Source organism: Pseudomonas sp. B15(2017), from assembly GCF_002113215.1.
Classification (GTDB): Bacteria; Pseudomonadota; Gammaproteobacteria; order Pseudomonadales; family Pseudomonadaceae; genus Aquipseudomonas.
The window spans coordinates 57672-115342 of record NZ_NEJZ01000011.1 but is presented as its reverse complement, the minus strand read 5'-3'; the positions used below and the strand labels follow the sequence as shown (position 1 = coordinate 115342).

57 protein-coding genes (2 of these 57 cut by a window edge) are annotated in these 57671 nt (G+C 60.8%); 1 reads left to right on the top strand and 56 read right to left on the bottom strand.

Features of this window, described 5'->3' with window-relative positions:
* From motD to CAF73_RS17365, 11 genes are all read right to left on the bottom strand, one after another.
* A protein-coding gene (motD, locus tag CAF73_RS17415) for a flagellar motor protein MotD (protein WP_085699430.1) crosses the window boundary here: on the bottom strand, positions 1–605 show its 5' portion. 286 nt of this gene lie to the left of the window's left edge; the window shows 605 of its 891 coding nt (coding positions 1–605); the start codon lies at positions 603–605; the stop codon falls past the left edge of the window.
* 12 nt (positions 606–617) lie between these two features.
* Positions 618–1358 carry a flagellar motor protein gene (locus tag CAF73_RS17410; RefSeq protein ID WP_064384022.1) on the bottom strand — a complete coding sequence of 247 codons (741 nt, stop codon included), beginning with the start codon at positions 1356–1358 and terminating at the stop codon, positions 618–620.
* Complete coding sequence (locus CAF73_RS17405) at positions 1358–2506, bottom strand: chemotaxis response regulator protein-glutamate methylesterase (RefSeq protein ID WP_085703349.1); 1149 nt, start codon at positions 2504–2506, stop codon at positions 1358–1360. The genes CAF73_RS17410 and CAF73_RS17405 overlap by 1 nt, the downstream gene beginning before the upstream one ends.
* A gap of 49 nt (positions 2507–2555) precedes the next feature.
* The gene (locus tag CAF73_RS17400) at positions 2556–4835 is read right to left on the bottom strand and encodes a chemotaxis protein CheA (RefSeq protein WP_085703348.1); all 2280 of its coding nucleotides are present in this window, start codon (positions 4833–4835) and stop codon (positions 2556–2558) included.
* A gap of 39 nt (positions 4836–4874) precedes the next feature.
* Complete coding sequence (locus CAF73_RS17395; RefSeq protein WP_007951961.1) at positions 4875–5663, bottom strand: protein phosphatase CheZ; 789 nt, start codon at positions 5661–5663, stop codon at positions 4875–4877.
* A gap of 18 nt (positions 5664–5681) precedes the next feature.
* On the bottom strand, positions 5682–6053 hold the full coding sequence (locus CAF73_RS17390) for a chemotaxis response regulator CheY (protein WP_003183998.1): 372 nt from the start codon (positions 6051–6053) through the stop codon (positions 5682–5684).
* 167 nt (positions 6054–6220) lie between these two features.
* The gene (gene fliA, locus CAF73_RS17385) at positions 6221–6961 is read right to left on the bottom strand and encodes an RNA polymerase sigma factor FliA (RefSeq protein WP_085682981.1); all 741 of its coding nucleotides are present in this window, start codon (positions 6959–6961) and stop codon (positions 6221–6223) included.
* Positions 6958–7788 carry a flagellar synthesis regulator FleN gene (gene fleN, locus CAF73_RS17380; RefSeq protein WP_003222917.1) on the bottom strand — a complete coding sequence of 277 codons (831 nt, stop codon included), beginning with the start codon at positions 7786–7788 and terminating at the stop codon, positions 6958–6960. Before fleN ends, fliA begins: the two co-directional genes overlap by 4 nt.
* 113 nt (positions 7789–7901) lie before the next feature.
* Positions 7902–9242, bottom strand: coding sequence for a flagellar biosynthesis protein FlhF (gene flhF / locus CAF73_RS17375; RefSeq protein ID WP_085605801.1), 1341 nt, complete (start codon positions 9240–9242; stop codon positions 7902–7904).
* Positions 9243–9253: 11 nt separating this feature from the next.
* Positions 9254–11383, bottom strand: a complete 2130-nt coding sequence (gene flhA / locus CAF73_RS17370; RefSeq protein ID WP_085699437.1) for a flagellar biosynthesis protein FlhA — start codon at positions 11381–11383, stop codon at positions 9254–9256.
* A 197-nt stretch (positions 11384–11580) separates the two neighbouring features.
* Positions 11581–12312: a hypothetical protein gene (locus CAF73_RS17365; protein ID WP_227234845.1), complete on the bottom strand. Its 732-nt coding sequence runs from the start codon at positions 12310–12312 to the stop codon at positions 11581–11583.
* A 551-nt stretch (positions 12313–12863) separates the two neighbouring features.
* On the opposite strand from CAF73_RS17365, the gene CAF73_RS17360 reads away from it, so the two are divergent.
* Positions 12864–13238: a DUF6124 family protein gene (locus CAF73_RS17360; protein ID WP_085699439.1), complete on the top strand. Its 375-nt coding sequence runs from the start codon at positions 12864–12866 to the stop codon at positions 13236–13238.
* Positions 13239–13462: 224 nt separating this feature from the next.
* On the opposite strand, the gene flhB is transcribed toward CAF73_RS17360, so the two are convergent.
* The 45 genes from flhB to CAF73_RS17135 all read right to left on the bottom strand — a co-directional run.
* Positions 13463–14602: a flagellar biosynthesis protein FlhB gene (flhB, locus tag CAF73_RS17355; RefSeq protein ID WP_085703347.1), complete on the bottom strand. Its 1140-nt coding sequence runs from the start codon at positions 14600–14602 to the stop codon at positions 13463–13465.
* A 3-nt stretch (positions 14603–14605) separates the two neighbouring features.
* Complete coding sequence (gene fliR / locus CAF73_RS17350) at positions 14606–15391, bottom strand: flagellar biosynthetic protein FliR (protein ID WP_085699443.1); 786 nt, start codon at positions 15389–15391, stop codon at positions 14606–14608.
* A 3-nt stretch (positions 15392–15394) separates the two neighbouring features.
* Complete coding sequence (gene fliQ / locus CAF73_RS17345; protein WP_007951951.1) at positions 15395–15664, bottom strand: flagellar biosynthesis protein FliQ; 270 nt, start codon at positions 15662–15664, stop codon at positions 15395–15397.
* Positions 15661–16419: a flagellar type III secretion system pore protein FliP gene (gene fliP / locus CAF73_RS17340; protein WP_039765605.1), complete on the bottom strand. Its 759-nt coding sequence runs from the start codon at positions 16417–16419 to the stop codon at positions 15661–15663. Before fliP ends, fliQ begins: the two co-directional genes overlap by 4 nt.
* Positions 16419–16877 (bottom strand): flagellar biosynthetic protein FliO, encoded by a 459-nt coding sequence (fliO, locus tag CAF73_RS17335; protein WP_007951949.1) that lies wholly within the window; start codon positions 16875–16877, stop codon positions 16419–16421. The genes fliP and fliO overlap by 1 nt, the downstream gene beginning before the upstream one ends.
* Positions 16878–17336, bottom strand: coding sequence for a flagellar motor switch protein FliN (gene fliN / locus CAF73_RS17330; RefSeq protein WP_085699447.1), 459 nt, complete (start codon positions 17334–17336; stop codon positions 16878–16880). It abuts the gene before it with no gap.
* A 57-nt stretch (positions 17337–17393) separates the two neighbouring features.
* On the bottom strand, positions 17394–18362 hold the full coding sequence (gene fliM / locus CAF73_RS17325) for a flagellar motor switch protein FliM (RefSeq protein ID WP_003222890.1): 969 nt from the start codon (positions 18360–18362) through the stop codon (positions 17394–17396).
* 9 nt (positions 18363–18371) lie between these two features.
* Positions 18372–18875 carry a flagellar basal body-associated protein FliL gene (gene fliL / locus CAF73_RS17320; protein ID WP_085703346.1) on the bottom strand — a complete coding sequence of 168 codons (504 nt, stop codon included), beginning with the start codon at positions 18873–18875 and terminating at the stop codon, positions 18372–18374.
* A 212-nt stretch (positions 18876–19087) separates the two neighbouring features.
* Entirely contained in the window at positions 19088–20449 is a 1362-nt protein-coding gene (locus tag CAF73_RS17315; protein ID WP_085703345.1) for a flagellar hook-length control protein FliK, read from the bottom strand.
* Between the two features lie 105 nt (positions 20450–20554).
* Positions 20555–20902, bottom strand: a complete 348-nt coding sequence (locus CAF73_RS17310) for an Hpt domain-containing protein (protein ID WP_085699453.1) — start codon at positions 20900–20902, stop codon at positions 20555–20557.
* 30 nt (positions 20903–20932) lie between these two features.
* Entirely contained in the window at positions 20933–22636 is a 1704-nt protein-coding gene (locus tag CAF73_RS17305) for a fused response regulator/phosphatase (protein WP_085703344.1), read from the bottom strand.
* 5 nt (positions 22637–22641) lie between these two features.
* A complete protein-coding gene (locus CAF73_RS17300; RefSeq protein WP_011333053.1) occupies positions 22642–22941 on the bottom strand; it encodes an STAS domain-containing protein in 300 nt (99 codons plus the stop codon).
* Between the two features lie 101 nt (positions 22942–23042).
* A complete protein-coding gene (gene fliJ / locus CAF73_RS17295) occupies positions 23043–23492 on the bottom strand; it encodes a flagellar export protein FliJ (RefSeq protein ID WP_085699457.1) in 450 nt (149 codons plus the stop codon).
* 6 nt (positions 23493–23498) lie between these two features.
* Complete coding sequence (fliI, locus tag CAF73_RS17290; protein ID WP_085699459.1) at positions 23499–24857, bottom strand: flagellar protein export ATPase FliI; 1359 nt, start codon at positions 24855–24857, stop codon at positions 23499–23501.
* Positions 24847–25653: a flagellar assembly protein FliH gene (gene fliH / locus CAF73_RS17285; RefSeq protein ID WP_085699461.1), complete on the bottom strand. Its 807-nt coding sequence runs from the start codon at positions 25651–25653 to the stop codon at positions 24847–24849. The genes fliI and fliH overlap by 11 nt, the downstream gene beginning before the upstream one ends.
* A 4-nt stretch (positions 25654–25657) precedes the next feature.
* Positions 25658–26677, bottom strand: coding sequence for a flagellar motor switch protein FliG (gene fliG, locus CAF73_RS17280; protein WP_007958288.1), 1020 nt, complete (start codon positions 26675–26677; stop codon positions 25658–25660).
* A complete protein-coding gene (gene fliF, locus CAF73_RS17275; RefSeq protein ID WP_085699463.1) occupies positions 26670–28457 on the bottom strand; it encodes a flagellar basal-body MS-ring/collar protein FliF in 1788 nt (595 codons plus the stop codon). Before fliF ends, fliG begins: the two co-directional genes overlap by 8 nt.
* 15 nt (positions 28458–28472) lie before the next feature.
* Complete coding sequence (fliE, locus tag CAF73_RS17270; RefSeq protein WP_011333048.1) at positions 28473–28802, bottom strand: flagellar hook-basal body complex protein FliE; 330 nt, start codon at positions 28800–28802, stop codon at positions 28473–28475.
* A gap of 128 nt (positions 28803–28930) precedes the next feature.
* Complete coding sequence (locus tag CAF73_RS17265) at positions 28931–30322, bottom strand: sigma-54 dependent transcriptional regulator (RefSeq protein WP_085703343.1); 1392 nt, start codon at positions 30320–30322, stop codon at positions 28931–28933.
* Positions 30323–30327: 5 nt separating this feature from the next.
* Entirely contained in the window at positions 30328–31539 is a 1212-nt protein-coding gene (locus CAF73_RS17260) for an ATP-binding protein (RefSeq protein WP_085703342.1), read from the bottom strand.
* A gap of 110 nt (positions 31540–31649) precedes the next feature.
* A complete protein-coding gene (locus CAF73_RS17255; RefSeq protein WP_003222863.1) occupies positions 31650–33125 on the bottom strand; it encodes a sigma-54 dependent transcriptional regulator in 1476 nt (491 codons plus the stop codon).
* 172 nt (positions 33126–33297) lie between these two features.
* Complete coding sequence (locus CAF73_RS17250) at positions 33298–33594, bottom strand: flagellar protein FliT (protein WP_085683003.1); 297 nt, start codon at positions 33592–33594, stop codon at positions 33298–33300.
* Positions 33595–33604: 10 nt separating this feature from the next.
* Complete coding sequence (gene fliS, locus CAF73_RS17245) at positions 33605–34003, bottom strand: flagellar export chaperone FliS (RefSeq protein WP_085699470.1); 399 nt, start codon at positions 34001–34003, stop codon at positions 33605–33607.
* 129 nt (positions 34004–34132) lie between these two features.
* Positions 34133–35596, bottom strand: a complete 1464-nt coding sequence (gene fliD, locus CAF73_RS17240) for a flagellar filament capping protein FliD (RefSeq protein ID WP_085699472.1) — start codon at positions 35594–35596, stop codon at positions 34133–34135.
* Between the two features lie 81 nt (positions 35597–35677).
* A complete protein-coding gene (locus tag CAF73_RS17235) occupies positions 35678–36034 on the bottom strand; it encodes a flagellar protein FlaG (RefSeq protein ID WP_085683005.1) in 357 nt (118 codons plus the stop codon).
* Between the two features lie 71 nt (positions 36035–36105).
* A complete protein-coding gene (locus CAF73_RS17230) occupies positions 36106–36966 on the bottom strand; it encodes a flagellin domain-containing protein (RefSeq protein ID WP_085699475.1) in 861 nt (286 codons plus the stop codon).
* A gap of 243 nt (positions 36967–37209) precedes the next feature.
* Positions 37210–37476: a hypothetical protein gene (locus tag CAF73_RS17225; RefSeq protein ID WP_085699477.1), complete on the bottom strand. Its 267-nt coding sequence runs from the start codon at positions 37474–37476 to the stop codon at positions 37210–37212.
* Positions 37473–38765 (bottom strand): motility associated factor glycosyltransferase family protein, encoded by a 1293-nt coding sequence (locus CAF73_RS17220; RefSeq protein WP_085703341.1) that lies wholly within the window; start codon positions 38763–38765, stop codon positions 37473–37475. The genes CAF73_RS17225 and CAF73_RS17220 overlap by 4 nt, the downstream gene beginning before the upstream one ends.
* 86 nt (positions 38766–38851) lie before the next feature.
* Positions 38852–39778: a ketoacyl-ACP synthase III gene (locus CAF73_RS17215; protein WP_085703340.1), complete on the bottom strand. Its 927-nt coding sequence runs from the start codon at positions 39776–39778 to the stop codon at positions 38852–38854.
* Between the two features lie 226 nt (positions 39779–40004).
* A complete protein-coding gene (gene pseI, locus CAF73_RS17210; protein ID WP_085703339.1) occupies positions 40005–41057 on the bottom strand; it encodes a pseudaminic acid synthase in 1053 nt (350 codons plus the stop codon).
* Entirely contained in the window at positions 41054–42556 is a 1503-nt protein-coding gene (gene pseG, locus CAF73_RS17205; protein ID WP_085703338.1) for a UDP-2,4-diacetamido-2,4,6-trideoxy-beta-L-altropyranose hydrolase, read from the bottom strand. Before pseG ends, pseI begins: the two co-directional genes overlap by 4 nt.
* The gene (pseF, locus tag CAF73_RS17200) at positions 42553–43248 is read right to left on the bottom strand and encodes a pseudaminic acid cytidylyltransferase (RefSeq protein WP_085703337.1); all 696 of its coding nucleotides are present in this window, start codon (positions 43246–43248) and stop codon (positions 42553–42555) included. Before pseF ends, pseG begins: the two co-directional genes overlap by 4 nt.
* Positions 43245–43865: a pseudaminic acid biosynthesis-associated methylase gene (locus CAF73_RS17195; protein ID WP_085699487.1), complete on the bottom strand. Its 621-nt coding sequence runs from the start codon at positions 43863–43865 to the stop codon at positions 43245–43247. The genes pseF and CAF73_RS17195 overlap by 4 nt, the downstream gene beginning before the upstream one ends.
* A gap of 31 nt (positions 43866–43896) precedes the next feature.
* Positions 43897–45054, bottom strand: coding sequence for a UDP-4-amino-4,6-dideoxy-N-acetyl-beta-L-altrosamine transaminase (gene pseC, locus CAF73_RS17190; RefSeq protein ID WP_085703336.1), 1158 nt, complete (start codon positions 45052–45054; stop codon positions 43897–43899).
* Complete coding sequence (gene pseB / locus CAF73_RS17185) at positions 45051–46052, bottom strand: UDP-N-acetylglucosamine 4,6-dehydratase (inverting) (protein ID WP_064594325.1); 1002 nt, start codon at positions 46050–46052, stop codon at positions 45051–45053. Before pseB ends, pseC begins: the two co-directional genes overlap by 4 nt.
* A gap of 25 nt (positions 46053–46077) precedes the next feature.
* Complete coding sequence (locus CAF73_RS17180) at positions 46078–48993, bottom strand: TIGR00180 family glycosyltransferase (protein WP_085703335.1); 2916 nt, start codon at positions 48991–48993, stop codon at positions 46078–46080.
* Positions 48994–49048: 55 nt separating this feature from the next.
* Entirely contained in the window at positions 49049–49786 is a 738-nt protein-coding gene (locus tag CAF73_RS17175; protein WP_007958324.1) for a cephalosporin hydroxylase family protein, read from the bottom strand.
* Between the two features lie 17 nt (positions 49787–49803).
* Positions 49804–50877: a class I SAM-dependent methyltransferase gene (locus tag CAF73_RS17170; RefSeq protein ID WP_085699495.1), complete on the bottom strand. Its 1074-nt coding sequence runs from the start codon at positions 50875–50877 to the stop codon at positions 49804–49806.
* Positions 50874–51725: an NAD(P)-dependent oxidoreductase gene (locus tag CAF73_RS17165; RefSeq protein WP_085699497.1), complete on the bottom strand. Its 852-nt coding sequence runs from the start codon at positions 51723–51725 to the stop codon at positions 50874–50876. Before CAF73_RS17165 ends, CAF73_RS17170 begins: the two co-directional genes overlap by 4 nt.
* Entirely contained in the window at positions 51722–52948 is a 1227-nt protein-coding gene (locus CAF73_RS17160; RefSeq protein ID WP_085703334.1) for a class I SAM-dependent methyltransferase, read from the bottom strand. Before CAF73_RS17160 ends, CAF73_RS17165 begins: the two co-directional genes overlap by 4 nt.
* Positions 52945–53505: a dTDP-4-dehydrorhamnose 3,5-epimerase gene (gene rfbC, locus CAF73_RS17155; RefSeq protein ID WP_085699501.1), complete on the bottom strand. Its 561-nt coding sequence runs from the start codon at positions 53503–53505 to the stop codon at positions 52945–52947. Before rfbC ends, CAF73_RS17160 begins: the two co-directional genes overlap by 4 nt.
* Positions 53502–54584, bottom strand: coding sequence for a CDP-glucose 4,6-dehydratase (rfbG, locus tag CAF73_RS17150; RefSeq protein WP_085703333.1), 1083 nt, complete (start codon positions 54582–54584; stop codon positions 53502–53504). The genes rfbC and rfbG overlap by 4 nt, the downstream gene beginning before the upstream one ends.
* A complete protein-coding gene (gene rfbF / locus CAF73_RS17145) occupies positions 54566–55339 on the bottom strand; it encodes a glucose-1-phosphate cytidylyltransferase (RefSeq protein ID WP_085699505.1) in 774 nt (257 codons plus the stop codon). The genes rfbG and rfbF overlap by 19 nt, the downstream gene beginning before the upstream one ends.
* 244 nt (positions 55340–55583) lie before the next feature.
* Positions 55584–57395 (bottom strand): calcium-binding protein, encoded by a 1812-nt coding sequence (locus CAF73_RS17140; protein ID WP_085703332.1) that lies wholly within the window; start codon positions 57393–57395, stop codon positions 55584–55586.
* 220 nt (positions 57396–57615) lie between these two features.
* On the bottom strand, positions 57616–57671 hold the 3' end of the coding sequence (locus tag CAF73_RS17135) for a glycosyltransferase (RefSeq protein ID WP_085703331.1). It continues 3538 nt past the right edge of the window; only the last 56 of its 3594 coding nucleotides appear in the window; its start codon lies off the right edge, out of view; the stop codon is at positions 57616–57618.

Below are 57671 nucleotides of genomic sequence, written 5' to 3'. Positions count from 1 at the left end.
AGCATGCGCACGATGCTCGCCGAACGCGCCGAGGACAATTCCCAGTTGGTCGGGTACTGCGCGGTGCGGATCGGTTGATCGTCGGTGAAGCCTTCGACGTGGATCGGGTTATCGAACGGTTTGAGGATCGCCGCGACCTTGTCGATGATGTTGAACGCGATGTCGCTCGGCATCGCATCACCGCTGCCGAACAACAGGCTGGAGTTGAGTTCGATCTCGACCCACAGCTCGTTGCCGCGCACGGTCATCTGGTTGCTTGCGATCAGGTCGCCGAATGCGGCGCTGATGTCATCGGCGATGCTTTTGAGCGGATCGCTGGCCCCGGCGATGCCGGCGTCGACCTGTTCGGCGTCCTTGACCAGCGGCTTGGCCGGGGTCACGGTCTTCGGTCGTTCTTCACCGATCGGAATCGGCTTGAGCGCGCGGTCGGAGTCGGTGAAGACCCCGATCAGCGCTTCGGAGATGATCTTGTACTTGCCTTCGTTGATCGACGAGATGGAGTACATCACCACGAAAAAGGCAAAGAGCAAGGTGATGAAGTCGGCGTAGGAAACCAGCCAACGTTCATGGTTTACGTGCTCTTCATGCTGGCGACGACGTGCCATGAGGTTAGTCCCTTAATCCATGAAGCCCTGAAGCTTCAACTCGATGGAGCGTGGGTTTTCACCTTCAGCGATCGACAGGATCCCTTCCAACAACATTTCGCGATAACGCGACTGTCGCAACGCGATTGACTTGAGCTTGGCGGCAACCGGCAGCAATACCAGGTTGGCACTGGCTACACCGTAGATGGTAGCGACGAACGCGACCGCAATCCCGTTGCCCAGCTGCGACGGATCGGCCAGGTTGCCCATGACGTGGATCAGGCCCATCACCGCACCGATGATGCCGATGGTTGGCGCGTAGCCCCCCATGCTTTCAAACACTTTGGCCGCTTCGACGTCGCGGGCTTCCTGAGTGTAGAAATCCACTTCGAGGATGCTGCGGATCGCTTCCGGCTCGGCGCCGTCGACCAGCAGTTGCAGACCTTTGCGCGAGTAAGCGTCGGGCTCGGCATCCGCCACGCCTTCCAGGCCCAGCAGACCTTCCTTGCGGGCGGTGAGGCTCCAGTTGACGACGCGGTCGATGCCGCCCGCCAGATCCACACGCGGCGGGAAAAAGATCCAGGCCAGAATCTGCATGGCGCGCTTGAACGCGCTCATCGGCGATTGCAGCAGCGCGGCACCGATGGTGCCACCGAGCACGATCAGCGCCGCCGGGCCGTTGGCCAGCGCGCCGAGGTGACCACCTTCAAGGTAGTTGCCGCCGATGATGGCGACGAACGCCATGATGATCCCGATAAGGCTTAGAACATCCATCAGACGCATGCCTCGACCAGGTGCTTGCCGATATCGTCCAGGCTGTACACCGCGTCGGCGAGGTCAGCTTTGACGATGGCCATCGGCATGCCGTAGATCACGCAACTGGCTTCGTCCTGCGCCCAGATCGTGCTGCCGCCCTGCTTGAGCAGGCGTGCACCTTCACGACCATCGGCGCCCATGCCGGTCAGTACGACCGCCAGAACTTTGTCGCTGTAGGATTTGGCCGCAGAGCCGAAGGTGATGTCCACGCACGGCTTGTAGTTCAGACGCTCATCGCCCGGCAGGATTTTCACCGCGCCACGGCCGTCGATCATCATCTGCTTGCCACCCGGTGCCAGCAGCGCCAGGCCCGGACGCAGGATGTCGCCATCCTCGGCTTCCTTGACGCTGATGCGGCACAGCTTGTCCAGACGTTCAGCGAAAGCCTTGGTGAAGGCTGCCGGCATATGCTGGATCAGCACGATCGGTGCCGGGAAACTGGCCGGCAACTGGGTCAGAACCCGTTGCAGCGCTACCGGGCCGCCAGTCGATGTACCAATGGCGACGAGCTTGTAGTTTTTGCGTTTCGGGGCTGGCGACGAAGCGCTGGCCGCTGGCGCGCGAGTCGGTGCAGGCGCAGGTGCCGGACGGGCCGGAGCACTGTGGCTGCCAAAGCTCGAAGTCGCCGGCGCAGGAGTCGGCGCAGGTGCAGGTGCAGCGGCAGGCGCCGGCGCCGGCGCCGGCGCACTGTAGGCACTGAAACGACGGTTGCTGCGCGAGATGCTGTGTACCTTCTCGCACAGCAGTTGCTTGACCTTCTCCGGATTGCGGGAGATGTCTTCGAAATTCTTCGGCAGGAAATCCACCGCGCCGGCATCCAGCGCATCCAGGGTGACCCGGGCGCCTTCGTGGGTCAGCGACGAGAACATCAACACCGGCGTCGGGCAGCGCTGCATGATGTGCCGCACGGCCGTGATGCCATCCATCATCGGCATCTCGTAGTCCATGGTGATCACATCCGGCTTGAGGGCCTGGGCCTGATCGATCGCCTCTTTACCGTTGGTTGCCGTGCCGACAACCTGGATGCTCGGATCCGCTGAAAGAATTTCCGAGACGCGGCGGCGGAAAAAACCCGAATCGTCCACCACCAGGACTTTGACTGCCATAAACACTCCATTAGGTGCGGCGGGACGTTGTCGCCCCGCCGCCCCGGATTCAAATACGCCGTGCGGCGTAACGCTTGAGCATGCTCGGAACATCGAGAATCAGTGCAATGCGGCCGTCACCGGTGATGGTGGCGCCGGACATGCCCGGGGTTCCCTGCAGCATCTTGCCCAATGGCTTGATGACCACTTCTTCCTGGCCGACCAGTTGATCGACGACGAAGCCGATCCGCTGGGTGCCCACCGAAAGGATCACCACATGGCCTTCGCGCTGCTCTTCGTGAGCGGCGGAGCTGACCAGCCAGCGCTTGAGGTAGAACAACGGCAGCGCCTTGTCCCGCACGATCACCACTTCCTGGCCGTCCACCACGTTGGTGGTCGACAGGTCGAGGTGGAAGATTTCGTTGACGTTCACCAGCGGGAACGCGAACGCCTGGTTGCCGAGCATCACCATCAGGGTCGGCATGATCGCCAGCGTCAGCGGTACCTTGATGACGATCTTCGAGCCCTGGCCCTTGGTCGAGTAGATGTTGATCGAGCCGTTGAGCTGGGAAATCTTGGTCTTCACCACGTCCATGCCGACACCACGGCCGGACACGTCGGAGATCTCGGTCTTGGTTGAGAAACCCGGGGCGAAAATCAGGTTGTAGCACTCGGTGTCGCTCAGGCGATCGGCGGCATCCTTGTCCATCACACCGCGTTTCACGGCGATGGCACGCAGGACGTTCGGGTCCATGCCTTTGCCGTCGTCGGAGATCGACAGCAGGATGTGGTCGCCTTCCTGCTCGGCAGCCAGGATCACCTTGCCGCCACGGGCCTTGCCCGAGGCTTCGCGTTCTTCCGGCGACTCGATGCCGTGGTCGACCGCGTTGCGCACCAAGTGGACCAGCGGGTCGGCCAGCGCCTCGACAAGGTTCTTGTCGAGGTCGGTCTCTTCGCCCACCAGTTCCAGGTTGATCTCTTTCTTGAGCTGACGCGCCAGGTCGCGAACCAGACGCGGGAAGCGGCCGAAGACTTTCTTGATCGGCTGCATCCGGGTCTTCATGACGGCGGTCTGCAAGTCGGCGGTGACTACGTCGAGGTTCGACACGGCCTTCTGCATCGACTCGTCGCCGCTGTTCAGGCCCAGACGTACCAGACGGTTACGCACCAGCACCAGCTCACCGACCATGTTCATGATTTCGTCGAGACGCGCGGTGTCAACGCGAACGGTGGTCTCGGCTTCGCTCGCCGGTTTTTCCGGTGGCGGAGTCGCCGGTGCACGGGCCGGAGCCGGTGCCGCAGCGGCAGCCGGTTTCGCCGGTTCGGCTTTCGGCTCAGGCGCTTTCGCGGCGGGTTTTGCCGCAGCGGCCGGGGCCTTGGCAGCAGGCGCTGCAACAGCTGCAGCATTGCCGGCGGTCACGACGGCGCCGGTGGCGACATCAGTGAACTTGCCTTTGCCATGCAGATCGTCGAGCAGCGCTTCGAACTCGTGGTCGGTGATCAGATCGCTACCGGCCGCAGCCGCTGCCGGAGCAGTCGTCGCAGGAACCGAAGCAATCGCCGACTCCAGCGCATCGACGGCAAAGTTGCCCTTGCCGTGCAACTGATCGAGCAAGGCTTCGAATTCGTCGTCGGTGATGTCCGAGCTGTCGCCCGCCGCCGGAGCCGCCGGGGCAGCGGCCGCCGGGGCCACGGCGTCGGCCGCGAACTGGCCCTTGCCATGCAACTGGTCGAGCAGCGACTCGAACTCGGCGTCGGTGATTTCATCGCTGGCCGCCTCGTCGGAAGCAGGCGCGGCGGCAGCCGCCGGGGCCTCGGCTTCAGCCTTGACGGCGCTCAGCGAGTCCAGCAACTGTTCAAATTCGTTATCGGTGATGTCGCCGGAGTCGCCGGTTTCGTTTTCAACGACCAGCTCTTCGATCATCTCGGCAACGGGCGAAGCCGGGGCTTCATCCGCCGATTGCGGCTCGGCCAGGCGCGCCAGAGCGGCCAGCAGTTCCGGGGTGGCGGCGGTGATCGGGCTGCGATCACGGACTTCGCCGAACATGCTGTTCACCGCGTCCAGCGCTTCGAGCACCACGTCCATCAGTTCTGCATCGACGCGTCGCTCACCCTTGCGCAGGACGTCGAACACGTTTTCGGCGATGTGACAGCACTCCACCAGCTCGTTGAGCTGAAGGAAGCCGGCGCCCCCTTTTACAGTGTGGAAACCGCGAAAAATTGCGTTGAGCAGATCTGCGTCATCCGGGCGGCTTTCCAGCTCGACCAGTTGTTCGGACAGTTGCTCAAGAATCTCGCCGGCCTCAACCAGGAAATCCTGAAGGATCTCTTCATCGGCGCCGAAGCTCATTAATGGGGTGCTCCTACAGGTCTAAAAACCCAAAAAAACTCAAAATCCAAGGCTGGATAACAAATCGTCCACATCGTCCTGACCGGACACAACGTCTTCTCGTTTATCGGCATGAATCTGCGGACCTTCACCCTGCGAGAGATGTTTTTGTGGATCTTTTTCAGCAAGCATCGCCGCACGGTCATGTTCGATGCCCGCAAAGCGGTCCACCTGGCTGGCCATGAGCACGAGCTTGAGCAGGTTGCTTTCGACTTCGGTGACCAATTGGGTCACGCGCTTGATCACTTGACCGGTGAGGTCCTGGTAATCCTGGGCGAGCAGAATGTCGTTCAGATTGCTCGACACCGCGCGGTTGTCCGCGCTGCTGCGTGCCAGAAAACCGTCGACCCGGCGCGCCAGTTCACGGAACTCTTCAGCCCCGACCTCACGGCGCATGAAGCGGCCCCAGTCGGCGCTCAAGGCCTGGGCTTCGTCAGCCAGGCCATTGACCACAGGGGTCGCGCTCTCCACCAGATCCATGGTGCGGTTGGCGGCAGCTTCGGTCAGTTTGACCACGTAGCCCAGGCGCTCGGTAGCGTCGGTGATTTGCGACACTTCCTCAGCCTGCGGCATGTGCGGATCGATCTGGAAATTGACGATCGCACTGTGCAGTTCACGCGTGAGCTTGCCCACTTCCTGGTACAGGCCACGGTCACGGGTCTGATTGAGCTCATGGATCAGTTGCACCGCGTCGCCGAACCTGCCCTTTTCAAGGCTTTCGACCAGTTCGACCGCGTGTTTTTTCAGGGTCGACTCGAAGTCGCCCTGTGAAGATTCTTTATGCTCCATAGCTCCCCCGCGCGTTCATCAGCCGATGCGTTCGAAAATCTTCTCGATTTTTTCTTTCAACGCCTGGGCCGTGAAAGGTTTGACCACATAGCCGTTCACGCCGGCCTGGGCCGCTTCGATGATCTGCTCGCGCTTGGCTTCAGCGGTCACCATCAGCACCGGCAGGTGCTTGAGTTTTTCATCGGCGCGCACGTGGCGCAGCAGGTCGATACCGGTCATGCCGGGCATGTTCCAGTCGGTCACCAGAAAGTCGATGCTGCCGCTGTTGAGCACCGGAATGGCGGTGGTGCCATCGTCGGCTTCAACGGTGTTGGTGAACCCCAGATCACGCAACAGGTTCTTGATGATCCGCCGCATCGTTGAGAAGTCATCAACGATGAGGATTTTCATGTCTTTGTTCAATTCGACCTCCAAGCAGTCTTAAACGCGCCCAGCACCTGGACGCGCCATTTCAATCAATCCGGCAAAACACTCGATGACTGTCTGGAGCACAACAGATCGAGACCGGTGCCGTTCACCACCGCACCAGCCTCGTTCGCAGTGTCCCCACACTGCCTTCAGCGCGCTCGCCACTCCCCCAAACGCCCCCGCAAGCGGGCCGCGCACTGGCTGTGTAACTGGCTGACCCGCGATTCACTGACGCCAAGGACTTCACCGATCTCCTTGAGGTTCAGCTCTTCGTCGTAGTACAGCGCCAACACCAGTCGCTCACGCTCCGGCAAATTGGCAATCGCGTCCGCCAGCGCGGCCTGGAAACGTTCGTCCTCCAGATCGCGCGACGGCTCCAGATGAGCACTGGCGCCATCCTCGTGCAGCCCTTCGTGTTCGCCGTCCTGCAACAGGTCGTCGAAACTGAACAGCCGGCTGCCCAGGGTGTCGTTCAAAATCCCGTAGTAATCGTCGAGACTCAATTGGAGTTCGGCCGCAACTTCGTGATCTTTAGCGTCACGGCCGGTTTTAGCTTCAATTGCTCGAATCGCGTCGCTGACCATGCGCGTATTGCGGTGAACCGAGCGCGGTGCCCAGTCCCCCTTACGGACTTCATCGAGCATCGCACCGCGGATCCGGATGCCCGCGTACGTTTCAAAACTGGCGCCTTTGCTCGCGTCGTATTTGGTCGAGACTTCAAGCAGGCCGATCATCCCGGCCTGGATCAGGTCTTCGACCTGCACACTGGCCGGCAATCGCGCCAGCAAGTGGTAGGCGATGCGCTTGACCAGCGGCGCGTAACGCTCGATCAGCTCGTACTGCGCATCACGCGCCGACTTTTTGTAAAGGTTCATACCGCTGGCGGTCATAGCACAGGTCCTGCCGTTTGCTGCACGAGGCGCTCGACGAAAAATTCGAGGTGGCCGCGCGGATTGGCGGGCAGCGGCCAGGTGTCGACCTTCTGTGCGATCGCCTTGAACGCCAGTGCGCACTTGGAACGCGGGAAGGCTTCATAGACCGCACGCTGCTTCTGCACCGCTTTGCGCACGCTTTCGTCGTAGGGCACCGCGCCGACGTATTGTAGGGCGACGTCGAGGAAGCGATCCGTGACCTTGGTCAACTTGGCGAACAGATTGCGACCTTCCTGCGGGCTCTGGGCCATGTTGGCCAGGACGCGGAAGCGGTTCATGCCGTAATCGCGGTTCAGCAGCTTGATCAGCGCGTAGGCGTCGGTGATCGAGGTCGGCTCGTCGCAGACCACCAGCAACACTTCTTGCGCAGCGCGAACGAAACTGACTACCGAGTCACCAATACCTGCAGCGGTGTCGATCACCAGCACGTCGAGGTTGTCGCCGATGTCGCTGAAGGCCTGGATCAGGCCGGCATGCTGGGCCGGGCTCAAGTGAACCATGCTCTGGGTGCCGGAAGCGGCCGGCACGATGCGGATCCCGCCGGGGCCCTGCAACAGCACGTCGCGCAGCTCGCAGCGGCCTTCGATCACATCGGCCAGGGTACGTTTGGGGGTGAGGCCCAGCAGAACGTCGACGTTCGCCAGCCCCAGGTCGGCGTCCAGCAGCATGACCCGACGGCCAAGCTCTGCCAGGGCCAGGGACAAGTTCACTGACACATTAGTCTTGCCGACGCCACCTTTGCCGCCGGTCACCGCGATCACCTGTACGGGATGCATGCTGCCCATGTTATTTCTTTACCTTGTCTTGCATAGACGGAGGCCACATTACTGGCTGCGCGTTCACAACCGGAACAATGCATGGCAGACCATCGATGTAGGTACAAAAACGGTTCATTACCTCAGCCAACCTGCTTGGTCGGGCTGTGGTAGATATCAGCGAACATGTCAGCCATGGCTTCTTCGCTGGGTTCTTCCTGCATTTGCACACTGACGGCGCGGCTGACCAGTTGATGACGGCGCGGCAGATGCAGATCATCCGGAATACGCGGCCCATCGGTCAGGTAGGCAACCGGCAGTTCGTGACTGATCGCCAGGCTCAACACTTCGCCAAGGCTTGCCGTCTCATCCAGTTTAGTCAGGATGCACCCGGCCAGCCCGCAACGCTTGTAACTGTGATAAGCGGCGGTTAGAACCTGTTTCTGGCTGGTGGTTGCCAGCACCAGATAATTTTTTGACCGAATGCCACGACCGGCCAGACTTTCCAGCTGCATGCGCAGGGCCGGATCGCTGGCCTGCAGGCCGGCGGTGTCGATCAGCACCACGCGCTTGCGCAGCAGAGGATCCAGCGCCTGCACCAGGGACTGGCCCGGATCGACGTGGGTCACCGACACATTGAGGATGCGGCCCAGCGTCTTGAGCTGCTCCTGCGCGCCGATGCGGAAACTGTCCATGCTCACCAGCGCGATGTTCTGCGCGCCGTACTTGAGCACGTAGCGGGCGGCCAGTTTGGCCAGGGTGGTGGTCTTGCCCATGCCGGCAGGACCGACCATGGCAATGACCCCGCCCTCTTCCAGCGGCTCGACTTCCGGCACGGCAATCATTCGTGCCAGGTGCGCCAGCAGCATGCGCCAGGCCTGACGGGGCTCGTCGATCTCGGTGATCATCGACAGCAGATCGCGGGACAGCGGGCCGGACAAACCGATGCGTTGCAGACGACGGTACAGATTGGCCTGGGCCGGACGACTGCCTTGCAACTGGTTCCAGGCCAGGGTGCCGAGTTGCACTTCCATCAGTTCGCGCAGGCTGTTGAGTTCAAAACGCATCGAGTCCAGCGCTCGCGGGTCAACGCCAGCGGAAACCGGTGCAGGCGCCGGTGCCGGACGGGCCGGAGCCTCGTAGGTCGGTTCGGTCAGCGGTTCGGCGGCGGTCAGCGGCAGGCCGGCCGTCAACGGCAACCCGGCGAACAGCTGGCGATTGGTGTTGCCGTCGGCTTCGCCACGCAGGCTCAGTTCGGCCTGGGCGGTGACGATGCGCGATTGAGTCTTGCGCAGCTCATCCTCGAGTTCCATGTTCGGAACACGCGGGGCCAGCGCCGACAGTTTGTAATCGAGCGCCGCCGTCAGCTCGACGCCGCCGGCGATGCGGCGGTTGCCAATAATGGCGGCATCAGCGCCCAGCTCATCACGAACCAGCTTCATGGCCTGACGCATATCGGCGGCGAAAAAACGCTTAACTTGCATAAACCACTACCTCAGCCGTTGGGCCCTACTGTCGCAACGATGGTCACTTGCTTGTTGTCCGGAATTTCCTGGTAGGCCAGCACATGCAGTCCGGGAACTGCCAGGCGACCAAAGCGCGAGAGCATCGCGCGAACCGGGCCTGCTACCAACAGGATCACCGGCTGACCTTGCATTTCCTGGCGCTGCGCCGCTTCGATCAGCGAACGCTGCAGCTTCTCGGCCATGCTCGGCTCCAGCAGAACGCCCTCTTCCGAGCCTTGTCCTGCCTTCTGCAGACTATTGAGCAATATTTGTTCCAACCTTGGCTCCAGCGTGATAACTGGCAGCTCCGACTCAGTCCCTACAATGCTTTGGACGATGGCGCGGGAAACACCGACCCGCACAGCGGCCACCAAAGCGGCGGTATCTTGACTCTTGGCGGCATTGTTGGCGATGGCTTCGGCAATGCTGCGGATATCGCGCACCGGCACGTGCTCGGCCAGCAACGCCTGCAATACTTTGAGCAGCTGCGACAGCGTGACCACGCCCGGCACCAGCTCTTCGGCCAGCTTCGGCGAGCTCTTGGCCAGCAATTGCATCAGTTGCTGTACTTCTTCGTGGCCGATCAGCTCGCTGGAGTGCTTGTACAGAATCTGGTTCAAGTGGGTCGCAACCACGGTGCTGGCATCGACCACGGTGTAACCGAGCGATTGCGCCTGCGCGCGCTGGCTGACCTCGATCCACACCGCCTCCAGGCCGAAAGCCGGATCTTTGGCGGTAATCCCGTTGAGCGTGCCGTAGACCTGCCCCGGGTTGATCGCCAGTTCGCGATCCGGGTAGATCTCGGCCTCGGCCAGGATCACGCCCATCAGCGTCAGGCGATAGGCACTCGGCGCCAGGTCGAGGTTGTCGCGGATGTGCACGGTCGGCATCAGGAAGCCCAGATCCTGCGAAAGCTTCTTGCGCACGCCCTTGATCCGCGCCAGCAACTGGCCACCCTGGTTGCGATCCACCAGCGGAATCAAGCGGTAGCCGACTTCCAGGCCGATCATGTCGATCGGGGTCACGTCGTCCCAGCCCAACTCCTTGGTTTCCATGGCGCGGGCCGGCGACGGCAGCAGTTCCTGCTGGCGCTTGACCTCTTCCAGCGCGACGACCCTGGCCACGTTCTGCTTCTTCCAGAACAGGTAAGCGCCACCGGCAGCCAGAGCAGCCATGCTCAGGAACGAGAAGTGCGGCATGCCCGGCACCAGGCCCATGACCGCCATCAGACCGGCAGCCACCGCCAGCGCTTTGGGCGAGGCGAACATCTGGCGGTTGATCTGCTTGCCCATGTCTTCCGAGCCGGAAGCACGGGTCACCATGATTGCTGCTGCTGTAGATAACAACAGTGATGGCAATTGCGCCACTAAACCGTCACCGATAGTCAGCAAGGCGTAAACCTTGCCCGCATCGGCGAAGCTCATGTTGTGCTGGAAGATACCGACGGCCATGCCGCCGATCAGGTTGATGAACAGAATCAGCAAGCCAGCGATGGCATCACCACGCACGAATTTGCTGGCACCGTCCATCGAACCGTAGAACTCTGCCTCCTGGGCCACTTCCTGACGACGGGCCTTGGCCTGGGCCTGATCGATCAGACCGGCGTTAAGGTCGGCGTCGATCGCCATTTGTTTGCCGGGCATCGCATCGAGGGTGAAACGCGCGCTCACCTCGGAAATCCGCCCGGCACCCTTGGTCACCACGACGAAGTTGATGATCATCAAGATCGCGAAAACCACGATACCGACCACGTAGTTACCGCCGATCACCACCTCACCGAAGGCCTGGATCACCTTACCGGCAGCGGCGTGGCCGTCCTGACCGTGGAGCATCACCACACGGGTCGAGGCCACGTTCAGCGCCAGTCGCAACAGCGTCGCCACCAGCAGGATCGTCGGGAACACCGCGAAATCCAGCGGCCGCAAGGCGTACACGCAGACCAGCAGCACGACGATGGACAGGGCAATGTTGAAGGTGAAGAACACGTCGAGCAGGAACGGCGGCACCGGCAACATCATCATCGCCAGCATGACCAGCAGCAACAGCGGCACACCCAGATTGCCCCGACTGAGGTCGGCAATGTTCGAGCGAGCACTGTTGATTAACTGAGAGCGATCCACCGGTTTTCCCCGTTCCTTTAAAGCAAACTTTTGACGCCCGAAGCAGGCGCACGGCGGCTACTGCAAGAAGCCTTCCAACTTTTGCGGGGGATTGAAATAGAGGGGCGACGGACCTGAATGAGAGGGGGCAAGTGCACCGAGTCCGGCGCAAGCCTGCCCCAGCGACAGAGCAATGCGAAGATTTGAAATCTCGCCGGTCAACCGGCAACCAAAACATGGGCTTTCGTAATAGGACCGAAAGACAGCGCTGCGCTATCGAGGTAGTGCGTTCCCTTGAACACACTTTCCCCGCCGACATCAACAACCTCCTCGTCAGCCTGCATAAGCACCACTCTGGTTTCAGGTGCGGCGCCAGAGAACAGATCATCACTCTCCATCAGATTCAGGGCCCATTCGAAGAATATGCGCGGCAGGTCGCTGATCTCGATCAGTGGATAGCCCGCACTCAGGCGAAAGTACTGCCTGGCTGTCACACGAAGCCAATTGTTGACGACAACGAACGAGGGTTTTTCATACCTACGCTCCAGCGGTTCACCCCCACTCGACCATTGATCCATGTAAAAGCTGGAGTGGGTAAACAGGGCAAACAACGCTTGGTTATCGCGGATATTACCTGCCGCATCGAAGAAGTAATTGTAGGCATAGTGATAGGCGAACCCACCCATTTCAGGCCGGATCGCATTGATCGGCCAATCAAGATAATTCGGGATGTACTGATTGGCCATGACCATGAAATTGAGAAAGTCCAGCTTCAGGTCGAACGTCACCTCATAGAAGATGGCCCGCTCTCCTGCGTCCCTTTCCAGCCTCCCTGAAACAAACTCCAGCTCCATGCCCGACAGTTTTCGGTAAACGCGCGTCGCCATGATGAATCCCCGACTTCCAAAGAAAGAATCGTCAGCCATCACACTCACGGTGCGCGAGCTCATGATGGCAAGAGTGCCGGGTTTATGGGGCGCCAAAGAGTAATGGTTGTCTACTGTCAGATCTGACAGGTGTTGAACTATTTCAGATAAAAGGCACAGCTCGCTTGGGTAGGGAAAAGGAGGTTTTGAGCGTGATTTTCTGCTGACCGCAATGCCGCACGCTCGCGAAGGGGCCCGAGAAAGCAGCACGAAGTGTCTTTTAAATTCGGATGTTTAAAAGACACCTTCAGACACGCCTTGGAGGCTACGAATTCTTGCGCCATTGCCTACAGCTACGCCAGAATCCGCCGGCTTGTGCGCCTTGGGGTCGGGTTCTATTGTGGATCGGTCGCTGACGAATCAGCGATCGGGTTTAGCGACTCGAATCATAAATAGGTGCACCAGCGCTCCATGCCTTGTCGCAGACTCAAAGTCTGCAACTCCGCTATGGTGGCTGTATGCGGGAGACCCTCGGGTCTGCCGGGTGCCTATAACCGGTTCGCTAACCTGCGTACAGCCGCCACCTTACTGTTTAGCGACAGTTCCGGGCGGCTCCACCTTATAGGAGCTTCACCATGATCAAACCGACACCCAACCCACCCGAAACCGATCCTGCTTCGCCCTACGAATCCCTCGATTCCAGGAAGCTTCACGAAGCCGCCGACCGCGCCCTCGATCACTATCTCTGCCCGCCCGGCACCACACCACCGCCGCGCAAAACCCGCAGAATGTACGCCGTCACCGCCGACTTCAAAAACGAAGAGCTGCTGGTCGATGCCTGCGAAACCCTGGCTTCCGCCAGAACCATCGTCAATGACTTCACCCATCTCATGCCCGCCTCGCAGCGCAGGACGCTGGTGGGGGTTGCGCAACTGATCATGCTCGGGGAGCTGGCAGTAAATCGGGTGCTGGATAATCTGGAACTACCGACGTCGCCGAACCCGGTGTAAAGGCTTGAGTGATGTGCCGTGGTTGCTGACGTCATCGCGAGCAAGCTCGCTCCCACAGTGATTTGTGGTGTGCTCATATTTTCAGAGCGACGCTAAACCTGTGGGAGCGGCGGTGCGACGATTCGACTTGCCCGCGAACGCGGCCTCACAAGCACCACAGATCATCGGGAATTAAAAAACCGCCACTGGGTTGAACCGGAGGCGTTTTTTTTGCGTCATCACAATCAGGAATCGCGCCGCAGATCCGGCGGAATCGGCAGGTCGTCCTTGAGCGGATCCGGGCGCTTGCCCTTGCCGGCCTGATGCTGGCGGATCTGGTAGACGTAGGCCAGTACCTGGGCGACTGCCAGATACAGGCCACTGGGAATTTCTTCTTCCAGTTCCGTGGAGTAATAGATCGAACGCGCCAACGCCGGCGACTCGAGAAGCATGACGTTGTTGGCCACGGCGATTTCGCGGATCTTCAGCGCCAGGAAGTCGCTGCCCTTGGCCAGCAGCATTGGCGCCCCACCCTTCTCGGCGTCGTACTTGAGCGCCACGGCGTAGTGGGTCGGGTTGGTGATGACCACGTCGGCATCCGGTATCGCGGCCATCATCCGCCGTTGCGACATCTCGCGCTGGACCTGGCGAATCCGTTGCTTGACCTCCGGCCGACCTTCCTGGTCCTTGTGCTCGTCGCGCACTTCCTGCTTGGTCATCTTGAGTTTTTTGATGCTCTCCCAGATCTGCACGGGCACATCGACAGCCGCGATGATGATCAACCCGCACGCCAGCCACAGCGAGCTCCAGCCCACCAGTTGCAGGCTGTGGATGATCGCCCGGTCCAGCGGCTCATGGGCGATGCGCAACAGGTCGTCGATGTCCGAGTTGAGCACCACCAGCGCCACGCCCAACGTGATGAGAAACTTGGCCAGCGCCTTGAGCAGCTCGATCACGGCCTTCATCGAGAACATCCGCTTGAGGCCCGCCGCCGGGTTCATCCGGCTGAACTTGGGTGCCAGCGAACCGGCGGCGAACAACCAGCCACCCAACGCGATCGGCCCGAGGAAAGCGGCCAGCAACAGGGTAATCATGATTGGCTGGATGGCCAGCAATGCCTGTAACCCGGAGTTCATCAGGAAGGTCGCCATGGAACGCTCATCCATGATCACTTCCCGCGACAGCGTGAAGTTCTGGCGCATCAGATCCATCAACTCCTGCGCCAGCATTCCGCCAAAAACCAGCAGCGCACCCGCACCGGCCAGCATGACCGCCAGGGTGTTGAGTTCCTTGGAACGCGCAATCTCACCCTTTTCCCGGGAGTCCTTTTTGCGCTTCTCGGTGGGGTCTTCTGTTTTGTCCTGACCGCTTTCGCTCTCAGCCATGACTCAGCGCGCCTTTGCCAGTTCGCGTAAAAACTGCAAGGCCTCGGTGGCCAGCGGTTGATACTGATTGAGAATGTCCGCCAGCCCGACCCAGACAATGAACAGGCCGAGCACCAGGGTCAGCGGAAAGCCGATGGAGAAAATGTTCAGCTGGGGTGCAGCGCGGGTCATCACGCCAAAAGCGATGTTGACCACCAGCAGCGCAGTGACCGCCGGCAGCACCAGCAATAACGCGGCGCCCAGCACCCAACCGAGTTTGCCGGCCAGCTCCCAGTAATGCGTGGTCATCAGCCCGCCGCCGACCGGCAGCGTGGTGAAGCTTTCGGTGAGCACTTCGAAGACCACCAGATGCCCGTTCATCGACAGGAACAGCAGGGTCACCAGCATCGTGAAGAACTGCCCGATCACCGCCACCGACACGCCGTTGGTGGGGTCGATCATCGACGCGAAGCCCATGCCCATCTGGATCGCGACGATCTGCCCCGCCACCACGAAGGCCTGAAAGAACAATTGCAAGGAGAAGCCCAGCACCGCACCCACGAGGATCTGCTCGGCAATCATCAGCAGACCGCTGAGATCCAGCGGGCTGACCGCCGGCATCGGCGGCAGGTTGGGCGTGATCACCACGGTGATCGCGAAAGCGAAGTACAGACGGATACGCCGGGGCACCAGCGTGGTTCCGAAGACCGGCATCACCATCAACATCGAGGCGACACGAAACAGCGGCAGCATGAACGTCGCCACCCAGGTACTGATCTGGGTGTCGGTCAGCTGAAGCAGCGATTGCATGGCTTAGCCGATGACCATCGGAATGTTTTTGTACAACTGCGTGATGTATTCCATGAACGTCTGTACCAGCCACGGGCCGGCGACGATCAGCGTTACCAGCATCACCAGCAGACGCGGCAGGAAGCTCAGGGTCTGTTCGTTGATCTGGGTGGCGGCCTGGAACATCGACACCAGCAGGCCCACCAACAGACTCGGGACCACCAGGATCGCCACCATCATGGTTGTCAGCCACAGGGCTTCGCGAAAGATGTCGACCGCTACTTCCGGCGTCATGGCGATACACCTCCGAAACTGCTGGCCAAGGTGCCGATGATCAGCGCCCAGCCATCCACCAGCACGAACAGCATGATTTTGAACGGCAGGGAAATGATCAGCGGCGAGAGCATCATCATACCCATCGCCATCAGCACGCTCGCGACCACCAGGTCGATGATCAGGAACGGAATGAAGATCATGAAGCCGATCTGGAACGCGGTTTTCAGCTCAGACGTCACGAACGCCGGCACCAGAATCGTCAGCGGCGCAGCATCCGGAGTGGCGATGTCGGTACGTTTGGACAGGCGCATGAACAGCTCCAGATCGCTGGAGCGGGTCTGGGCGAGCATGAAGTCCTTGATCGGCACCTGGGCCTTTTCCACTGCCTGCTGGGCAGTCAGCTTTTCCGCGAGGTACGGCTGCAAGGCATCGTTGTTCACCCGGTCGAACACCGGCGCCATGATGAACAGCGTCAGGAACAGGGCCATGCCGGTGAGGATCTGGTTCGACGGCGTCTGCTGCAAACCCAGGGCCTGACGCAGGATCGAGAAGACGATGATGATCCGGGTGAAGCTGGTCATCAGGATGACGGCGGCCGGAATGAAGCTCAGCGCCGTCATGATCAACAGGATCTGCAGGCTTACCGAGTACTCCTGCGCGCCCTCGGCGTTGGTGCCCAGCGTGATCGCCGGGATCGACAACGGATCGGCGGCAAACGCCAGCGGCGCGGCCAACATCAGGGCCAGGGTCAAGACGATGCGCAACGCACCCATTACTTCTTATCCTTCTGATCCTTGCCGAGGATCTTCAACAGATGCTGGGCAAATTCCGGAGTCGCTTTGTCGGCGGTGCTCGGCACCTCGACCGGCTCTTTGAGCACGTGCAGCGCAGTGATGGTTCCGGGGCTGAGGCCGAGCAGAATCTGCTCGTTGCCCACCTGCACCAGCATCAGACGGTCACGCGGCCCGAGCGCGCGGGATCCGATCAACTCGATCACCTGGCCCTTGCCGGCGGGACCTGCCTGCTGCACCCGGCGCAACAACCAGGCGAGGAAGAAGATCAACCCCAGCACCAGCAACAGCCCCAGCACCAGTTGCGTCAGCTGACCCGCCACGCCGCTGTTGACGGCCGGAGCAGCCGCCGCTGCGGTGGTCGCCACCGGCTCGGCCGCCAGCACGCTGAACGGCAACGCCAGCGCCAGACCGAACAAAGCCCCCAGAACCTTTTTCACTCAGCGCAGCTTCTTGATGCGTTCGCTCGGGCTGATCACGTCAGTCAGACGGATGCCGAACTTTTCGTTGACCACCACCACTTCGCCGTGGGCGATCAGGGTGCCGTTGACCAGCACGTCCAGCGGCTCACCGGCCAGACGATCAAGCTCGATCACCGAACCCTGGTTGAGTTGCAGCAGGTTGCGGATGTTGATGTCGGTGCTGCCCACTTCCATCGAGATCGACACCGGGATGTCGAGAATCACATCCAGATTCGGGCCGTCCAGCGACACCGGCTCGTTGCTTTTCGGCACGCTGCCGAACTCTTCCATCGGCAGACGGTTGGAGCCCGAAGCGCTGGCGTCGGCGGCCAGCAGCGCGTCGATGTCGGCCTGTCCGGCTTCACCGGTTTCTTCCAGGGCGGCAGCCCATTCATCGGCCAGTGCCTGATCGTCCTGGGTGTTCATATCGTCGTTCATCATTTGTCCTCGGCGGGCAAAAAACCGGTAAAAGAATCAGGGAGTGAGGGCGCCGCTTCAGCGGCGCTCGATCGGCTCGATCACCTGCAACGCGAGGTTGCCTTTGTGCGAGCCCATCTTGACCTTGAAGGCCGGCACGCCGTTGGCGCGCATGATCATGTCTTCCGGCATTTCGACCGGAATCACATCACCCGGCTGCATGTGCAGGATGTCGCGCAGTTTCAACTGGCGGCGAGCCACGGTGGCACCGATCGGCACGTCGACGTCGAGCACGTCCTGGCGCAGGGCATTGACCCAGCGTTCGTCCTGGTCGTCGAGGTCCGACTGGAAACCGGCGTCGAGCATTTCACGCACCGGCTCGATCATCGAGTACGGCATGGTCACGTGCAGGTCGCCGCCACCGCCGTCGAGTTCGATGTGGAACGTGGAAACCACGATCGCTTCGCTCGGGCCGACGATGTTGGCCATGGCCGGGTTCACTTCCGAGTTGATGTACTCGAAGTTGACTTCCATGATCGCCTGCCAGGCTTCTTTCAAATCGACGAACGCCTGCTCCAGCACCATGCGCACCACGCGCAGTTCGGTCGGGGTGAATTCACGCCCTTCGATCTTGGCGTGACGGCCGTCGCCGCCGAAGAAGTTGTCCACCAGCTTGAACACCAGTTTGGCGTCGAGGATGAACAGCGCGGTGCCGCGCAGGGGTTTGATCTTGACCAGGTTGAGGCTGGTCGGCACGTACAGCGAGTGCACGTATTCGCCGAACTTCATCACCTGTACGCCACCGACGGCAACGTCCGCCGAGCGGCGCAGCATGTTGAACATGCTGATACGGGTGTAGCGGGCAAAACGCTCGTTGATCATTTCCAGAGTCGGCATGCGTCCACGGACGATGCGATCCTGGCTGGTCAGGTCGTAGCTTTTGACACTGCCGGGTTCGGCAGCGTTATCGGTCTGTACCAGACCATCGTCGACGCCATGCAACAGCGCGTCGATTTCATCCTGGGACAGCAGATCCTGCACGGCCATGTCGTGTTCCTACTGCAGTACGAAATTAGTGAAAAGCAACTGTTCGATCACCACTTTGCCCAGCTCTTTCTGCGCCACTTCCTGGACGCTGGCTGTGGCCTTCTGGCGCAGCATCTCTTGACCGACCGGCGTCGCCAAAGTGGCGAAATCCTGACCGGAGAAGAGCATCACCAGGTTGTTGCGGATCACCGGCATGTGCACTTTGAGCGCTTCCAGATCCGCCTGATTGCGCGCCAGCATGGTGATGCTCACCTGCATGTAGCGCTGACGGCCGTTCTGGTTGTAGTTGGCCACGAAGGCCGGCGCCATCGGCTCGAAAATCGCCGGTTGCTTGCCGACCGGTGCCGCTTCGACGGCCGCCTGGGGCTTGCTCTGGGCACTGTGCATGAAGAACCAGGTCGCCCCCACGGACGTACCGATCGCCAGCAACAGACCCAGCACGATCATGATGATCAGCTTGAGTTTGCCTTTGGTTGCGGGGTCTTTTACTGCTGCAGCTTCGCTCTTCGCCATGCCAATAATCCGTCACTAATCGGGTTTTCACAGTCGCACGGCAAGGCAAGAGCAAGTGTTATGCCAGAAGTGTTGGAGGGGTAGACAGGGGCAGCGCAAACAACTGTGGGAGCGAGCTTGCTCGCGAAAGCGGCTTAACATTCAACACAGGTGTTGTTCGTCAAAAAGCCTTCGCGAGCAAGCTCGCTCCCACAGTTAATTTGCCTTGAATATCAGGCGTAGTAGTCGACGGCGCTGGAGCCGATCACGTGTGTGGCCGTAGCAGCCGCTTCAGCCATGGTCGCAGACGTCAACTCTTCTTCCGAAGAGTCCAGGCGACCACCAGCAGCACGGGTGCGCCCCGTCTGGCCTTGTTGCGCCTGCTCCTGGCCCTGGCCCTGCCAGCCACGGTTCTGGTCGGAAACATTGACGTCGACCTGGCCCATGCCTTGCTGGGTGAACATCTCGCGCAGGCGGTGCATCTGACCGTCGAGGGCTTCACGCACGCTCGGATGCGCACTCATGAAGGTCACCTGGGTCTGCTGGTCCGGCACCATGTTCACCCGAATATCCAGCCGTCCCAGCTCGGCCGGCTGCAACTGGATGTCAGCCGCCTTCAGGTTGTTGCTCGACAGGTACATGACGCGGTTGACCACTTCTTCGGTCCAGCCGTTCTGGTGCATGGCAATCGGCTGGTTCACCGGCACCGCGTTGGCGGTTTTCGGCGTGGCAGCCTGAGTCAGCGCCGCCAGACGGTTGGCGAAATCATCCACGCGGGTGTCGCTGGTGGCAGTCTTCAGGTCTTTCAGGCCGTCATCGATCAGACCGCTGAATGCCTTTTCGCCGCCCTGGCTGGTGCTGTCCTTGTCCGCCTGCACATCAAGCATGCTGGCCATGCCGGCAGCGAAGTTCTGCGCCGAGGTCAATTCACCGTCAGCCTGAGCCTGGGCCGGGGTGGCCTTGGGTTGAGACTGACTGGACGCGGAAATGTGCCCACTCTGCTCCATGGCCATGCGCACGGCAGGCAGCGAATCCAGCGGATCCGCCTCGGGGTCGAAAGCCGGGTCAGTGGCCGGTGCCGGATCCTTGACCATACCCGGCAATGCCGCCACGGCAGATTGATCGGCTGGCGGTTTCGCGGTGGCATCAACAACCGCAGTGGTCACCACTGGCGCAGTGACTACCGGCTCTACCGCCGCCACCAGTGTCGGATCCAAGGGCGCAGCCTCAACCACGGGAGTTGTCGCGGTGTCAGCGGTGTCGTCATCAGTAGCGGTCTTGTCGTCCGTTGCCGCCGTCGCCGGTTTGTCGGCGGGCAAGGCTTTGCCGCTATCGGCAACCGCCGGCGCCGGGGCGGCAGACTGATCCTTGCCCAGGTCTTTCTTGCCGCTGTTGTCAGCCACCTTGTCACGGGCAGGTTTTGCCGGATTGTCGATGCTCACCGAGGGTTTGTTCGGGCCTTGATCGGCGAACACCTGAGCGAAGCTGGAGGCCTTGTCCCCGGGCTCTGCGGCCACTGCCGATGATTTGGCCGAGGCAGCTTGCGCCTTGGCCTGGGCGGCGGTCTGAAGAAGAATGTTGGGGCTTGCAGGCATGGCACGGTCTCCGCTGCACTGGGATCGTAGGTACAGTTGGGATAGATGACTGCAAGTGCCGGGCCAGTTTCGTCAGAATTGCGACAAAACCGCCCGACGGCAGGTTCAGTGCGTCAGCGAGCGTTGCCGCTCGGCCACATAAACAGGCCGCACATCGGCGAATTCGCTATGGATATCGGCGACCAGCTTGATGATTTCAGATGGGCTTTTGTCTTTGGCATGCTGTTCCAGCTCCTGGCACAACACCGCAAGACGAATCGCGCCCATGTTGCTGCTGCTGCCCTTGAAGCTGTGCGCAACGGATGACAATGCATCGGCATCGGCAGTCTGCTGCAACTCCCGCAGGCGATTTTCGGAATCGGCAAGAAAGGTATCCAGCAGTTCCGGATAGCTGTCTTCCATCACTTCCCGCAGCGCGCTTAGCGCCTCGTGGTCCACATGTGTATCAGCCACTTGTTCACTCCTTGATCAAGAATGCGCGGATTATGCCAGAGCCTCCCAGAAAAACTCCACGCGAGCACTGCGACCATCGTCCGACCAGCTCGGGTTTTTGCTCAACTGCCGGATCAGACTGACACCGCGTCCCGACAGACGGACATCGTCGAGCGGCTGTTCCATCACGCGCGAGACATCGAATCCCTGGCCGCTGTCCTCGACCCGCACCACCAGACAACCGCCCTCGCCTTCCGGCCGCACCTGCAAATGCACGCGCACGTAACCGTCCTGCAAGGCCTCGAGGCGCGCATTGCGCTGCTCGTAATAACGGGCGAAACCTGAGGCATCGCGCTTGAGGCTCGAATCCAGACCCAGCACGCCATGTTCCAGCGCATTGGAATAAAGCTCGGCCAGCACGCTGTACAGTGCGCCACTCTGCGCCCGCAAGCCATGCACCTCAAGCAGCAACTGCAACAGGTAAGGCAGCGGATTGAAGCGTTTGAGCGTGGCACCGCGAAATTCGAAGCTCACCGACCAGTCCAGCGGACAGGACTGGCCACTGTCGGAATACACCGGCGCCGTTGGATTGACCTGCGCCATTTCCAGCAGGCTGACCTCGACCATGCTCACATCGTCCCGGGCCTGGCCGCGAAAGTCCTGCAACGCCTGCTCGATTTCCTCGAACAGCCGATCCGGCTGGCGATTGGCGGCGAACACCTTGTGCAAGCGCTCGACACCGAACAACTGATCGTTGGCATCGCAGGTGTCGATGACCCCGTCCGAGAGCAGGAATACCCGGTCACCCACCGCCATCGGGTGAACCTCGGTGCGGTCATCGAAGGTCTGCGGGCTGAGCACCCCCAACGGCAAGTGGCGTGCCGCCAGCGGCGTACGCTCCCCGGTGGCGAGGCAATGCAGATAACCGTCAGGCATGCCGCCGTTCCAGACCTCCACCGAACGTCGCTGAAAACTCAGGCACAACAGCGTGGCGCAACAGAACATGTCCACCGGCAGGATGCGCTTGAGCTTGGCGTTCATTTCCCGCAGGGTCTCGGGCAGACCGTAACCTTTGGCGGTCATGCCATAGAACACTTCGGCCAGCGGCATCGCGCCGACGGCCGCGGGCAATCCATGACCGGTGAAGTCACCGAGCAACACATGCATGTCGCCGGACGGGGTGTACGCGGCCAACAACAGATCGCCGTTGAACAGCGCATAGGGCGATTGCAGGTAACGGATGTTCGGTGCGCTCAGGCAACCGGAATGCGCGACCTTGTCGAATACGGCCTTGGCGACCCGTTGCTCGTTGAGCAGATAGTCGTGATGCCTGGCGATCAGGTCGCGTTGCTGAAGAACCGTGGCCTGCAAACGCCGCAAGCGATCCATCGCCTTGATTTTGGCGGCGAGGATCACCTGGTTGTAAGGCTTCGCCAGAAAGTCGTCACCGCCGGCCTCAAGGCAACGGGCCAGGGCTTCACTCTCGGTCAGCGAAGTGAGGAAGATGATCGGCACCAGGCTCTCACCCGCCAGCTTCTTGATCTGCCGCGCGGCTTCGAACCCGTCCATCACCGGCATCATGGCGTCCATCAGCACCAGATGCGGCTTTTGCCGGATAAACGCCTCGACCGCCTCCGCACCGTGGGTGGCCGTCAGCACTTCATGCCCCTGACGACGGACGATGGTCGACAACAGCAGCCGGTCGGCGGCACTGTCTTCGGCGATCAGGATTGTCAGCGGCTCTTGCGGCTGCATGGCCGTCAACTGATGTCGAACAGTTTGTCGAAGTTGGAGATGGCGAGGATTTTCTTCACGTCGGAACTGCTGTTGACCACGCGAATTTCCGAGTCGTCGCCACCGACGTGATCACGCAACAGAAGCAGCATGCCGAGTGCCGAACTGTCGAGATAAGTCGCCTCCTTGAGGTCGACAATCACCGACTCGGGCTGCTCTTTTTCGTAGGATTGGCGAAATTCCTGATGTTTGGCGAAATCGAATCGCCCCTTGACCGAAATCGTCAATTTTTTCTTGTCCGCAGAGACTTCTGTAACGACTGACATGTACTGGCTTCCTTGTCATTGACGAACGTGTACAAGGTTTAGCACTTGGAGGGGCCATGGGCAAGGCGCGATGGCGTCGGGATTTGTGCGAGATCTGCCCGTCAAAACGCCTCGTGGCGCGGCAAACGCTGGGACAATTCGTCCAGCAGCTTCTGTTCGCGCTTGTCTTCGGCGCGCTGCGCTTCTTCCATATAGCGTTGTACAAGCTTGCGCAGACCTTCGACCCGGGCGAATGCCTGCTGCCAGGCATCACGAGCCTTGTCCAGGTTGTTCTGGTGCCATTGCAGGCTCTGGCGCTGCTGATCGACAGCGGTGTCGAGTTGCGCGAGAAAGCCCTGAAAACCGAGCAGCCATTGCCCGGACACGCCGGTGCTGCCACGCACGATCCATTGTTCGGAGTAATCCAGACGGAAGGCATGCAAGTCGGCGAGTTTGCTCTCGGCCACTTTCACCTGCCCCTGAAAATAACCCAGGCGCTGCACGGCGGTTTTCTCGGCCTTCTCGGCCATGTCCACCACCGGCGCCAGACGCGCGGCTCGACTCAGGGCCATGACGGATTACCCGCCGGCCGCCGGGGCGAAAATCGTGCTGAGGTACGCCTCGCTTTCACCCAGACTGATGTTGTCGTTGAGACCCTGACGCAGATACCTGACCAGCTGCGGTTGAAGGGAAATGGCCGTGTCGGTTTCGCGGTCGCCGCCCGCGACATAGGCGCCGACGCTGATCAGGTCGCGACTCTGTTGATAGCGCGACCACAGCTGCTTGAAGTATTGCGCGCGAGTCATGTGTTCCGGCGACACCACCGCCGGCATCACCCGACTGATCGAGGCTTCGATATCGATGGCCGGGTAATGACCTTCCTCGGCCAGCCGCCGCGACAGCACGATGTGCCCGTCGAGTACACCCCGCGCGGAGTCGGCGATCGGGTCCTGCTGGTCATCGCCTTCGGACAATACGGTGTAGAACGCGGTGATCGACCCACCGCCCTTCTCCGCGTTACCGGCGCGCTCCACCAATTTCGGCAGTTTGGCGAATACCGACGGCGGATAACCCTTGGTCGCCGGCGGCTCGCCGATGGCCAGGGCGATTTCCCGCTGGGCCTGGGCGAAACGGGTCAGGGAATCCATCAGCAACAGGACGTTCTTGCCCTTGTCACGGAAATACTCGGCGATCCGCGTGCAATACATCGCCGCGCGCAGACGCATCAGTGGCGCATCGTCCGCCGGCGACGCCACCACCACGGAACGCTTGAGGCCTTCTTCACCGAGGATGTGCTCGATGAATTCCTTAACCTCACGACCCCGCTCACCGATCAAGCCGACGACGATGATGTCGGCTTCGGTGAAGCGGGTCATCATGCCCAGCAGCACCGATTTACCGACACCGGTACCGGCGAACAGGCCCAGACGCTGACCACGACCGACCGTCAACAAACCGTTGATGCAACGGATGCCGACATCCAGCGGCACGCTGATCGGGTCACGGTTGAGCGGGTTGATGGTCGGGCCGTCCATCGGCACCCAGTCTTCGGCCTTCATGCCGCCCTTGCCGTCCAGCGCACGTCCGGCGCCGTCCAGCACGCGACCGAGCATGCTCATGCCCATCGGCAGGCGACCGGTGTCAGCCAGCGGCACCACACGGGCGCCCGGCGCAATGCCGGCCACGCTGCCGACCGGCATCAGGAACACCTTGCTGCCGGAAAAGCCCATGACTTCGGCTTCAACCTGGGACGGGTGATAGGTGTCGTCGTTGATCACCATGCAGCGGGTGCCCATGGCGGCGCGCAGGCCTTCGGCTTCGAGCGTCAGGCCGACCATGCGCAGCAGGCGCCCTTCGAGGATCGGCGCGCCGGCGATTTCGGTGGCCTCGGCGTAAGTGCTCAGGCGCTTGGCGAAACTGGTGCGTTCAAGGCGCATCGGGGGCGTCCGCGAGCGGCTCTTCTGCGACCGGTGCCGGTTTTGGCGACTCCGGCAGGTCCAGGCTCAGGTCCGGCGCAGCCGGGTGCAGGGCCTGTTCGTGCAACTGGTCGAACAGCTTGGCCATGACCTGGCTGACGCGGGTTTCGATGCTGGCGTCGATCCGGCTGTGATCGGTCTCGACCCGGCAACCGCCCGGCAGCAGCGATTCATCCTCGACGATGCGCCAGGTTTCCTCATGACGTTCGCGCAAGGCTTTGACCTGTTCGAAATCCTGCGGATTGACGTACAGCCGCACATTGCCCACGCCCAGCGGCAACAGCTTGAGGGCGTCGCGCATGACGTGTTCGATCTGCGTCGAGTCGATGGCCAGTTCGCGCTGGATCACCTGACGGGCGATGTGCTGCACGAGGTCGACCAGCGACTTTTCAATCTGGGTGTCTTGCTCGGCGATGGGTTCGAAGAGGTGGCCCATCAGTTGCTCAAGGCTGTTGACCTTGGCCGTCAGGACCACTTCGGCTTCCTGGCGCACCTTGAGGGTGGCGCTGTGAAAGCCTTCCTTTTCGCCGATGGCGAAGCCCTCGTTGTAGGCTTCCTGACGGATGCTTTCGAGTTCTTCCAGAGTCAGTGGCTGGACCTCTTCCAGCGGCACTTCTTCCATTTCCGGCGGTTCAGGCTCCGGTTCCGGCTCGGGCTCCGGTTTCGGCGGGTCGAAGCTGGGCAAGGCCCAGGTATCGAAGCCGCGGACGTCCCGGGCACGGATCAGGTCCGTCACATCGTCGTCATGCTTGTCCATGGGCTTAGATCATTTCCTCGCCGCCCTTGCCACCGAGCACGATTTCTCCGGCTTCGGCCATACGGCGGGCGATGGTGAGGATTTCCTTCTGCGCGGTCTCCACGTCGCTGACGCGCACCGGGCCCTTGGCCTCGAGGTCGTCGCGCAGCAGTTCGGCGGCACGCTTGGACATGTTCTTGAAGATCTTCTCCTTGACGCCTTCGTCCGAACCCTTGAGGGCCAGCACCAGCACATCGGAAGACACTTCGCGCAACAGCGCCTGGATTCCGCGGTCGTCGACATCGGCCAGGTTGTTGAACACGAACATGAGGTCTTCGATCTGACCGGACAGGTCTTCGTCGACTTCGCGGATCGAGTCCATGAGCTGGCCTTCGATCGAGCTGTCGAGGAAGTTCATGATGTCCGCCGCCCGCTTGATGCCACCCAGGGTGGTGCGCGAGGCGTTCGAGTTGCCGGAGAACTGCTTCTCGAGGATCTGGTTCAACTCTTTCAGCGCGGCCGGCTGTACGGTGTTCAACGACGAGACGCGCAGGATGATGTCCAGACGCACCTTGTGGTCGAAGTTGCCCAGCACTTCACCGGCCTGATCCGGGTCGAGGTACGCGACCACGATCGCCTGGATCTGCGGGTGCTCGTAACGGATCACGTCGGCAACGGCGCGCGGCTCCATCCATTTCAGGCTGTCGAGGCCACTGGTGTTGCCGCCCAGCAGAATGCGGTCGATCAGGCCGTTGGCCTTGTCTTCACCCAGGGCCTGGGTGAGCATTTTGCGCACGTAGTCGTCGGAGCCGACGCCCAGGCTGGTCTGGTCGCCGACGATGTCGACGAACTCGCTCATGACCTGCTCGACCTGCTCACGGTGGACGTTGCCCATCTGGGCCATGGCCACACCCACACGCTGGACCTCTTTGGGGCCCATGTGGCGCAGCACTTGTGCGGCATCGGTCGAACCCAGGGACAGCAGCAGGATCGCGGCTTTATCGACCCGGGACAGTTTGGCGACGGCGGCTCGGTTATCACTCATCTGCGTTAATCCACTCTTTCACGACCTGGGCCACACGACCCGGATCTTCTGCCACCAGACTCTTGATTGCGTTCAACTGAGCGTCATAACCCTCGCTCGGGCTCGGCAGCAGGATGCTGGTCGGGCCGCCGAGGCTGACGCGATCGTTGGACAGTTCACCATCCAGACCGCCCATGCCACCGAGTTCCATGTCGCCGCCCAGACCGGCCAGCTCCTTGCTTTTGCCGCCACCGGTGATGTTGTTGAGCACCGGACGCAGCACGCCGAACACCAGCACCAGGATGAACAACACGCCCAGCACTTGTTTGACGATGTCCCAGAACCATGGCTGGGAGTAGAACGGAATGTCGGCGATCACTTCGCCGCGCTCGGCGGAGAACGGCATGTTGATCACGCTGACGCTGTCGCCACGGCTGGCATCGAAGCCGACGGCGTCCTGCACCAGACGGGTGAAGCGCGCCAATTCGTCGGCGCTCCACGGCGCACGGGTGGTTTCGCCGTTGGCCGGGTTGATCTTGACCTGATCGTCCACCACGACCGACACCGACAGGCGATTCAGGCGACCCTGCTGCTGTTTGGTATGGCTGATGGAACGGTCGAGCTCGAAGTTCTTGGTGGATTGTTGACGCTTGTCCGCCGGGTACGGCGCGAGCATTGGCTGGCCGGTGGCCGGGTCCATGATCTGCTGACCGTTGGCATCAACCAGTGGCTGGCCAGGTTGCACCATGCTCGCCGGGGCCGCTGCGCCACCGGTGGTTTGCGGTGCCGAAGCCGGCGACGGCGGCTGGTTGCTCAGGGCACCCGGCACACCTTGCGGGCCATTGCTGGCGGTGCGTTGTTCGTTGACCGACTGCTCGCTGCGCAGGGCCGGTTGATCCGGGTTGAACTGCTCGGCGGTCGATTCGACGGCACTGAAATCAATGTCGGCCGAGACTTCAGCCTTGTAGCGATCGTTGCCCAGTACCGGTTGCAGAATGTTGTGCACACGCTGGGTCAGCATGCTTTCCATGCGGCGGCTGTAATCGAACTGCTTGCCGGCCATGGTCATTTCGGCGTTTTCCGCCTGATCCGACAGCAGGTTGCCCTTCTGGTCGACGACGGTGATCTGCGATTTGCTCAGCTCGGGAACGGAGGTTGCCACGAGGTTGATGATGGCAACCACCTGGCCAGGCTCCAGCGAACGACCGGAGTACAACTCGACCAGTACCGAAGCGCTTGGCTTGCGTTCGTCACGCACGAACACCGAACTTTTCGGGATCGCCAGGTGAACGCGCGCGCCCTTGACGTTGTTCAGGCTGGAAATGGTGCGGGCCAGCTCACCTTCGAGGCCGCGACGGTAACGGGTCGCTTCCATGAACTGGCTGGTGCCCAGCCCCTGTTCCTTGTCGAGAATTTCAAAACCGATGTTGCCGTCGCTGGGAGTGACACCAGCGGCCGCAAGTTTCAGTCGCGCACGGGACAAGTCATCGGCCTTGACCAGCAAGGCGCCGGAGTTCGGTTCGACGGTGTAGGGAATGTCGGCGGAGGCCAGAGTGTCCATGACCTGCTTGGCGTCCATGCCGGCAAGGCTGCCGTACAGAGGCCGGTAGTCCGGTTGCTGCGACCACAGCACCACGGCAAAGCCAATCGCCACGCTCGCGGCCAGGCCGACCAACAGGCCCACCTGACGCAGCACGGTCATCTCGGAGAGGTTTTCCAGGAAGGACAGGCCGAACAGCGGCGGTTTGCCGTCTATCGGGGTGGCCTTGGCCGGAACGTTATCGGCGACTGCTTCTGCCATGACTCAATCTCGTCCTTAAACCGGCATCTGCATGATGTCTTGATAAGCCTGAACCAGCTTGTTGCGCACCTGGGTCAGGGCCTGGAACGACACGCTGGCTTTTTGCGAGGCAATCATCACGTCCGTCAGATCGACGCCGCTCTTGCCGATTTCGAACGCGTTGGCCAATTGACTCGAAGCCTGTTGGGTATCGTTCACTTTGTTGATGGCCTGACCGAGCATGTCGGAAAAGTTGCTGCCTGCCACTTCCGGGACAGCGGAAGTCGATTTCGGCTTCGACATGGCGTCCATTTGCATGGCCTTCATGTCCATCATCAACCGATTAAATTCAATACCTTGGCTCATGGTCTACTCTCTTGGGCGGCCCGCAATTTTTTGACACTCACTCGGCGGGTACTCAGGTGTTAGCAACAACGGTGCCAGCTCATGGGCACCGCTTTCAGAAAAGCCGTTTCAAACGTTTGCGCCACTGGTCAGGTCGCGAACAGGTAGCCTTCGACATCCATGCCCGCATCGCGCATTTGCGCCAGTTTGTAACGCAGGGTGCGCGGGCTGATGCCGAGTTTTTCCGCCGCTTCCTTGCGCCGGCCGCGCTCGGTGCGCAGGGTGTCGATGATCATCTGGAACTCGCGGCGACGCAGGTCATCGCCCAGCGCACCGGCCGAGTCCGCCTCGATCTCGACTTCGCGAATGACCGGTACAACCGGCGCAACCGCCGGCAATGGAGCGAACAGCGCAGGCCCGGAGAGACAGAAATCCTGCGGCTGGATCAACCCGCCCTGCTGGAGAATCAAGGCCCGCTGGACCGCGTTATCCAGCTCGCGCACGTTGCCCGGCCACGGATAACCAATCAGGCACGCTTGCGCCTCGGGCGAAAACTTCGCCATCGCATGCTTCATTTTATTGACGTGTTTGGCCAACAGACGCTCGGCCAGCGGCAGGATATCGGCGGTGCGCTCGCGCAACGGACGCCAGGCCAGGGGAAATACCGACAGACGATAGTAAAGGTCTTCACGAAACCGCCCCGCCGCGACTTCGCCGGCCAGATCCCGGTTGGTGGTCGCCACCACGCGAATATCGAGGGTGATCGGCTTGCGTGCACCGACCCGCTCCACTTCCCGTTCCTGCAACACCCGCAGCAACTTGGCTTGCAAGCCCAGGGGCATTTCGGAAATTTCATCGAGCAGAATGGTGCCGCCGTCCGCCTGTTCGAACTTGCCGGCCTGGGCTGCGATGGCGCCGGTGAACGAGCCTTTTTCGTGACCGAACAGGGTCGCTTCGAGCATGTTGTCCGGGATCGCCGCACAGTTGATCGCAATGAACGGCTGACTGGCGCGATGAGACTGCTGGTGAATGTAGCGCGCCAGCACTTCCTTGCCGGTACCGGACTCGCCGGAGATCAGCACGGTGGAATCGCTGCGTGCGACCCGCGCCGCCAGATCCAGCAATTGAGCACTGGCGGGCTCGACCGCGATCGGCCCTTCAGCGTCGCTGAGACCGAGACTGCCCAGGGCGTGACGCGCTACCAGATCCAGCAGGGCCTTGGGCTCGAACGGTTTGACCAGATAATCCGCCGCCCCCTGGCGCATCGCATCGACCGCGCGCTCGACCGCGCCATGGGCGGTCATCAGCAGCACCGGCAATTGCGGCTGCCGCGCGCGCAGCAAGCCGAGCAATTGATGGCCGTCCATGCCCGGCATGTTGACGTCGCTGACCACCAGACTGAACGCTTCGCGCTCGACGGCCTTCAGCGCCTCTTCGGCCGAACCCACTGCGTGGTAGTCGTGGCCGGCCAACAACAGCGTATCGGCCAGCGCCTCGCGCAACGAGCGGTCATCCTCGACCAGCAGAACCTTGATGCCCATGACCTTCACTCAGCTCCCTGTACAGCAGAAAACAACGGCAGGATGACCTGCGCGCACGTACCGCGCCCGACCCGCGAACGCAGCTGCAATTCTCCCTGATGCGCACGCGCCACGGCCTTGACCACGGTCAGGCCCAGGCCGGTGCCGGTGACTTTGGTGGTGAAAAAGGGCTCGCCCAACCGCGCCAGCACTGCCGCATCGATACCGCTGCCGCTGTCACTCACACACAGGCGCAAGGTGTTGTCGCGGGTATAGCAATGCACCTTCAGACGCACCTCGCCGGCACTCGCCTGAATCGCGTTTTCAATCAGATTGAGTAACGCCCCGACCAGCGTGTCGCGGTTGCACAGCAACTCGCCGGCGTGGCTGTCGCACTGCCAGCGAATCGGCAGATCCTGCACATGGGTCAGCGCCGCAGCCTGTAACGACTGCATCAAGGCGCCGGGCGTGACGCGGTCGGTCAACGGCAGCTCACCGCGAGCGAACACCAACATGTCGCGCACCTGATGCTCCAGCTCGTGCAGGCGCTCCTTGAGGCGCCCGGCAAAACGCTGCTGGGTGGCGACCGGCAATTGCTGCTCGGTCAAATGACTGGCGTATAACAATGCAGCGGACAACGGCGTGCGAATCTGATGAGCCAGCGATGCGACCATCCGCCCCAGGGACGACAGTCGCTCGTGGCGGGCCAACTGATCCTGCAAGTGACGGGTTTCAGTCAGGTCGTTGAGCAGCACCAACTGCCCCGGCTCGGCATCCAGCGAGCGGGTGGCAATCGACAGGCGTCGACCGTTTTTCAAGGAAATTTCGTGGCCGTCATCTTCACGGGGCGCGAAGCAACGGGCGATGACATGGCGCCACAACTCACCTTCCAGCGGCAGGCCAAGCAATTCGATGGCGGCGGGATTGGCCTCGCACACGATGCCGTGACCGTCGATGACGATGACGCCACCGGGCAACAGATCGAGAAGGTTTTGCAGACGGTTGGCCAGCCGTTCTTTTTCCGCCAGTTCCTGCATGCGCTGGGCGCTGACTACGGCCAGCTCACCCTTGAGCTCGGTAACCCGGGCTTCGAGCATGCTGTAGGAGTCGGTCAGCTGGCTGGACATCTGATTGAACAGGGCGAATGCCTGCTCAAGCCCTTGGCGGCTCGCCTGCTCTACGGACGGCAGTTGCCCCGAGGACTCGGGGACAGAAGACATCTGGGAGGCTTGGGGCATTGTGCTCTCTCGCTTGGCTGACCGTCAGTTAAACGGAACGTTGCGAGGGATGTAGCAATACCCGTGCCTAAAAAAAACCGCTTATAAATGAAGCAGTTGAAAAACAGGCGTCAATCATCCGCCTGTTCATCTCCTTCACGACGGCTCATGCCGTACTTGCGCATCTTCTCCACCAGCGTGGTGCGGCGAATGCGCAGGCGTTCGGCGGCGCGGGCCACGATGCCGTTGGCGTCGTCCAGCGCCTGCTGGATCAAGCCCTGCTCCAGACCACCGAGGTAATCCTTCAGGTCAAGACCTTCCGGCGGCAGCATGGCATTGGCGGTGAAGTCCGGCGTATGGCCGTTGATCGCCACACGCTCTTCCAGATCGCTGCGCAGGCTGTCGACCATTTGCTCGTCTTCGTCGTCGACGTAGCGGAATTTCTTCGGCAGCTCGACCACGCCGATCACCCCGTACGGATGCATGATCGCCATGCGCTCCACCAGGTTGGCCAGCTCGCGGACGTTGCCCGGCCAGCCGTGGCGGCACAGAGACATGATCGCAGCAGAGTTGAAGCGGATCGAACCGCGCTTCTCGTGCTCCATGCGCGAGATCAGCTCGTTCATCAGCAACGGAATGTCTTCGACGCGCTCGCGCAGCGGCGCCATCTCGATCGGGAACACGTTCAGGCGATAGTAGAGGTCTTCGCGGAAGGTGCCGATCTCGATCATGCTTTCGAGATTCTTGTGGGTGGCCGCGATGATGCGCACGTCGACGCTCTGGGTCTTGTTGCTGCCCACGCGCTCAAAGGTGCGCTCCTGCAGCACACGCAATAGCTTGACCTGCATCGGCAGCGGCATGTCGCCGATTTCATCGAGGAACAGCGTACCGCCGTTGGCCAGCTCGAAACGACCGGCACGGCTGGTGATCGCGCCGGTGAAGGCACCCTTCTCGTGACCGAACAGCTCGCTTTCCAGCAACTCGGCCGGGATTGCGCCACAGTTGACCGGCACGAACGGCGCGTCGCGGCGCTTGGAATGGTAATGCAGGTTGCGCGCAACCACTTCCTTGCCGGTGCCGGACTCGCCGAGGATCAGTACGCTGGCGTCGGTGTCGGCCACTTGCTGCATCATCTGACGCACGTGCTGGATCGCGCGGCTGGTGCCGACGAGACTACGGAACAGGTTGGGCTCACGATGACGGCCGCGCTCGCGGGCCTGGTCGTACATCTCGCGATAGACCTGGGCGCGGTGCAGGGAGTCCAGCAGTTTGCTGTAGCTCGGCGGCATTTCGAGGGTCGAAAGTACCCGGCGGCGCTGGTCTTCGGGCAAGTCAACCGAAGAATTATCGCCCATCAGCAAAACCGGAAGGAACTCATCCCAGGTTGAGAGTGTCTTTAACAGGCCCAAAAGCGCACCAGGAGCATTGACCGTCCCGATCAGTACGCAAATGACCTCACGACTAGACGACAAAGAGCCGACTGCCTGCTGCCAGTCATGGCTTCCGCAGGGTAAATTTTCTTCGCCAAGAAAATTCAAGATCACCGCCAGGTCGCGGCGGCGGACGCTATCGTCATCGATCAGCAGAATTTTGGTTTCACGCCACATGCAATAGCAACTTCCCTAGTCAACTCAATGCCCAAAATGAGGGGCAAGCGAGACGCTTGCAGGACACCCTGTGCCTGTAGACGCCTGAAATCTGAAAACAGCCACTAGTTAAGTCAAAAAACCGTGCACAGTCAAATTTATGGCGCACATGTCTGGATTAACTGAGGGTTAATTAACCAAACAGATGGTAAACCTTTGCCGCATTCTGCGCTTGGGTGATCTGCGACATCTCGTCGACTATCGCCTGACGCTCACCCATGGCGACTTCAAGCAGCTGCTTGTACACGTGCAGCAACTCCTCAAGATTGTCCCGCAGCGCTACTTCATCAAGAGACGCCTCACTCATGACATCTTCCATGCAGGAACGGCAATCGAGATCCAGTTGACCGATCGCCTCCCAGTTGCGCTCGGCCAGGGCACCGACCAACGCCACTCGGGTTTCTTCGATTCGCTGCAATACAAGACTCATGATGATCTCCTTAAAACTGAGGAGCAGGCGTAGGAGCAATGGCGTCCCAGCCTTCTTTTACCGTGCTCAACAAGCCGGCAACCTCGTCCAGAATACGCGGGTCGCTGCTGATGTTCGCCTCGGCGAGACGCTTCATCATGTAGATGTAAAGACCATCCAGATCTGCCAGCGTATCCGCGCAATTTTCCAGATCCAGGCCTTCACGCAGGCCACTGACGATGCCAATGGCCTTGCTGATCGACGTGCACTTGGCAGGAATATCCTTGCGCTCGATCGCACCCTTGGCCTGGGCGATACGGTCCAGGCCGCCTTCCATCAGCATTTGCACCAGGCGATGAGGGCTGGCTTCGGACGTCTGAGCCTGCGCACCTACTTTCTGGTATTGCCGAAGGGCTAACATCGGATTCATGTTCTACCTCATTTGCCACAATGACTCGTATGAACAGTGTATCGCCAGCGAGTCGAAAAACTTTAGACCATAAGACAAAAACCCGGCGCACGCTCGAAAGCGTAGCCGGGTTTTTGTCGCTCTTGCATATTACTTCGCGGATTGCTGAGCATTCAGCGAGCTGAAGAACGACGTGATGTTGCTCGCCGTAGCCTTCATTTGCCCTACCAGCAAGTCCATGGCGTTGTACTTGGCAGTCAACGTCTTGGTCAGGTTGGCCACACGCAGATCCAGCGCCAGTTGCTGGGAAGTGAGGTTACGTGTGTTGTTGTTCAGGATAGTCAGGCGCTGATCCAGCAGGCCGGTGGTGGTCTTGCCATCGGCCGAAGCCTTGAGGTAAGGATCCACGGCCTTGCTCATGCGCGCCAACAGACCATTGGTGTCGTTGGTGCCAGTGAACATCTCCTGGACCTTGCCGCTCATGCCCGGAGTAGCCATGGCCTTGTTGAATGCAGTCGTGTCGAACGTCAGGTTACCGGTATTGCGGTCGGTCATGACCCCCAACTGCGACAGATAGGCTATCGGGCTGCCAGCGGTTGCACTCGGGGCGGTAATTTGCCCACGGATATCGGCAACCAGCGAGCGCGCCAGGGAGTCACCGGTGAACGCCGCCTGAACGGTCAGCTTGCCATCTTCGTCCGGGGTCGCCTTGGACAAGGTGTCGATGGTGTTTTTCAAGGTGTTGTAGGCATCGACGAACGCCTGAACCGACGTCTGCAAACCTTTGGTATTACCGTCGACAGTCACCGTGACAGGTGTCGGTGGCGTACCCGGGCTGGCCGTTACCAGGTTCATCGTCAGACCGCTGATAGCACCGGTAACCGTGTTGCTCTTGCTGGTCACCGCCAGACCATCAATGGTCAGCGACGCATCCTTGGCGAGGCCATTGACCGCGCCGGAGTCACCGGCGGCCGGGTTGGAGCCCATCGACTGGGTACCGTCGATTTCCAGGCCGGCAATGCCGCTGACTTTCATGTCGGAGCCGGCGCCAGTCTTGCTCGAACTGATCACCAGGCGCGAAGCACCCGAGCTGTCGGTCACAATGTTGGCGGAAATACCGTTGACGGCCTGAGCCGAGTTAATCGCATCCCGGGTACTCTGCAAGGTGGCATTGGCCGGGATCGTGACATTGTAATCAGTGCCATTCTGAGTGATTTTCAGGGTACCACTCGGAATGGCACTGGCAGCACCGCCGGCAAAGGATGCACTGGCTATTTTCGAGCCGGTAGCCAGATTATTCACAACAACACTGTAAGTACCCGAGACGGCGGTGTTATCCGCAGAAACCCCCAGAACGGCCGGAGTGCCCGAAGTTGCCGTGTAACCGGCAAACGCTGGATTGGTCTTGCTGCCCAGATTGGTCATCGCGGTCTGGAATGCGGTCAGCGCACTCTTCAACGTGCCGATACCGGAAATCTTCAGCGTGTTGGTTTTAGTCGCATTATCGATCTGCGTCTGCTTCGGCGACTTGTCGGCATTGACCAGCGCAGTAACGATTGCACCGATGTCCAGGCCGGAGCCCAGGCCCGAACCCGGTAAAATTGGACTTGCCATGTGCATCTCCCTTGGGGTTGTTGCCAGTCTTTTGACCCTTGCCGGCGCCTAAAGAACTTCAAACACTATTCATGCCAGTTATCAGACTTTGGCGTCGAACAACACGTGACTTGCGTTGGCGAGGCTGTCTGCCAGCTTCAGGGCTTCTGCGGAAGGGATCTGTCGTACGACCTCGCCCGTCTCGCTTGCGATCACCTTGACGATGACCTTCCCGGAATGCTCATCGATCGAGAACTCCAGATTGCGCTTGATCGACTGAACGAACTTCTCGATCTCCTGCACCGCCAGCTTCAGCTTGTTTTCATCGGCTTCCTGGCTCTTTTTCGAGGCAGGAACCGCTTCAACGGTCTGAGGCTTCGTTTCCACCGGCTTGTCAGCAACGGTATTGGCTGGCTTGGGAGCCGGATAAGACACGTTAAGCTTGACGCTCATGTCCATGCTCATCACCTCATAACGTAAAAAGCGAGAGAGCACGCAAGCGCACTCCCCCGCTAAAACTCATTCCGAAATTACTGAAGCAGCTTCAGTACAGCGGAAGGCAGTTGGTTGGCTTGGGCCAGAACAGAGGTCGAAGCCTGTTGCAGGGTTTGCTGCTTGGTCAGGTTAGCAGTCTCTGCGGCGAAGTCGGTATCTTGTACGCGACCTTGTGCAGCAGTGGTGTTCTCGGTGATGTTCTGCAAGTTCTGGATGGTGCTGGTCAGGCGGTTTTGCGAAGCACCCAGGCTGGCACGAGTTGCACCGATTGCAGCGATAGCGGCGTCGATTGCAGTGATCGCGTTGTCGATGTTCTGCGCAGCAGAACCAGCACCAGTACCCGAAGTACCGGTCAGAACTACAGTACCGCTACCTACGGACAGGCTGACGGCGTCGAACTTGGAGCTCAGTACCAGGTCGATGTGGTTAGCCGAACCGGTGTTTGCACCCACTTGCAGAGTCACAGTACCAGCCGAACCGTCCAGCAGGTTTTTGCCGTTCAGGTTGGTAGCGGCCGAGATACGGGTGATTTCGTCAGACATCTGAGCGAATTCAGCGTTGGTAGCGGTCTGGTCAGCAGTACCGTTGGTACCGTTACGTGCTTTAACAGCCAGTTCACGCATACGCTGCAGAATGTCGGTCGAAGCTTGCAGAGCGCCTTCAGCGGTCTGGGCAACGGAGATACCGTCGTTGGCGTTCTGGATTGCCTGGGTGTTACCGCGGATCTGGGAAGACATACGGTTGGAGATCTGCAGGCCAGCGGCGTCGTCTTTAGCGCTGTTGATTTTCAGGCCGGAAGACAGGCGCTGCATCGAAGTCGACAGAGCGTCGGAAGCGCGGTTCAGGTTTTTCTGAACGTTCAACGACGTGGTGTTGGTGTTTACTGTTAAAGCCATGACGAATTCCTCGTTGGTTGGGTACTGCGGCTTCCGGCCCTGGCAACCGCCGGGTATGGCCTAGAGAACCTTCGTAATAGTTATCGTCGGGTTTGCAGGTTGCTTGAGGGCTTTTTTGAAAAAATTTGCCATCAACCTGCCACCCCCAAGAAAACAAAGACTTAGTAGCACTTTACCTTCGAAAAAATGACGTCATAAAACCGTCCGTGGCGCAAACCTGCGGGCCAGTGCTGTCGGCTTTTCTCAAGCCGCAGAATTTTCCAGCAACCCGATCAATTCGTACTCCATGAAATCGGCGAGCCCGAGCCAGTCCTGGCACTCCTGACATTCGAGCATTCGCGTGAGCACTTGCGCCCACGACTGCTGGATATCCGGCGAAGCGGACACCAGCAATTGCTGTGCACCTTCGAATACATCCACCATCTCCAGCGCCGCTTCGACATCGCGCCCCAGGCGAAACAGGCCGGCGCACCGCCGGCATTCGTCGATACAGCCTTGCAGCGCACTCATTGCACGAACTCCTGATTGAAACGCGTCCCGGCAATCAACGCACCTGCGCGGCTACTGTTGAAAAACTCGACGTGCGGCTGACTGGCGATGTATCGCTCCAGCACACACAGATAACCGCGAAAATTGAGCTGCGTACTGACACGCTCGCCGAAGCCGTCACGCACCCAGTGTCGCGCCTGATTCACCGAGGGGCCCAGGTCACCGTCACTCCAGCCGGCGTGGGTCTTGTTCATCGGGAAGGCAAAATCGGCGCCGAACAGCGTGATCCGCGCCGCGCCCATCTTCACCGCCAGATCCACCGCCGGATGAATCACACTGCCGCCCACATGCAGCAGCGCTCTTGGGTGCTGCTCACGCAACGCCGCATAGACCGGACTCAGCGAATAACCGCCGTAGCGCTTGCCCTTCCATGCCCTCAACACCTCAGGGTCGCTCATCGGCAAATACACCAGCGGGATGCCGTCGGACTCTTCAAAGGGCAAATGCCGGAAGCTGATGCGCTGGTCGATGCTCACCACGTAGTCGGGCACGATCCCGTGCTCACGCAGCGGGCGGTAAGCGGTATCGACACAGATGAACAATGGACGCCCGGCCCGCTCGCGAATCGCGGCCAGTCGCTCGAAATGCTGCTCAAGGGTCGGTCCGGTGCCGATCACATAAATCTCCCGACCGGCACAGGTACCGAACAACGTCGCCACATCATCGTCAGCGAGCAATACCGGCAAGCAATCCTGCAGACGCTGTTGAATGAACGGTGACTGCGGATCGAATTCACGGTTGTTGAAGCTCAGGTGCACTTCACTGACCAGTCGATCACGAATCTTCGCGTTGAAATCATCGGCCAGCAGCATTTCGGCAGGCAATGCGAAGAACGGCGTGCAGATGTCGGGCAGGTCGCCGGCGTAGAGCAATTCAACCCGCGAATCCTGCAGCCACTCACGCTGATCGAGCAGTTGCAGCACCAGAGCAAACAGCGCGCCATTGAGGATGTGTACGTAAAGTCGCTCAAGCCCGGCGCGCTCCAGCAGCACCGTGGGCAGATCTCCCAGGCCGGTGCCGTAGACGTGCAGCTGCGGCTTGTCCGCCGGCAGACTGGCGGCCTGAATCTGCGCCTCCCGGACACGATCATGACGACTGGTGAGCTGAATGCCGCCGATGCTCAGCGTCGAGCCCAGCCCTTGCGTCAGTTCGGCCTCGATCGCCGAACTGTCTTCGTTCAGCAATCGTGCGAACAGCGCCGGCCAGCGTCGTTCGATGACTTCAGCGTTGGCCTGGAAAAACTCGCTCATGGCGCCTCGCGCTCCCTTCAGGCAAAAAAATAGCGTTCAAGGTTACCCCTTGAACGCTCTTTTTGTATCCGTCGTTTTTGGTGGATTCAAGGACGATAGATAATCGCCGAACCCCACGACAGTCCGACACCGAAACCACTGATCGCGATGCGATTCCAGTCGGAATCAAGCACGTGCTTCTCCAGCAGCAACGGCACGCTGGACGACACGGTGTTACCGGTCTCGACCATGTCCTTGATGAACTTCTCCGGCTCGCCTTCGAAGCGCCGCGCCACGGCGTCGACAATCGCCGCACTGCCCTGGTGGATGCAGAAGGCATCGATGTCATCGGCCTTGAGACCGGAATCGTCGAGCAGTTCGTGAAGATGCGCCGGGACTTTGAGCAGCGCGAAGTTGAACACCTGACGCCCGTTCATGAAGAACACGCCATCGGTCACCTTCAGGTGCGGTGCGCCGGAACCGTCGGTGCCGAACTTGGCCTTGCCCAGCGCCCAGACCGGATCTTCGCCCATCCAGGTCGCGGTGGCGGCGTCGCCGAACAACATGGTGGTGTTGCGATCTTCCGGATCGACGATCTTCGAATACGGGTCAGCGGTGATCAGCAGACCGTTTTTCAGGCCGGCGGCTTCCATGAAGCCCTTGATCGCGTAGATGCCGTAGACGTAACCGGAGCAGCCCAGGGAAATATCGAACGCCGCGACATGGGTCGGCAGGCCAAGCTTGTCCTGCACGATTGCAGCAGTATGCGGCAAGCCTTCTTCGTCACCGTTCTGGGTCACGACGATCAGCGCATCGATGGATTCACGTTTCAGCTCAGGGTTGTTGGTAAACAGCGCATTGGCCGCTTCAACGCACAGATCGGACGTTTCCTGTTCTGCGTCTTTACGTGGCAGGAAGGCCGAACCGATCTTGCCGAGGATGAATTCTTCATCCTTCTCGAATTTTGCACCTTGTGCGTAATTGTCCACGCCGGCTACAGGAACGTAGCTCGCAATGCTTTTTATGCCAATCATTACGGCTTCCCAATAATAAACAGCCCAATACCACCGCTCGCAAGGATTCGAGGGGCGCCGACAAACAGAAAAACGGCCGCCACAAAGGGCAGCCACGGGGAGCGCAAAGGGCTATCACTGGAACCGATAACGGGCCAGGCGCCATCTCCCCGGTCAATACAATACAGTGAAGATGCGCGTTATGACTCGCAGGTCACGCTATTTTGCCGAATCGGTGCAGATCGGGTTATTCGACCAGCGACCAGTCCAGTGGCGTGCCGCGTTTGATCGGCGCGCGCGCGCGGCGGCCGAGGACGGCATCGGCGTGCTTGGGCGGCAGACCGAGACCGGGACGAATGGCGCGCACATTGGTCGCCGTAAAGGGTTCACCGGCCGCCATATCGGCCGTGACGTACAGCGACCGACGGTAAACCAGCGACTTCTGCTCAGCCTCGGTCACGCCGTAATGCACCTGGCCCATGGCCTGCCAGGCGCGTTCGGTCTCGACCACCAGGCTGGCCAGCTCCGCCGGTTCCAGTGAGAAACTGGCGTCCACGCCACCGGCTGAACGGTCGAGGGTAAAGTGTTTTTCCACCACCGTGGCGCCGAGGGCCACCGCCGCCACCGATACGCCGACACCCATCGAATGATCGGACAGCCCGACCTCACAGCCAAACAGCTCACGCAAATGCGGAATCGTACGCACGTTGCTGTTGATCGGCGTCGCCGGGTAAGTGCTGGTGCATTTGAGCAGTACCAGATCCTTGCACCCGGCCTCGCGGGCAGCGCGTACGGTTTCGTCGAGCTCGGCGATGCTGGCCATGCCGGTGGAAATGATCAGCGGTTTGCCGGTCGCTGCGACACGGCGAATCAACGGCAGATCGGTATTCTCGAAACTGGCGATCTTGTAAGCCGGCACATCGAGGCTTTCGAGGAAGTCCACGGCGCTGTCGTCGAACGGCGTCGAAAACGCGAGCATGCCCAGTTCCCTGGCCCGGGCGAAGATCGGCGCATGCCATTCCCAGGGTGTGTGAGCCTTTTCATACAGATCGTAGAGCGAGGTACCGGCCCACAGACTGTTCGGATCCTTGATGAAGAATTCGCCTTCAGCCAGATCCAGGGTCATGGTTTCGGCGGTGTAGGTTTGCAGCTTCAAGGCATGCGCGCCGGCCCTGGCCGCCGCTTCGACAATCTGCAAGGCGACGTCCAGCGACTGGTTATGGTTGCCGCTCATTTCAGCGATGATGAACGGCGGCGCATCGGCACCGATCTGGCGGTTGCCGATCTTGAAACTGCTCATTGACGGGATTCCTTCAAAACCTTGGTGAACGCACAGGCACTCTGAGTGAACCCGGCGTCACGAAAAACATTCATCGAGGGCCGATTGGCCGGCAACACCTGGGCGGTGATGGCGGTCATCTGTGGCCAGTGCGCGGATACAAAATCTTCACCCTGCGCCAGCAGCGCCCTGCCCCAACCCAGACCGAAACGCCCCTCGAGCAGATACAGCGAAACCTCTGCCTCAAAGCCGCGCAAATCGTAGCGCAGGACACCGACCGGGCCGTCATCTGCTTCGGCCACCAGCAACAACCGCTGAGGATTGCGCAGGCTCGCACCCAGCCAGTTCAGATGTTGCGACCAATCGATCACGCCGCTGTCCAGTGACCAGCGGCGCACCGCCTCGGCATTGCGCCCGTCAAACAACAATTGCGCGTCATCCGGCGTCGCCAGGCGCAACTTGAGCACTGCACCGGCCAGTGCCGCCGCTACCCGCAACGCACCGCGCCCGTCGACCAGTTGTCGTGAACGCTCGGCCAGGCTCTGACGCAGATAAAAATTGTCGACGACAAAACCGATGGCATCACGCAGTTGCTCGACACTCACCAGCTCTCGCGCGCCCATAAACACATGCGCTCCGGCCGCCGCCATCACCTCGCCGTTGGCCTGCTGGTTGTTCGACACCGCGATGCAGATCGTCGGCAGGCCCAGAGCTGCACGCTCCCAACTGGTGCCGCCGCCGGCACCGATAAACAGGTCGGCCTCGGTCATGCGTCGATGAAAATCGCTGACGAAACTGTGCAGCCGCCAGTGTGGTCGCGTTTCGGCCAGTGCCTGCATTTCTGCCCAGGCCGGGTTGTCGGCACCGGCGACGAAATCCACTTCAAGCGCCGAAAAGTCCGCCAGCGCCAGCATCGCGTGATGGGTCTGGCGCGCCGCATCGAAGCCGCCGAAATTCACCAGCACCCGGCGCGCCACCGGTTTGATCTCGATGGCCGGGCCGCTGAATTCTTCACGCAGCATGGCAAAGCGCGGGCCGAGCAGCGTCCGGCAACCGGCCGGCAGCAGCGGCTGATAGTTTTCGCTGAGCCCGGAAAGGTTCTGATTGAGCAGCAGATCCACGCTGTAGCGCCGGGTCGCCAGATCGTCGACGGCGGCGATCCTTGGGGCAAAACGACGGGCAGCGGTCTGCCAGTGATGATCGAGGCCGTAATGGTCGGCGATCACCCAGTCAAACTCAGGCTGCTCTTCCAGTTGCATTGCCAGCGCATCGATATCCGCCTGCCACGGCAGCATCGATTCGATGGCCTGCTCCGGGTCTTCACCGGCATAGCGATCCGGCAACGCGAAGGTCTCGAAGCCTTCGCTCTGCAACGCATCGAGCCGATGGCCGGGCAACCGACGGCAGGCGAACGCGACATGGCTGCCTTGCGTGCGCAGTACTCGCGCCAGCGTCAGGCACCGGGCGATATGGCCGCTGCCGATGGTCGGCGAGGCGTCGGCGCGGATCAGTACTCTCATTGCAGCTCTCCGCCAGCCTTGAGGGCGGCGTAAAGGTATTCAGCGCGTTTCCAGTCTTCGACGGTATCGATGTCCTGCACCAGATACCGGGGCAGGATCACCGGCAGGCTGGCCGGCGAATACAACACCTCGCCCCCCAGCCACGCTTCGCTGCGCCCCCAATAGAACTGGCCGGCATCCTGAAAGGCAGCCGGCAGATCCTGTGAACGGGTATTGCGAAATTCGGGGTACAACGCCGTCAACGCACCCTGTCCGTCGAGGGTCAAGGCGCGCTGCACCGGAAAGCCGAAATCGGTGACTGAAAAAGCAAAGGACTTGTCCGGATGCTGCGCCAGCAATTCAAAGCCCTGACGCAGAAACCGCGCCTGCAACAGTGGCGCCGTGGCATACACACAACAGGCGTAATCGAAGGCCGGCAGTTGCTGCAAGGCATGCACGATCACCGCTGCGGTGCCGGTGAAATCATCGGCCAACTGCGCCGGACGCATGAACGGCACGTCAGCACCGTTGGCCCGCGCCACGTCGGCGATCTCTGCATCGTCGGTGCTGACCACCACCTGCTCGAACAACCCTGAATCAAGGGCGGTGCGAATCGAGCGGACAATCATCGGCACACCGTCGAACGGTTTGAGATTCTTGCGCGGGATGCGTTTACTGCCCCCGCGGGCCGGGATGATTGCGACGTTGTTCAAGGACGTTTTTCCAGCAGGAACCAAGTGATGTCGTCCACCGGAAATTGCGGATCGCGGTGATAACCGAAGCCGTAATCCAGCAGTTGCAGATCAGGATAGCGATCGAGCATTTCCCCGGCGAAGTCGCGCTTGAACAGCTTGCCGCTGTTGCCGCGATAGGACACCTCCACCGGCGACGGATTGTAGTACTCGGCGATCAGGATGTAGCGCGAACTCAACTCATACAGTTGCGCATAGGCCGTCGCCAACAGCTCCGGCGCCAGATGGATCAGCACGCCTTTGCTCAGGGTCAGATCGTATTGGCGCTCACGGGGAAAGTCGAACAGCGAGCCGTGCCAGATGTTCGCAATCTCCAGCGCCCGGGCCTGGGCACAGGCGCTGGCGTTGATTTCGACTCCGAACAGTTCGCAGCGCGGCAACAGCTGACGCAATGCCTGCAAGTTGTTGCCGGCATTGGTGCCCAGTTCCAGCAGGCTGTCGATCCGCCCGGCCCGGGTCAGCGCCTTGGCGAACAACGCCAGATTGGCCGCCACCAGTGGCTGGCCGACGTTGCGGTCAACGTACTGGTTGCCGAACTCGCCCTGCCAGAATTGTTCCTGCTCGCTCAGATCACGCATTACCGTTTTCCATCCACCGCCGCGGCGGCAATCATTCAGTCAACCGACGCAATTGCTCGACCACGTAGTCCTGCTGCTGATCGCTCAGCAACGGAAACAGCGGCAGACTGATCGCTTCGGCGTAATAACGCTCGGCTTCGGGAAAGTCGCCCTCGGCAAAACCCAGGTCACGATAGTACGGCTGCAAATGCAGCGGAATGTAGTGCAGGTTCACGCCGATACCGGCGGCGCGCAAGCCTTCGAACACCTGACGGTGACTGAGGCTGATGCGCTCGGTCTGCAAACGCACCACATAAAGATGCCAGGCCGATTCGGCGTCCGGCTGGATGCTCGGCACGGTGACCGGCAGGTACGCCAGCAGACGGTCGTAACGCGCGGCCAGTTCCCGACGGCGTGCAATGAACTCATCCAGTTTTCTCAGCTGCGACAGGCCCAGCGCGGCTTGCAGATCGGTGATCCGGTAATTGAAGCCCAGCTCGACCTGCTGGTAGTACCAAGGGCCGTGGCTGGGCTCGGTCATCTGCTGCGGATCGCGGGTCATGCCGTGGCTGCGCAGGCGTTGCAGGCGCTCGGCCAGTTCCGGGCGATTGGTCAGCACCATGCCGCCCTCGCCGCTGGTGATGATCTTCACCGGGTGGAAACTGAACACGGTCATCGCGGCAAATTCACCGCAACCCACCGGGCGTCCGGCATAGCTTGCGCCGACCGCGTGGGACGCATCTTCGATCACGGTAAAGTTGTAGCGCTCGGCCAGTTCGGCAATCCGTCGCATGTCGCAGCTCTGCCCGGAGAACGCCACCGCCACCAGCACTTTGGGCAGCGTACCGTCGCGTTCGGCAGCATCGAGTTTGTTCGCCAGAACTTCGGCATCGAGGTTCCAGGTCAGCGGATCGATGTCCACGAAATCCACGTCGGCACCGCAATAACGGCCGCAGTTGGCCGACGCGAGAAAGGTGTTCGGCGTGGTCCACAAACGATCACCCGGGCCCAGCCCCGCCGCCACGCAGGCAATGTGCAACGCCGCCGTGGCGTTGCACACCGCCACGGCGAAATCGGCCTGACAACGCTCGGCCATCGCCTGCTCGAAGCGTTCGATGGTCGGGCCTTGAGTGAGCCAGTCGGACTGCAACACCTCGACAACCGCGTCGATATCCGTCTGGTCGAGGCTTTGCCGACCGTAGGGAATCATACCGACAGCTTCGCGTGCAGGTCGGCGATCTGCCCCACCGAGAGGAAGTGCGGGTTGGTGTCGGAGCGGTACTCGAAATCTTCGCCGACCGGCACGCCACGTTCACCGAGTTTGTCCTCGGCAAAATCCACGTCGACGCTGGTAAAACGAATCGACGGCTGGATCGTGTAGTGATCGGCAAATTCCAGGGTCATCCGCGCATCGTCCAGCGGCACCATCAGCTCGTGCAGTTTCTCGCCGGGACGGATGCCGACGTTCTTGTGCGGCAGGTGCTCTGCCATTCCCCGCGCGAGATCGACCACGCGGATCGACGGGATCTTTGGTACGAACACTTCACCGCCGTGCATGCGCGCAAAGCTGTCGAGCACGAATTGCACGCCGTGATCGAGGGTGATCCAGAAGCGGGTCATGCGCTCGTCGGTGATCGGCAATTCGGTAGCGCCATCAGCAATCAGCTTGCTGAAAAACGGCACCACCGAGCCGCGCGAACCGGCGACGTTGCCGTAGCGCACCACGGCGAAACGCGTCTGCTGTTCGCCGGCGATATTGTTGGCCGCAACGAACAACTTGTCCGACAGCAACTTGGTGGCGCCGTACAGGTTGATCGGGCTCGCGGCCTTGTCGGTGGACAGCGCGACGACTTTCTTCACGCCATTGTCGATGGCGGCAGCGATGATGTTTTCCGCGCCGTTGACGTTGGTGCGGATGCATTCGGTCGGGTTGTACTCCGCCGCCGGCACCTGCTTCAACGCCGCGGCATGCACCACGTAATCGATGCCGCGCATGGCCTGACGCAGACGATCGGCGTCGCGCACGTCACCGAGGAAGTAACGCATGCAGGGCGCGTTGAACGTCTGCTGCATTTCGTACTGTTTAAGCTCATCCCGGGAGAACACCACCACGCGCTTGGGCTGGTATTGCTCGAGCAGGCGCGCAATGAACTTGCGCCCGAACGAGCCGGTGCCGCCGGAGATGAAAATCGATTTTCCGTTGAACATGTCTTGAGTCTCGTTCCCTGTCGACCTAGGCGATCAACTGTGCCCAGTTCAGCGAAGCACTGTCGTTCAAAACAAAGCCTTTGCCGATCAGGCTCAGGTTGGCGTTGTAGGCCTGATCCCCGGCGAAAGTCGCCGCCCATTTTTCCTGCAATGCAGCCAGTGCCTGGCCTGCCTGATCGATCTCGCCCTGATGGATGACTTGCACCGATGGCGTCCAGACGGTCAGGTAACCGGCCTGGCCGGCCTTCAGGCACAGGTCGACATCGCTGAAGCCGGCAGCGAACGTGCTGTCGTCCAGACCGCCCAGAGCCTCGAACAATTCTTTGCGCACCATCAGGCATACGCTCGAAACCGCCGAGTAGTTCTGATCCACGGACAACCGGTACAGATAGCCTTCGGCATCGTGTTTCTCGCCGACGAATGCCGAACCGACGCCACCGTTCATGCCCAGGATCAGGCCGGCCTGGCTGACCTTGCCGTCGCGGTCGACCAGTTTCGGGCCAACTACGCCGACTTCCGGACGCAGGGCATGGTTGAGCAGCGAGTCGAGCCAGTTCGGGTTGACCACTTCGGCGTCCGCCGCCAACAGCACCAGGAACTCGCCCTGAGCTTGCTGGCTGGCCGCGTTGCACAGTGCGGGCGTGCTGAGCGATTGATCGGCACGCAGCACACTGACTTTCGGATGCTGATAAGTCCCGAGCCAGTCATTGACCTCGGCCGATTGAGAAGCCTTGGTTGCAATCAGGATTTCGTACTTGTGATAACGGGTGCGCAACAGCACACCTTCCAGGCAACGTTGCAGAGCAGGCAGATCGTCCCCGGCCGCTATAACGATCGACACCAGAGGACGATCGCTGTGGTGATAATCGATCTGGTAAACACCCGGCAGCGCCGACGTGACCTTGGCTTTGTAACCGCGGTTGCCTAGATGACGCAGCAATGCCAGACGCTCATGGGCGTTCTCTTCCAGCTGCGGTGCCTGAGTGATAAGCAGCGGTTCATCGAGGTGCGCCAGGCAGTTCAGGCCACCTTGCTCAATGATGCGCAGTAGCAGGTCGAACTCCAGCGCCTTGCTGAAATCGGCGCGGTAGCCGTCGACTTCCAGCAGCACTTCACGCCGGACCAGCCAGTGCCGCGCCATCAGGCCCGGCAGGCTCAGCAACAGGTCGAGATTGAAGCCCGGACGGAACACGTCCATCAGCGCACCGTTTTCCCGTCGCTGGATCTCGTCCGTGGAAACGGCATTGATGCCGTCGGCATTCATCAACTCCAGGCTGGCGCGCAAGAGGCCGCCGGCGGTGAACTCATCCCCCGCTTCGGCCAGAAGCAACCAGTCGCAAGGCGACTGACGAGCGCTCTGGTTAAGCTTGTCGACAAGATTGTCCGGCGTAACACGGACAAAGTGCAGGGTGTTCTGCGCAGTGGTCGCTGCCGGGGCGTCACCAGTGGTGAACACGACAATGCGGAACGCCTTGGATTGACCTTCGAGCAGGCTGTCGAGGCTGACCTGCAACTTGTCGATATCGTTATCCATGTCCACCAGGAAGATGCCGAACTGCGGGCCACCACCGTTGGCGGCCAGGTGTTCGGTAATCGACGCGATCTGCCCGGCATCCGCCTGACGCGACGCCAGCCACTTGAGCAGACGCCCGGACTGCATCTTGTCGAACACCTGATGATGGTCGGCGACGGTCAACGCTTCCATGCGGGCGATCCAGTCACGCATCGTCTGCGCTTCGTCATCCTCGCCAGACAGTTCCAGTTGCACCGCCAGGCGTTTGGCGACGGTGCGGTTGAACGCGTTGAGGTCGTGGGCCTGCCACAGACGGTCGAGCACACTTTCAGGGGTATCGTTGTTGCGCGCCTCGATCAGATGCGCCTGACGGGCCCACACCCCTTCAAGACCTTCCAGTTGAATGCGGCCGGCCGGCATCGCGTGCAGCATGAATTCAAACTGCGCGAGGCGATCAAAGAACGCCTGGTTGTAGAACGGCATTTCGACGTACTGCAGAGGTCCGAAACGGCGATCCGGACGCTTGAGTTCCTGGTTCCAGGTGGACTGGATAATCAGCTCTGCCGTCAGGGCCCGATTGGTTTGAAGGCTGTCGACCATCGCCTCGAAACTTTTAAGGGCAAAGGCCTTGCCCTGCTCTGCATTCAGATCCTTGATACCTGTCGGCAATCGCGCCAGAAACTCGGCGAAGGCTTCGCGCTCGGCCACCGATTTAGGATCGATGTAAGTCAGCGAGTGGTACACCTCGGTGCTGTGCTCGGAGTTGCCATAGTTGATCTCCCGCACCACATACGGTATCGGCAGGATCCGTGCCTTGGCACTGGCCAGCAGGAAGTAAACATGGCCGATTTCCTGCCACTGGAAACTGGTGCCCGGCGGCAATGCCGAATGCCAGGTTTTCATCAGGTCGGTACGGGTCACCGCATAGAACGGCGGGATGTACTGACTCATGTAGTCCAGGACCCGATCCTGCGCCCGCTCGGACGCATAGTCCTCCTGCACTTTCTTGTCGCGACGGTAGTAGCTCACGCCACCGGCCAGTGTCAGGTACATCAGGCAGTAGCCGTGGCACATGCCGTAGTCGCGATTCGCCTCCAGGAAGCCCACCGACTCGGCGAGCGAATCGTGCAGGATGAAGTCGTCATCGGCTGCCAGCACCATGTATGGCGTGGTCAGTTGCTCCACGCCATAGGCCAGTTTGGCCTGCATGCCCCAATAGGCGAATTGCGGCACGTGGTGGTAATCGACCGAAGAAAAGTCGCCTTCAGGCCGCTCGGCGGTGGAGTCCAGCACCATGATTCTGCAGGGCAGGCTGCTGTAGTACTTGACCGCCCGACGCAGGAACGCCGGACGATTGTGCGTAATCAGCACCACGGTCAACAGCTCGTTGAGCGGTAGCGTCAATTCAGAACCGAACTTGCCTTGCATAACTTCTCTCCACAACCGGCGACTCGCCGAGACAACGCTTTTGTGATGTTGCGAATTAACGAACGCGACGCAGATAGCCGTCCGGCGCCACGGTGATCAGCAGCTTGTTCTGCAGCTGAACATCGATCTCGAAATCCTTGTTCTCTTCCAGGTATTTCCACACGGCGGTCTTCGGGTTGTCACCCGGGCCCCATGGACGATCCGGGAAGAAGTCGGCCGGCATGTCTTCAACCACGGTGTCCATCACCACGCAGTAGCTGTCGACCGAAACCAGTGGCGCGTAGAGGCGCAGCTCTTCGAGCACGTGGTCGTGGGTGTGGTTGGAATCGAGTACCAGAATGACTTTCTTGCCTTCGGCTGCCGCGCGTACCTGGGCAGCGATGGCCGGGTCGATGCTCGAACCTTCGATCATCTTGATGCGCTTGCTCATCGGATGGCTCTCAATGGCTTCGCGGTTGTGCGGGCGGATGTCCAGGTCAATGCCCAGCACTTCGCCGTGACCCTGCAGCTCCAGCAACGAGGCGTAGTAGATGATCGAACCGCCGTGGGCGATGCCGCACTCGATAACCAGATCCGGCTTCACCTGCCAGATGATTTCCTGCATGGCCATCATGTCTTGTGGCAGCTGGATGATCGGACGGCCCATCCACGAGAAGTGGTAGCTGTACTTGTGCTTGGCCGATTCGTTGAAGAAATCCCGGGCCAGGCCGGTGAGTTTCTGGTCGTCACCCTGTTGGGCGATCTGCTCGCGGCATTCGGCTTCGAAAGCTTTGTTGATGCTGTTGTCGGTCATTTTCAAAATCTCAAGGGTCACTGGAACGAAGCGCTGTCGACGGCGTGATAGACGTAACGTCCACCGGTCATCCGCTTGATCTCTTCGAGGTAATTGGAATTCATCACAAACAGGTTGGCGCCCTCGGGCAAAGCGTCCATCGCCTCTTGCGGCGAGGACACCCGGGCGCCGCTCAGGGGCAGGTAACGCCCCTGCTTGGCCGGGTTGATGTCGACCACCCGGTCCACCGCCACGCCGGCGCGTTGCAGGAACAGCGAATAGATCACGCCCTTGGACGAGGCGCCCCAGATCGCCGAACCCTGCTCGGGCGCGCCCTGGATGATCTGCACCGCGCGCTCGAGGCTGGCAGTGAAATCGTCCGGCAATGCCAGGCGCGGCACCGGTTGTTCGGGGGTCAGGCGCAGCGTGGCAAGGTCAGCGACGATGTACAGGTATTGGCCACCGAACAGGTGACCGGCCTCGTGCACGGTGCCGAACATCCGGCGCAGGTCGTCGAGGCGGAAGTAATTGACGTGCTCGTAGAACAGGTCGAACCAGGCGCGGTGTTCGAGGATCCAGTCGAAGCACGGCACTTCGATGTAGATCTGCCCACCGCCCTGATTGGCTTCGGCGATCACCGCCAGAAAGCTCAGCGGATCCTGGATGTGTTCCAGCACGTGACGCAGCACGATGGCGTCCGCTTCCAGGCCCAGACCACGGGTGAACGGGGCCTTGATCACGTCGGCGTTCTCGCCTTCGTAGGCCGGGTCGATGCCGGTGATGCGGTAGCCCAGGCCTTTGAGCAGCTCGAGGAAATAACCTTTGCCGCAGCCGACTTCGATCAGCTCCTGACCCTTGAAGTGCCGGGCAATGATGCCTTCGACATCGCTCAGGTGTTTCTGGAACTGGCCGGAATGGGCCTGCTCGTTCTGGTAGTCGGCGTCGTAGCTGAGTTTGTCGGCATCGAACGCTGCATTGAAGATCAGCCCGCTGCGTTCATCCTGCACCAGCAGCATGTCGGCACTGGCCGATGCCTTGGCCGATTCGGGATCGGCAAAGGTGCGGTTCTGCAACACCGGCAGGTCGGTAACCCGATACAACTCGTGCCTCATTGCGGCTCTCCCAATAACTGTTGCAAGCGCTCGGTCACCGCCCAGAACGCCAGCGGTTCGTGGGTGGGATACGGGTAGTGGCCGAGGTTCAGGGCGATGGTCGCGCCGCGCTCACGCACGCGCTGTTCGACCAGCGCCCGCACCGAAACCGGCTGGCCGCTGGCGCAGTTGAGCGTGCCGTCGAAATCGCGTTTGTGCAGGATCGCGGCGAGGTACGCGGTGGCCGTTTCAATCGCCAGGAAGTCCCGCAGTTGCTCACCCGCCGACATGTTGAACGTCGCATCGCCGGCATCGATTGCCCGGTCCAGCGCCGCCAACAGACTGTTGGGGTTCTGCCCGGCGCCGTGCAGATAGAACAGCCGTGCCCATTGCAGGGTGAACGGATGCTCCTGCTGCAAATTTTGCAGAAACAGGTGCAGCGTGTGCTTGGCCAGCCCGTACGGATTGGCCGGCTGTGCGTCGTTCTGCTCGCTCAGCGGGCCGCTCTGCATGCCGTACTCGAAACAGGTGCCGGTCACCAGAACCTGCTTTACCCCCGCCTCTACCGCGCCTTTGATGAAGCGGTAGTCGGCCATCAGGTTGTGCTCGAAATGGAACAGCGCCCGGTAGTTCGGCAACCCCGGCCAGGCCAGGTGCGCGAGTGCATCGACGCCCTCGGTCAGCGCGCGCGCATCCAGATCCGCCGCGTGAATATCCGCGCTCACGAACTCGACGTCATTGATCCATGGCATGTCCGCGGCTTTTTGTGCATCACGCGCAACCGCCCGCACCGTGCACCCACGGGCCAGCAATGCCGCGACCAGGTGACGACCGACGAAGCCCGTGGCTCCGGTGACCAGGACTTTCACAGCACGCTCAACTCAGGCACGGCGATCACGAAGTGGCCGTCCCACTGACGCACCTGGGCCAGTTGCTGGCTGACTTCATGCAGCAGGTTCCACGGCAGCACCAGCACGTAATCCGGCTTCTCGATATCGATCTGCGCCGGCGCCACGATCGGAATGCGGCTGCCCGGCAAAAACTTGCCCTGTTTGTGCGGATTGGCGTCGGCGACCCAGGCCAGCAGATCCGGCTTGACCCCGGCGTAGTTGAGCAAGGTGTTGCCCTTGGCCGCAGCGCCGTAGCCGACCACACGCTTGCCATCGGCCTTGGCCTGCAACAGGAAGCGCAGCAGGTCATGCTTGATGCGTTCGGCAGCCGGCGCCAGCGTCGCGTAGTACTCGGCGGTTTTCACCCCGGCGTCGAGCTCGGCCTGCAACTGCTGTTGCACGGCCGGCTGCACGGCGCGGCGTTCGCCGTCCTTGCGCTGGACGAACACTCGCAGCGAGCCGCCATGGGTGGTCAGCTGGCTCACGTCGAACACTTCCAGACCGTTGCGTTCACACAGCGTCAGCACGGCAGTCAGGGACAGGTAGGAATAGTGTTCGTGATACAGCGTGTCGAACTGCGCGCCGGCCATCAGCGTCAGCAGTTGCGGGAATTCGAAGGTCGCGACGCCGGTCGGCTTGAGCAACGTGGCGAAACCACCGAGGAAATCGTTGATGTCCGGCACGTGGGCCAGCACGTTGTTGGCGGCCATCAGGTCGGCGCCCCAGCCTTCGCTTTTCAGCTGGGCGGCAGTGTCGCGACCGAAGAACAGTTCACGAATCTCCAGGCCTTTTTCCCGTGCCGCCTGCGCGGTGCTGCGAGTCGGCTCGACGCCCAGGCACTGAATGCCGCGACCGGCCACGTATTGCAGCAGGTAGCCGTCGTTGGCCGCGACTTCCACCACGCGGCTGTCGGCGGTCAGGCCAAAGCGCTCGACCATCTCGGCCACATAACGCTCGGCGTGAGCCAGCCAGGTGCTGGAGAACGAACTGAAGTAGGCGTACTCGGCGTCGAACAGGCTGTCGGCGCTGGTGTAATCCTCGGTCTGGACCAGCCAGCATTGCTGGCAAACGGCAACCTTCAGCGGCACCCATTGTTCGGCCTGCTCCAGCCGATCGGCGTGCACGTAGGCGTTGGACGGTGGCGAGGTGCCGAGGTCGATCAGCGGCAGGCTCAGCGGTGCGGCGCACCCACGGCAATTCATAGACGCACTCCAGCAAAGTGTTGATCGAGCGCGGGATGGCTGGAATCCCGCGCCGACAAATTATTGACAGGCAACGGCCAGGCGATTGCCAGCCGTGGATCGTTCACCGACAGACCGCCCTCGTGCTCCGGCGCGTAATCGGCGCTGTGCAGGTAAAGCAGTTCGGCATCGTCGGTGAGGGTCTGGAAACCGTGGGCGAAACCGGCGGGGATCAACAGGCTGCGACCATCGCCGGCCTTCAGGTGCTCGGCGTGCCAGTGCAGGAAGGTCTCGGAATCCGGGCGCAGGTCCACCGCCACATCCCACACTTCGCCGCGCAGGCAGGTGATCAGTTTGGCTTCCGGCGCGTTGGCGTTCTGGTAATGCAGACCGCGCACGCTGCCCTTTTCGCGGGTGCAGGAATGGTTGATCTGGCGGATGTGGAATTCGCTGCCGAACGCTTTCAGGCTGCCCTCGCAGAACAGCCGTGCGAAGTGCCCGCGCTGATCTTCGAAGCGTTTGTGCCGGACGCTGAATAACCCGGCCAGCGGTAACTGTTTCAAGGAAAACTCGCTCACAGCGCGCCCCGGTACAGGTTCAATTGGCCGAGGGTCACGGTGCGCATGTCGTCGCCGTTCTGCCACGCCAGATGCCAGTCGAGGGTCTGGGTCAGGCATTGCTGCAACGACCAGCGCGGTTGCCAGCCCAGCACCTGACGCGCGCGACTGCTGTCCAGACGCAGCAGGCCGGCTTCGTGCAAGTCACTCTTTTCGATACGCAGGCCACGGGCCTGAGGCCAGCGGTGGGCGAGCAGTTCGACCACTTCGCCGACGCTGCACATGTCCGCTTCACCCGGACCGAAGTTCCACGCCCCGGCGTATTCCGGGCCTTGTTCGTAGAGCCCGGCGGCCAGTTGCAGGTAGCCGGCCAGCGGCTCCAGCGCGTGTTGCCAGGGACGTACGGCTTGCGGGTAGCGCAGGGTCACCGGCTCATCTGCGGACCAGGCTTTCAGTACATCGGGAATCAGACGCTCCGGCGCGAAATCACCGCCGCCCAGCACGTTGCCGGCGCGGGCGGTGGCCAGCGCCAGGCCGTGCTCGGCGTACTTGTCCGCCGGAAAAAAGGATGCCGCATAAGACTGCGCCAGCAACTCGCAGCAGGCCTTGCTGCTGCTGTAAGGGTCGTGGCCACCGAGGGCTTCGTCTTCGCGATACGGCCACAGCCATTCCTTGTTGGCGTAGACCTTGTCGGTGGTCACCAGCACACAGGCCCGCACGCAACCGACCTGACGAATCGCTTCGAGCAGGTTGAGGGTGCCCATGACGTTGCTCGAATAAGTGCCGAGCGGATCGCGATAGCCTTCGCGCACCAGCGGCTGGGCCGCCAGGTGCAGAACGATCTCCGGCTCGGTGTCAGCGATGATCTCGAGCAAGGCACCGAGGTCACGCAGATCGCCGCGCTGATCGTTGATGCCTTCGCTCACGCGCGCCAGTTCGAACAGGCTAGGTTCGGTCGAAGGATCCAGGGAAAAACCGCTGACTTGCGCGCCGAGGCTTTGCAGCCACAGGGTCAGCCAGCTGCCCTTGAAACCGGTGTGACCGGTGACCAGAACCCGCTTGCCGCGCCAGAACTCCGGACTCAGACCCATTGCTTCCATGGGGCCTCCCCGCTCTGCCACAGCGCTTCGAGATGGTTCTTGTCGCGCAGGGTGTCCATTGGATGCCAGAAACCTTCGTGCTCGAAGGCTTTCAGTTGTTCGTCTTGGGCCAGTTGCGCCAGCGGTTCGGCTTCCCAGGTGGTTTCATCGCCGGCGATGTACGACAGCACTTTCGGCGACAGCACGAAGAAGCCGCCATTGATCCAGCCACCGTCGCCCCGCGGTTTTTCGGTGAAGCCGAGTACCTGATCGCCCTGCCTCTCAAGGGCGCCGTAGCGGCCCGGTGGCTGCACGGCAGTGACGGTCGCCAGACGGCCGTGGTTCTTGTGATAGTCGACCAGTTGAGCAATGTTGATGTCGGAGACGCCGTCGCCATAGGTGAAGCAGAACGCTTCTTCGTCCTTGAGGTAACGGCCGGCACGCAGCAGACGGCCACCGGTCATGGTTTCCTCGCCGGTGTCGATCAGGGTGACGCTCCACGGCTCGCTGTAGTTCTGGTGAACGTCCATGCGGTTGTTGCGCATGTCGAACGTGACGTCAGAGGTGTGCAGGAAGTAATTGGCGAAGAAGTCCTTGATCGCGTAGCCCTTGTAGCCGAGGCAGATCACGAAGTCGTGGATTCCGTGGGCGGAATACTGCTTCATGATGTGCCAGAGAATTGGCTTGCCGCCGATCTCGATCATTGGCTTGGGCTTGAGGTGCGACTCTTCACTGATGCGCGTGCCGAGGCCACCCGCCAAAATAACTGCCTTCATCGTCTCCCCTCTTCTACGTCACAGGGCTCGGCCTCGCTGTTGCAGGCCTTTGCGGCTGAACCTTGCCAGTCCGGGCGCAGGTGAATGACCGCGAGCGCTCGTTTTATGGCGATTTGAGGGGGACTTGCAGGAAACGCGCCAGCTCCGCCAGCCCTGCGTCGGCGGGACATCCGGGCATGAAAAAGGGATGAGTCCGTTGCCGGAATCATCCCTCTCATCAAGCTACTTCACTGCATCGAACGGATCAGCCAAACATCGCGAATCCATCGATCGTGGCCGGCAGGTCGTAGACCTGGCCGTCAGCGGTCTGCAGATGCTCGATGTTGTTGTACCCGGCGTACCAGCCCTGCAGCTTCACGCCGCTGTCGGGAATGCCGGTGCTGCCGTCGTTGGCGCCGTGCAGATAGGCGTCATCACCGATGCGAGTGACGTTCAACTGGTCGAGATTGGCGACGGTGTTCAGGATCAGCGTGTCATTGAAGTCCCAGCCTTCGTCCTGGATCGTCACCAGCCCGGTGGTGTTCACGATATAGGTGTCATCCCCCATACCACCGAGCGCGACGCCGCCAGTACCGGACTGACCCGCCAGGTTGAGAACCAGCACGTCATTACCGCTGCCACCGGACAACAGATAATTGCTGCCTGTGCCGGTCAGCACGTCATTGCCGTCATCACCGAAGGCACTGCCGCTGTTGACCGTGACGGTGTCATCGCCCTGGTCTCCATGGGCCACTGTACCCAGGTCATTCACGGCACTGACGATGACGTCATCACCCGAACCGCCAGACAGCGTGTCGGCTTGCGCAACATCGCCGTCGAGACCGGACTTCAGTCCGCCATAAAGGTGATCGTTGCCTTCGCCACCGGTAAGCTGGTCATCGCCGGTGCCACCTTCAAGGATGTTGTCGTCCGAATTGCCTTGCAGCGAATCGTTGTACTTGCTGCCGCGCAGGCCTTCGATATCAATGTAGGTGTCGTAAAGCGCGATGCCGCTTTGCGGCCCCCAGTCAAGAGAAGCACTCAACCCTTCGCTGCTGTCGTCATAGCTGACGATGTCGATACCGGCCCCGCCTTCAAAGCGATCACCGCCCGCGCCACCCAGAAGGACGTCATTGCCGGCGCCCGAAACGATGACGTTGTCCCCGTCATTGCCGTAGCCAGTGAAGTCTGCCGTGCCGGTGTAGGTCATGTTTTCAATGAACGGATCCATGTGCATCGACGACAGGCTGGTGTACACGTGGTCGGTACCACCGAAGAGGTCCGTCTCGACAATACTCACACCGGCGCTGTTGATGATGTACACATCGTCGCCCCTTCCACCTTCCAGCGTCACGCCCGCGACGTTGGCGGTGAATCGGTCAGTGAACGACGTCCCGATGACTTTCTCGACGTTCAGCAACGTGACATCCGGACCCGCTTGCTGACCAATGCCGATACTGACGCCATCAAAGGAGTGGCGGTAGCTCACGGTGTCGTAGCCATCGGCGCCATCCACGATCATCGCGTTATCGAGCAGATACACCATGTCATCGAAATTCGATCCCTGAATCGCCTCGATGCCAGTGAAGGTGTCGCCAGCAGCGATGGTCAATGCGTCGTAGTTCTCGAAGTCCTGGACTCTCACACCTTCAAGGCTGTCGGAATAGCTGACAGTATCGAAGCCTTCGCCACCCACGAAGTGATCCGCGCCGGCGCCACCCCAGAACCAGTCGTTGCCGGCACCGCCGATGATCTCGTTGTCACCGGCATTGCCGTAACCCTTGAAATCGCCGGTACCGGTGAAGGTAAGTTTCTCGATGAACGGGTCCATCTTCATGGTGTTGAGGTGAGTGCGCAGCTCACCCGCAGCGACTGTCGTCGAAGCATCGTTGAACTCGACGCTCACCCCCGAGGACAAGGCGTAATAGCTCGCCGTATCAAATCCATCCCCGCCATCCAGCAGATCATTACCGGCACTTGCCAGCAACACATCATCCGACTCCAGTCCATTAAGTTGGTCATCACCGTCGGTGCCCAACAGGACATCGGCATCACTCGTTCCATTCACTACTGACATTTGCGTCTTCCTTGCGTTGTTGTTGAACCGGAACCTGCCTCGCGGGCACAAGCCGATCACGCCAGCAGCCACCGTCCGAGGTCAGCGAATAGAGAAGTATCGACAGGGAAATCCCAGTGCTTGAGGCTCTGCGGTGAAAAAGTATCGATACCGATACCAATGGAATGCTGAAGACGCAAAAAAGGCGACTCGATAGTCGCCTCTTTTCCAGCAGTGCCGGTCAGTCCGCCAGCCAGCCGTTTTCCCAATACCGCAGGTTGTCGCCGCGCAGCACGT

Excerpts from the sequence above, each read along its gene's own strand:
- fliR (WP_085699443.1), bottom strand. The coding sequence starts at position 15,391 with ATGCAATCGCTGCTTCAGCTGACCGACACCCAGATCAGTACCTGGGTG.
- CAF73_RS17305 (WP_085703344.1), bottom strand. The coding sequence starts at position 22,636 with ATGCAGCCGCAAGAGCCGCTGACAATCCTGATCGCCGAAGACAGTGCC.
- pseI (WP_085703339.1), bottom strand. The coding sequence starts at position 41,057 with ATGAGCAGTTTCAAGATCGGCAACCGCCAGATCGGTGCCGATGCGCCG.
- CAF73_RS17160 (WP_085703334.1), bottom strand. The coding sequence starts at position 52,948 with ATGAATTGCCGTGGGTGCGCCGCACCGCTGAGCCTGCCGCTGATCGAC.
- CAF73_RS17300 (WP_011333053.1), bottom strand. The coding sequence starts at position 22,941 with ATGTCAGTCGTTACAGAAGTCTCTGCGGACAAGAAAAAATTGACGATT.
- flhF (WP_085605801.1), bottom strand. The coding sequence starts at position 9,242 with ATGCAAGTTAAGCGTTTTTTCGCCGCCGATATGCGTCAGGCCATGAAG.
- fliI (WP_085699459.1), bottom strand. The coding sequence starts at position 24,857 with ATGCGCCTTGAACGCACCAGTTTCGCCAAGCGCCTGAGCACTTACGCC.
- fliQ (WP_007951951.1), bottom strand. The coding sequence starts at position 15,664 with ATGACGCCGGAAGTAGCGGTCGACATCTTTCGCGAAGCCCTGTGGCTG.
- CAF73_RS17260 (WP_085703342.1), bottom strand. The coding sequence starts at position 31,539 with ATGCCCCAAGCCTCCCAGATGTCTTCTGTCCCCGAGTCCTCGGGGCAA.
- CAF73_RS17400 (WP_085703348.1), bottom strand. The coding sequence starts at position 4,835 with ATGAGCTTCGGCGCCGATGAAGAGATCCTTCAGGATTTCCTGGTTGAG.
- flhB (WP_085703347.1), bottom strand. The coding sequence starts at position 14,602 with ATGGCTGAGAGCGAAAGCGGTCAGGACAAAACAGAAGACCCCACCGAG.
- fliF (WP_085699463.1), bottom strand. The coding sequence starts at position 28,457 with ATGGCAGAAGCAGTCGCCGATAACGTTCCGGCCAAGGCCACCCCGATA.
- CAF73_RS17315 (WP_085703345.1), bottom strand. The coding sequence starts at position 20,449 with ATGCCTGCAAGCCCCAACATTCTTCTTCAGACCGCCGCCCAGGCCAAG.
- CAF73_RS17235 (WP_085683005.1), bottom strand. The coding sequence starts at position 36,034 with ATGGACATGAGCGTCAAGCTTAACGTGTCTTATCCGGCTCCCAAGCCA.
- fliS (WP_085699470.1), bottom strand. The coding sequence starts at position 34,003 with ATGAATCCGATGTTAGCCCTTCGGCAATACCAGAAAGTAGGTGCGCAG.
- CAF73_RS17365 (WP_227234845.1), bottom strand. The coding sequence starts at position 12,312 with ATGAGCTCGCGCACCGTGAGTGTGATGGCTGACGATTCTTTCTTTGGA.
- CAF73_RS17215 (WP_085703340.1), bottom strand. The coding sequence starts at position 39,778 with ATGATTGGCATAAAAAGCATTGCGAGCTACGTTCCTGTAGCCGGCGTG.
- fliE (WP_011333048.1), bottom strand. The coding sequence starts at position 28,802 with ATGAGCCAAGGTATTGAATTTAATCGGTTGATGATGGACATGAAGGCC.
- CAF73_RS17230 (WP_085699475.1), bottom strand. The coding sequence starts at position 36,966 with ATGGCTTTAACAGTAAACACCAACACCACGTCGTTGAACGTTCAGAAA.
- CAF73_RS17170 (WP_085699495.1), bottom strand. The coding sequence starts at position 50,877 with ATGAGGCACGAGTTGTATCGGGTTACCGACCTGCCGGTGTTGCAGAAC.
- CAF73_RS17265 (WP_085703343.1), bottom strand. The coding sequence starts at position 30,322 with ATGGGCATCAAGGTTCTGCTGGTCGAGGATGACCGCTCGTTGCGCGAG.
- fleN (WP_003222917.1), bottom strand. The coding sequence starts at position 7,788 with ATGGGCAGCATGCATCCCGTACAGGTGATCGCGGTGACCGGCGGCAAA.
- fliA (WP_085682981.1), bottom strand. The coding sequence starts at position 6,961 with ATGACCGCCAGCGGTATGAACCTTTACAAAAAGTCGGCGCGTGATGCG.
- CAF73_RS17410 (WP_064384022.1), bottom strand. The coding sequence starts at position 1,358 with ATGGATGTTCTAAGCCTTATCGGGATCATCATGGCGTTCGTCGCCATC.
- rfbF (WP_085699505.1), bottom strand. The coding sequence starts at position 55,339 with ATGAAGGCAGTTATTTTGGCGGGTGGCCTCGGCACGCGCATCAGTGAA.
- fliH (WP_085699461.1), bottom strand. The coding sequence starts at position 25,653 with ATGGACAAGCATGACGACGATGTGACGGACCTGATCCGTGCCCGGGAC.
- fliD (WP_085699472.1), bottom strand. The coding sequence starts at position 35,596 with ATGGCAAGTCCAATTTTACCGGGTTCGGGCCTGGGCTCCGGCCTGGAC.
- pseC (WP_085703336.1), bottom strand. The coding sequence starts at position 45,054 with ATGATTCCCTACGGTCGGCAAAGCCTCGACCAGACGGATATCGACGCG.
- pseG (WP_085703338.1), bottom strand. The coding sequence starts at position 42,556 with ATGAGAGTACTGATCCGCGCCGACGCCTCGCCGACCATCGGCAGCGGC.
- fliM (WP_003222890.1), bottom strand. The coding sequence starts at position 18,362 with ATGGCCGTGCAGGATCTGCTGTCCCAGGATGAAATCGACGCGCTGTTG.
- CAF73_RS17195 (WP_085699487.1), bottom strand. The coding sequence starts at position 43,865 with ATGCGTGATCTGAGCGAGCAGGAACAATTCTGGCAGGGCGAGTTCGGC.
- fliN (WP_085699447.1), bottom strand. The coding sequence starts at position 17,336 with ATGAACGACGATATGAACACCCAGGACGATCAGGCACTGGCCGATGAA.
- CAF73_RS17225 (WP_085699477.1), bottom strand. The coding sequence starts at position 37,476 with ATGAGTGCGCTGCAAGGCTGTATCGACGAATGCCGGCGGTGCGCCGGC.
- pseB (WP_064594325.1), bottom strand. The coding sequence starts at position 46,052 with ATGTTCAACGGAAAATCGATTTTCATCTCCGGCGGCACCGGCTCGTTC.
- CAF73_RS17360 (WP_085699439.1), top strand. The coding sequence starts at position 12,864 with ATGATCAAACCGACACCCAACCCACCCGAAACCGATCCTGCTTCGCCC.
- fliG (WP_007958288.1), bottom strand. The coding sequence starts at position 26,677 with ATGAGTGATAACCGAGCCGCCGTCGCCAAACTGTCCCGGGTCGATAAA.
- CAF73_RS17140 (WP_085703332.1), bottom strand. The coding sequence starts at position 57,395 with ATGTCAGTAGTGAATGGAACGAGTGATGCCGATGTCCTGTTGGGCACC.
- CAF73_RS17175 (WP_007958324.1), bottom strand. The coding sequence starts at position 49,786 with ATGACCGACAACAGCATCAACAAAGCTTTCGAAGCCGAATGCCGCGAG.
- CAF73_RS17405 (WP_085703349.1), bottom strand. The coding sequence starts at position 2,506 with ATGGCAGTCAAAGTCCTGGTGGTGGACGATTCGGGTTTTTTCCGCCGC.
- CAF73_RS17255 (WP_003222863.1), bottom strand. The coding sequence starts at position 33,125 with ATGTGGCGTGAAACCAAAATTCTGCTGATCGATGACGATAGCGTCCGC.
- CAF73_RS17180 (WP_085703335.1), bottom strand. The coding sequence starts at position 48,993 with ATGCAAGGCAAGTTCGGTTCTGAATTGACGCTACCGCTCAACGAGCTG.
- rfbG (WP_085703333.1), bottom strand. The coding sequence starts at position 54,584 with ATGGAAGCAATGGGTCTGAGTCCGGAGTTCTGGCGCGGCAAGCGGGTT.
- CAF73_RS17395 (WP_007951961.1), bottom strand. The coding sequence starts at position 5,663 with ATGGAGCATAAAGAATCTTCACAGGGCGACTTCGAGTCGACCCTGAAA.
- CAF73_RS17390 (WP_003183998.1), bottom strand. The coding sequence starts at position 6,053 with ATGAAAATCCTCATCGTTGATGACTTCTCAACGATGCGGCGGATCATC.
- fliP (WP_039765605.1), bottom strand. The coding sequence starts at position 16,419 with ATGGGTGCGTTGCGCATCGTCTTGACCCTGGCCCTGATGTTGGCCGCG.
- CAF73_RS17220 (WP_085703341.1), bottom strand. The coding sequence starts at position 38,765 with ATGAGCGAGTTTTTCCAGGCCAACGCTGAAGTCATCGAACGACGCTGG.
- fliJ (WP_085699457.1), bottom strand. The coding sequence starts at position 23,492 with ATGGCCCTGAGTCGAGCCGCGCGTCTGGCGCCGGTGGTGGACATGGCC.
- fliL (WP_085703346.1), bottom strand. The coding sequence starts at position 18,875 with ATGGCGAAGAGCGAAGCTGCAGCAGTAAAAGACCCCGCAACCAAAGGC.
- CAF73_RS17250 (WP_085683003.1), bottom strand. The coding sequence starts at position 33,594 with ATGAGTCTTGTATTGCAGCGAATCGAAGAAACCCGAGTGGCGTTGGTC.